Annotated in this window: 61 protein-coding genes (1 of these 61 only partly in view); 56 read left to right on the forward strand and 5 right to left on the reverse strand. The window is 42.3% G+C overall.

From position 1 onward, the window contains the following. Positions 1 to 102: 102 nt before the first annotated feature. From FFR60_RS06820 to FFR60_RS06920, 21 genes are all read left to right on the forward strand, one after another. Positions 103 to 1,524, forward strand: coding sequence for a PTS galactitol transporter subunit IIC (locus tag FFR60_RS06820; RefSeq protein ID WP_137663561.1), 1,422 nt, complete (start codon positions 103 to 105; stop codon positions 1,522 to 1,524). A 21-nt stretch (positions 1,525 to 1,545) separates the two neighbouring features. Beyond that, entirely contained in the window at positions 1,546 to 2,607 is a 1,062-nt protein-coding gene (locus FFR60_RS06825; RefSeq protein WP_137663562.1) for a galactitol-1-phosphate 5-dehydrogenase, read from the forward strand. Between the two features lie 15 nt (positions 2,608 to 2,622). Next, the gene (locus FFR60_RS06830) at positions 2,623 to 3,318 is read left to right on the forward strand and encodes an L-ribulose-5-phosphate 4-epimerase (RefSeq protein WP_137663563.1); all 696 of its coding nucleotides are present in this window, start codon (positions 2,623 to 2,625) and stop codon (positions 3,316 to 3,318) included. Between the two features lie 25 nt (positions 3,319 to 3,343). Then, positions 3,344 to 3,526, forward strand: coding sequence for a hypothetical protein (locus tag FFR60_RS06835; RefSeq protein WP_137663564.1), 183 nt, complete (start codon positions 3,344 to 3,346; stop codon positions 3,524 to 3,526). A gap of 22 nt (positions 3,527 to 3,548) precedes the next feature. Beyond that, a complete protein-coding gene (rhaD, locus tag FFR60_RS06840) occupies positions 3,549 to 4,394 on the forward strand; it encodes a rhamnulose-1-phosphate aldolase (RefSeq protein ID WP_137663565.1) in 846 nt (281 codons plus the stop codon). Then, on the forward strand, positions 4,387 to 5,412 hold the full coding sequence (locus FFR60_RS06845) for an NAD(P)-dependent oxidoreductase (RefSeq protein ID WP_137663566.1): 1,026 nt from the start codon (positions 4,387 to 4,389) through the stop codon (positions 5,410 to 5,412). The genes rhaD and FFR60_RS06845 overlap by 8 nt, the downstream gene beginning before the upstream one ends. A gap of 142 nt (positions 5,413 to 5,554) precedes the next feature. Further along, entirely contained in the window at positions 5,555 to 6,355 is an 801-nt protein-coding gene (locus FFR60_RS06850; protein WP_137663567.1) for an SDR family oxidoreductase, read from the forward strand. Between the two features lie 21 nt (positions 6,356 to 6,376). Continuing rightward, complete coding sequence (locus FFR60_RS06855) at positions 6,377 to 8,221, forward strand: BglG family transcription antiterminator (protein WP_137663568.1); 1,845 nt, start codon at positions 6,377 to 6,379, stop codon at positions 8,219 to 8,221. A gap of 54 nt (positions 8,222 to 8,275) precedes the next feature. Further along, a complete protein-coding gene (locus FFR60_RS06860) occupies positions 8,276 to 8,755 on the forward strand; it encodes a transcriptional regulator GutM (protein ID WP_137663569.1) in 480 nt (159 codons plus the stop codon). Positions 8,756 to 8,757: 2 nt separating this feature from the next. Continuing rightward, positions 8,758 to 9,318, forward strand: coding sequence for a PTS glucitol/sorbitol transporter subunit IIC (gene srlA, locus FFR60_RS06865; protein WP_137663570.1), 561 nt, complete (start codon positions 8,758 to 8,760; stop codon positions 9,316 to 9,318). Between the two features lie 20 nt (positions 9,319 to 9,338). Then, positions 9,339 to 10,343: a PTS glucitol/sorbitol transporter subunit IIB gene (srlE, locus tag FFR60_RS06870; protein ID WP_088934032.1), complete on the forward strand. Its 1,005-nt coding sequence runs from the start codon at positions 9,339 to 9,341 to the stop codon at positions 10,341 to 10,343. Positions 10,344 to 10,364: 21 nt separating this feature from the next. Next, positions 10,365 to 10,718, forward strand: coding sequence for a PTS glucitol/sorbitol transporter subunit IIA (locus tag FFR60_RS06875; protein WP_088934033.1), 354 nt, complete (start codon positions 10,365 to 10,367; stop codon positions 10,716 to 10,718). Between the two features lie 490 nt (positions 10,719 to 11,208). After that, on the forward strand, positions 11,209 to 12,444 hold the full coding sequence (gene mtnK, locus FFR60_RS06880; protein ID WP_137663571.1) for an S-methyl-5-thioribose kinase: 1,236 nt from the start codon (positions 11,209 to 11,211) through the stop codon (positions 12,442 to 12,444). A gap of 26 nt (positions 12,445 to 12,470) precedes the next feature. Next, on the forward strand, positions 12,471 to 13,526 hold the full coding sequence (locus FFR60_RS06885; RefSeq protein ID WP_137663572.1) for a s-methyl-5-thioribose-1-phosphate isomerase: 1,056 nt from the start codon (positions 12,471 to 12,473) through the stop codon (positions 13,524 to 13,526). 12 nt (positions 13,527 to 13,538) lie between these two features. Then, the gene (locus tag FFR60_RS06890; protein WP_137663573.1) at positions 13,539 to 14,180 is read left to right on the forward strand and encodes an L-fuculose-phosphate aldolase; all 642 of its coding nucleotides are present in this window, start codon (positions 13,539 to 13,541) and stop codon (positions 14,178 to 14,180) included. A gap of 524 nt (positions 14,181 to 14,704) precedes the next feature. After that, positions 14,705 to 15,955 (forward strand): NAD(P)H-dependent oxidoreductase, encoded by a 1,251-nt coding sequence (locus FFR60_RS06895; RefSeq protein WP_088934037.1) that lies wholly within the window; start codon positions 14,705 to 14,707, stop codon positions 15,953 to 15,955. Between the two features lie 56 nt (positions 15,956 to 16,011). Further along, positions 16,012 to 16,389 carry a transcriptional regulator GutM gene (locus tag FFR60_RS06900; protein ID WP_088934038.1) on the forward strand — a complete coding sequence of 126 codons (378 nt, stop codon included), beginning with the start codon at positions 16,012 to 16,014 and terminating at the stop codon, positions 16,387 to 16,389. Positions 16,390 to 16,404: 15 nt separating this feature from the next. Beyond that, on the forward strand, positions 16,405 to 16,938 hold the full coding sequence (srlA, locus tag FFR60_RS06905) for a PTS glucitol/sorbitol transporter subunit IIC (protein WP_088934039.1): 534 nt from the start codon (positions 16,405 to 16,407) through the stop codon (positions 16,936 to 16,938). A 13-nt stretch (positions 16,939 to 16,951) separates the two neighbouring features. Further along, the gene (srlE, locus tag FFR60_RS06910; protein ID WP_088934040.1) at positions 16,952 to 18,016 is read left to right on the forward strand and encodes a PTS glucitol/sorbitol transporter subunit IIB; all 1,065 of its coding nucleotides are present in this window, start codon (positions 16,952 to 16,954) and stop codon (positions 18,014 to 18,016) included. A 28-nt stretch (positions 18,017 to 18,044) separates the two neighbouring features. Then, positions 18,045 to 18,398 carry a PTS glucitol/sorbitol transporter subunit IIA gene (locus tag FFR60_RS06915; protein WP_088934041.1) on the forward strand — a complete coding sequence of 118 codons (354 nt, stop codon included), beginning with the start codon at positions 18,045 to 18,047 and terminating at the stop codon, positions 18,396 to 18,398. Positions 18,399 to 18,509: 111 nt separating this feature from the next. After that, positions 18,510 to 19,472, forward strand: coding sequence for a sugar-binding transcriptional regulator (locus tag FFR60_RS06920; RefSeq protein WP_088934042.1), 963 nt, complete (start codon positions 18,510 to 18,512; stop codon positions 19,470 to 19,472). A gap of 21 nt (positions 19,473 to 19,493) precedes the next feature. Here the strand turns inward: FFR60_RS06920 and FFR60_RS06925 are convergent, their stop codons facing one another. Then, positions 19,494 to 20,420: an alpha/beta hydrolase gene (locus FFR60_RS06925; protein ID WP_137663574.1), complete on the reverse strand. Its 927-nt coding sequence runs from the start codon at positions 20,418 to 20,420 to the stop codon at positions 19,494 to 19,496. A 173-nt stretch (positions 20,421 to 20,593) separates the two neighbouring features. Here FFR60_RS06925 and rbsR point away from each other — a divergent pair, with 173 nt between their 5' ends. The 13 genes from rbsR to FFR60_RS06990 all read left to right on the forward strand — a co-directional run bounded on the left by rbsR (position 20,594) and on the right by FFR60_RS06990 (position 31,332). Further along, the gene (rbsR, locus tag FFR60_RS06930; RefSeq protein WP_137663575.1) at positions 20,594 to 21,586 is read left to right on the forward strand and encodes a ribose utilization transcriptional repressor RbsR; all 993 of its coding nucleotides are present in this window, start codon (positions 20,594 to 20,596) and stop codon (positions 21,584 to 21,586) included. Between the two features lie 98 nt (positions 21,587 to 21,684). After that, positions 21,685 to 22,590: a ribokinase gene (gene rbsK / locus FFR60_RS06935; RefSeq protein WP_137663576.1), complete on the forward strand. Its 906-nt coding sequence runs from the start codon at positions 21,685 to 21,687 to the stop codon at positions 22,588 to 22,590. A 16-nt stretch (positions 22,591 to 22,606) separates the two neighbouring features. After that, entirely contained in the window at positions 22,607 to 23,002 is a 396-nt protein-coding gene (rbsD, locus tag FFR60_RS06940) for a D-ribose pyranase (protein ID WP_088934046.1), read from the forward strand. Between the two features lie 24 nt (positions 23,003 to 23,026). Continuing rightward, entirely contained in the window at positions 23,027 to 23,914 is an 888-nt protein-coding gene (rbsU, locus tag FFR60_RS06945; protein ID WP_137663577.1) for a ribose/proton symporter RbsU, read from the forward strand. 376 nt (positions 23,915 to 24,290) lie between these two features. Continuing rightward, positions 24,291 to 24,692, forward strand: coding sequence for a hypothetical protein (locus FFR60_RS06950; protein WP_137663578.1), 402 nt, complete (start codon positions 24,291 to 24,293; stop codon positions 24,690 to 24,692). 31 nt (positions 24,693 to 24,723) lie between these two features. After that, a complete protein-coding gene (locus tag FFR60_RS06955) occupies positions 24,724 to 25,026 on the forward strand; it encodes a DUF5960 family protein (protein ID WP_137663579.1) in 303 nt (100 codons plus the stop codon). A gap of 195 nt (positions 25,027 to 25,221) precedes the next feature. After that, positions 25,222 to 25,551: a hypothetical protein gene (locus FFR60_RS06960; protein ID WP_137663580.1), complete on the forward strand. Its 330-nt coding sequence runs from the start codon at positions 25,222 to 25,224 to the stop codon at positions 25,549 to 25,551. Positions 25,552 to 25,561: 10 nt separating this feature from the next. Continuing rightward, on the forward strand, positions 25,562 to 25,876 hold the full coding sequence (locus FFR60_RS06965; RefSeq protein WP_137663581.1) for a hypothetical protein: 315 nt from the start codon (positions 25,562 to 25,564) through the stop codon (positions 25,874 to 25,876). 140 nt (positions 25,877 to 26,016) lie between these two features. After that, positions 26,017 to 26,352 carry a PTS lactose/cellobiose transporter subunit IIA gene (locus FFR60_RS06970; protein ID WP_088934052.1) on the forward strand — a complete coding sequence of 112 codons (336 nt, stop codon included), beginning with the start codon at positions 26,017 to 26,019 and terminating at the stop codon, positions 26,350 to 26,352. Beyond that, positions 26,345 to 27,739, forward strand: a complete 1,395-nt coding sequence (locus FFR60_RS06975) for a glycoside hydrolase family 1 protein (protein ID WP_137663582.1) — start codon at positions 26,345 to 26,347, stop codon at positions 27,737 to 27,739. Before FFR60_RS06970 ends, FFR60_RS06975 begins: the two co-directional genes overlap by 8 nt. Positions 27,740 to 27,775: 36 nt before the next feature. Beyond that, positions 27,776 to 28,066 carry a PTS sugar transporter subunit IIB gene (locus FFR60_RS06980; RefSeq protein WP_088934054.1) on the forward strand — a complete coding sequence of 97 codons (291 nt, stop codon included), beginning with the start codon at positions 27,776 to 27,778 and terminating at the stop codon, positions 28,064 to 28,066. 6 nt (positions 28,067 to 28,072) lie between these two features. Further along, on the forward strand, positions 28,073 to 29,377 hold the full coding sequence (locus FFR60_RS06985; protein ID WP_137663583.1) for a PTS sugar transporter subunit IIC: 1,305 nt from the start codon (positions 28,073 to 28,075) through the stop codon (positions 29,375 to 29,377). A gap of 92 nt (positions 29,378 to 29,469) precedes the next feature. Beyond that, on the forward strand, positions 29,470 to 31,332 hold the full coding sequence (locus FFR60_RS06990) for a BglG family transcription antiterminator (RefSeq protein ID WP_137663584.1): 1,863 nt from the start codon (positions 29,470 to 29,472) through the stop codon (positions 31,330 to 31,332). Positions 31,333 to 31,386: 54 nt separating this feature from the next. Here FFR60_RS06990 and FFR60_RS06995 read toward each other — a convergent pair whose 3' ends face one another. Next, positions 31,387 to 32,562: a NupC/NupG family nucleoside CNT transporter gene (locus tag FFR60_RS06995; protein ID WP_137663585.1), complete on the reverse strand. Its 1,176-nt coding sequence runs from the start codon at positions 32,560 to 32,562 to the stop codon at positions 31,387 to 31,389. Between the two features lie 212 nt (positions 32,563 to 32,774). Here FFR60_RS06995 and FFR60_RS07000 point away from each other — a divergent pair, with 212 nt between their 5' ends. From FFR60_RS07000 to glf, 6 genes are all read left to right on the forward strand, one after another. Continuing rightward, on the forward strand, positions 32,775 to 33,413 hold the full coding sequence (locus FFR60_RS07000; RefSeq protein WP_088934064.1) for a GntR family transcriptional regulator: 639 nt from the start codon (positions 32,775 to 32,777) through the stop codon (positions 33,411 to 33,413). Positions 33,414 to 33,675: 262 nt separating this feature from the next. After that, the gene (locus tag FFR60_RS07005) at positions 33,676 to 33,858 is read left to right on the forward strand and encodes a hypothetical protein (protein ID WP_137663586.1); all 183 of its coding nucleotides are present in this window, start codon (positions 33,676 to 33,678) and stop codon (positions 33,856 to 33,858) included. A gap of 24 nt (positions 33,859 to 33,882) precedes the next feature. Then, positions 33,883 to 34,899 carry a glycosyltransferase family 2 protein gene (locus FFR60_RS07010; RefSeq protein ID WP_137663587.1) on the forward strand — a complete coding sequence of 339 codons (1,017 nt, stop codon included), beginning with the start codon at positions 33,883 to 33,885 and terminating at the stop codon, positions 34,897 to 34,899. A gap of 19 nt (positions 34,900 to 34,918) precedes the next feature. Beyond that, complete coding sequence (locus tag FFR60_RS07015; protein WP_137663588.1) at positions 34,919 to 35,482, forward strand: hypothetical protein; 564 nt, start codon at positions 34,919 to 34,921, stop codon at positions 35,480 to 35,482. Then, positions 35,472 to 36,515, forward strand: coding sequence for a lysylphosphatidylglycerol synthase transmembrane domain-containing protein (locus FFR60_RS07020; protein WP_171004886.1), 1,044 nt, complete (start codon positions 35,472 to 35,474; stop codon positions 36,513 to 36,515). The genes FFR60_RS07015 and FFR60_RS07020 overlap by 11 nt, the downstream gene beginning before the upstream one ends. Before the next feature lie 27 nt (positions 36,516 to 36,542). After that, the gene (gene glf / locus FFR60_RS07025; protein ID WP_137663590.1) at positions 36,543 to 37,736 is read left to right on the forward strand and encodes a UDP-galactopyranose mutase; all 1,194 of its coding nucleotides are present in this window, start codon (positions 36,543 to 36,545) and stop codon (positions 37,734 to 37,736) included. Between the two features lie 220 nt (positions 37,737 to 37,956). On the opposite strand, the gene FFR60_RS07030 is transcribed toward glf, so the two are convergent. Together FFR60_RS07030 and FFR60_RS07035 are read right to left on the reverse strand one after the other, a co-directional pair. Then, positions 37,957 to 38,649: a response regulator transcription factor gene (locus FFR60_RS07030; protein WP_137663591.1), complete on the reverse strand. Its 693-nt coding sequence runs from the start codon at positions 38,647 to 38,649 to the stop codon at positions 37,957 to 37,959. After that, positions 38,642 to 40,093, reverse strand: coding sequence for a sensor histidine kinase (locus tag FFR60_RS07035; protein ID WP_137663592.1), 1,452 nt, complete (start codon positions 40,091 to 40,093; stop codon positions 38,642 to 38,644). The genes FFR60_RS07030 and FFR60_RS07035 overlap by 8 nt, the downstream gene beginning before the upstream one ends. A gap of 467 nt (positions 40,094 to 40,560) precedes the next feature. On the opposite strand from FFR60_RS07035, the gene FFR60_RS07040 reads away from it, so the two are divergent. The 8 genes from FFR60_RS07040 (at position 40,561) to FFR60_RS07075 (ending at position 49,052) form a co-directional block, all read left to right on the forward strand. Then, on the forward strand, positions 40,561 to 41,760 hold the full coding sequence (locus tag FFR60_RS07040) for a quaternary amine ABC transporter ATP-binding protein (RefSeq protein ID WP_137663593.1): 1,200 nt from the start codon (positions 40,561 to 40,563) through the stop codon (positions 41,758 to 41,760). Continuing rightward, positions 41,753 to 43,477: an ABC transporter permease/substrate binding protein gene (locus FFR60_RS07045; protein WP_137663594.1), complete on the forward strand. Its 1,725-nt coding sequence runs from the start codon at positions 41,753 to 41,755 to the stop codon at positions 43,475 to 43,477. Before FFR60_RS07040 ends, FFR60_RS07045 begins: the two co-directional genes overlap by 8 nt. A 268-nt stretch (positions 43,478 to 43,745) precedes the next feature. Then, entirely contained in the window at positions 43,746 to 45,689 is a 1,944-nt protein-coding gene (locus FFR60_RS07050) for a BglG family transcription antiterminator (RefSeq protein ID WP_137663595.1), read from the forward strand. Then, positions 45,690 to 46,163, forward strand: coding sequence for a PTS sugar transporter subunit IIA (locus tag FFR60_RS07055; RefSeq protein ID WP_088934075.1), 474 nt, complete (start codon positions 45,690 to 45,692; stop codon positions 46,161 to 46,163). It begins immediately after the preceding gene. A 13-nt stretch (positions 46,164 to 46,176) separates the two neighbouring features. Beyond that, positions 46,177 to 46,461, forward strand: coding sequence for a PTS sugar transporter subunit IIB (locus tag FFR60_RS07060; RefSeq protein WP_088934076.1), 285 nt, complete (start codon positions 46,177 to 46,179; stop codon positions 46,459 to 46,461). Positions 46,462 to 46,499: 38 nt separating this feature from the next. Further along, positions 46,500 to 47,873, forward strand: coding sequence for a PTS galactitol transporter subunit IIC (locus FFR60_RS07065; RefSeq protein WP_088934077.1), 1,374 nt, complete (start codon positions 46,500 to 46,502; stop codon positions 47,871 to 47,873). A gap of 25 nt (positions 47,874 to 47,898) precedes the next feature. After that, on the forward strand, positions 47,899 to 48,405 hold the full coding sequence (locus tag FFR60_RS07070) for a hypothetical protein (protein WP_137663596.1): 507 nt from the start codon (positions 47,899 to 47,901) through the stop codon (positions 48,403 to 48,405). Next, on the forward strand, positions 48,405 to 49,052 hold the full coding sequence (locus FFR60_RS07075) for a class II aldolase/adducin family protein (RefSeq protein WP_137663597.1): 648 nt from the start codon (positions 48,405 to 48,407) through the stop codon (positions 49,050 to 49,052). Before FFR60_RS07070 ends, FFR60_RS07075 begins: the two co-directional genes overlap by 1 nt. Positions 49,053 to 49,118: 66 nt before the next feature. On the opposite strand, the gene FFR60_RS07080 is transcribed toward FFR60_RS07075, so the two are convergent. Further along, positions 49,119 to 50,150 (reverse strand): zinc-dependent alcohol dehydrogenase, encoded by a 1,032-nt coding sequence (locus FFR60_RS07080; protein ID WP_137663598.1) that lies wholly within the window; start codon positions 50,148 to 50,150, stop codon positions 49,119 to 49,121. 188 nt (positions 50,151 to 50,338) lie between these two features. Between FFR60_RS07080 and FFR60_RS07085 the strand changes: the two genes are divergently transcribed. From FFR60_RS07085 to FFR60_RS07120, 8 genes are all read left to right on the forward strand, one after another. Next, positions 50,339 to 52,480: a BglG family transcription antiterminator gene (locus FFR60_RS07085; RefSeq protein ID WP_137663599.1), complete on the forward strand. Its 2,142-nt coding sequence runs from the start codon at positions 50,339 to 50,341 to the stop codon at positions 52,478 to 52,480. Continuing rightward, complete coding sequence (locus FFR60_RS07090) at positions 52,473 to 52,937, forward strand: PTS sugar transporter subunit IIA (protein ID WP_088934082.1); 465 nt, start codon at positions 52,473 to 52,475, stop codon at positions 52,935 to 52,937. Before FFR60_RS07085 ends, FFR60_RS07090 begins: the two co-directional genes overlap by 8 nt. 74 nt (positions 52,938 to 53,011) lie before the next feature. Further along, a complete protein-coding gene (locus FFR60_RS07095; protein WP_088934083.1) occupies positions 53,012 to 54,424 on the forward strand; it encodes a PTS galactitol transporter subunit IIC in 1,413 nt (470 codons plus the stop codon). After that, positions 54,417 to 54,695, forward strand: a complete 279-nt coding sequence (locus FFR60_RS07100; protein WP_088934084.1) for a PTS sugar transporter subunit IIB — start codon at positions 54,417 to 54,419, stop codon at positions 54,693 to 54,695. The genes FFR60_RS07095 and FFR60_RS07100 overlap by 8 nt, the downstream gene beginning before the upstream one ends. 59 nt (positions 54,696 to 54,754) lie before the next feature. Further along, a complete protein-coding gene (locus FFR60_RS07105) occupies positions 54,755 to 55,492 on the forward strand; it encodes an SDR family NAD(P)-dependent oxidoreductase (RefSeq protein WP_137663600.1) in 738 nt (245 codons plus the stop codon). A gap of 10 nt (positions 55,493 to 55,502) precedes the next feature. Continuing rightward, a complete protein-coding gene (locus FFR60_RS07110) occupies positions 55,503 to 55,775 on the forward strand; it encodes a PTS sugar transporter subunit IIB (protein ID WP_088934086.1) in 273 nt (90 codons plus the stop codon). A gap of 575 nt (positions 55,776 to 56,350) precedes the next feature. Next, positions 56,351 to 57,307, forward strand: coding sequence for a sugar-binding transcriptional regulator (locus tag FFR60_RS07115; RefSeq protein ID WP_088934087.1), 957 nt, complete (start codon positions 56,351 to 56,353; stop codon positions 57,305 to 57,307). 16 nt (positions 57,308 to 57,323) lie between these two features. After that, a protein-coding gene (locus FFR60_RS07120) for a thiamine pyrophosphate-dependent dehydrogenase E1 component subunit alpha (RefSeq protein ID WP_088934088.1) crosses the window boundary here: on the forward strand, positions 57,324 to 57,671 show its beginning. Its footprint extends 657 nt past the window's final position; the window shows 348 of its 1,005 coding nt (coding positions 1-348); it begins with the start codon at positions 57,324 to 57,326; its stop codon lies off the right edge, out of view.

Genomic DNA, 57,671 nt, shown 5'->3' on the forward strand with positions numbered 1-57,671 from the left:
GTTATCGCTGCGGATGTTTAGCGGAATGATATACGGCTTGAAAATCAGACTTATTTTTCGGTACGAAAAATAAATACATTAAAATGAAAAAGGAGTAATGAAATGTTAGAAACATTAAAGAGCGTTTTTGATACGTTTGGGTCGGCTGTTTTTGTTCCGGTAATGATTTTTGTGGTTGCCAAAGTATTAAAAGTGAAGACTCAAAAGGCATTTTTATCTGGATTATATGCAGGTGTAGGGTTGATGGGCTTCACGTTGATTTTGAACTCATACACCCCGATTATTTCTAAAGTCGTTCAACAGATGGTCGATCAAACTGGAATCAATCTTCCTGCATTTGATGTGGGTTGGCAAGCGACTGCGTTAGTGGCCTATTCGACAGAAGCGGGTATGATCTACTTGGTGATTGCCTTAGTTTTACAAACGGTACTTTTCTTAGTGAAATGGACCAACGTCTTCCAGCCTTCAGATTTATGGAATAACTATTCCTACATGGTTTGGGGTTCGATGGTTTATCTAGCTACGAAAAATATGATCTTAGCAGTTGTCTTGATGTGCTTGTTGAATATGTATAGTTTGTTATTGTCAGAAATGTTGGCTAGAAGATGGTCCAGCTATTATCATTATCCAAATTGTACGATCATTGCGATGCACAATATCGAACCTGGAATCTTTGCCTTATTGATGGACCCGATTTGGAATATGTTCGGCTTACACAAAGTTCGCTTGAATCCGCAAGGCTTACAGAAGAAATTAGGTTTCTTAGGCGAACCGATCTCACTAGGTTTGTTCTTGGGTCTGTTTTTAGGAATTCTAGGAAATATCAGTAATTTAGCTGAATTATCTGCTTGGGGTCAAATTACAGAAGTAGCGATTGCAACGAGTGCGGTAATGGCGATCTTCCCGAAAGTAGCGGGGATTTTCTCACAAGCCTTCAACCCAATCTCACAAGCAGCTAGTAAAAATGTCCGCGGCAACAATGAAGGTCGTGAGTGGTATCTAGGAGTAAACGATGCGACTGGTTATGGTGAACCAGCAACATTGATCTCAGGAATTCTTTTGATTCCGATCATGGTCTTTATCGCAATGATCTTACCTGGCAACCAAACGTTACCGGTTGTTGACTTGTTGGCGATTCCGTACATGGTTCAAGCGTTGGTATGTTTGTCGAATGGGAATATTGCCAAGACATTATTAAATGGTGTGATCTGGTTCAGCTTAGGTCTGTATATGTGTTCATACACTGCACCAATGTTTACAGAAATCGCGCAAACAGTTGGGGTTACTTTACCAGCCGGTGCATTGATGGTGACAAGCTTCAATATTTTAGGAAAACCGATTTTTGGTTTGATCTTCTTGGCCTTTTTAAGTCAAAATCCATTGCTGATCGGTTTGACGATCGTTGCATACTTTGTCGTTTATTTCTTATTCCGCAAAAACAAAGAAGCGTTCTATGGATATGTTGAACGGGCTGCGGCAAAAAACAGCGTTGAGATTCCAGATGGAAAAACCAAGGTAGCTTAATAGAGAAGGATGAAAGAACTCATGACAAAAAAGATGAAAGCAAGTGTATTGATAAAACCTGGTGTATTGGAAGTTCAAGAGGTGGATGTGCCAGATATTGGTGAAGATGAGGTATTAGTAAAAGTCGCTTACGCGGGGATCTGCGGCTCAGATGTGCCCCGCGCAAACTTAGAAGATGGTGCAAGAATGTATCCGCTCATTTTAGGACATGAATTTAGTGGAACGGTTGATCGGGTAGGATCACAGGTCACTAAAGTTCAAGTCGGAGACAAGATCGCTGTTGCACCACTGATCCCGGACCCCAATTCTGAATATACAAAAGAAGGGTCCTATGGTCTCAGTGACAATTATAACATAATCGGTACAGGCAGTAATGGTGCCTTTGCAGAATACGTGAAAGTCCCTGAAGAGCATTGTGTGGTAATGCCGGAAGACTTGGATTTATTGTCCGCGGCTGGGGTAGAGCCGGCGACGATCAGCTGGCATGCAATGCAGCGTGCCAATATGAAGGTCGGCGATACGGTAGCGGTTCTTGGCTGTGGACCGATCGGGCAATTTGCGATCCAGATCGCGAAAATATTCGGAGCTAAAAAAGTGATTGCGGTCGATATTTTTGACGATAAATTGGCATTGGCAAAACAACTCGGCGCAGATGTGACCATCAACAGCAAGGAGCAAGATTTAGAAGAAGCCATCAAGGCAGAAACAGGTCTAGGCGTCCATGTAGTGATTGAAACTGCCGGCAGTAAGTTTACTCAGAAGCAAGCATTGCTGATTACGCGCAAACACGGAACAGTGGTATTGGTAGGAATCTCCCATCAAGATTTGCCATTGTCTGAACATGAGGCAGAACGCATCATGCGTGCCGAGCTGACGATTACAGGCTCATGGAATTCCTATACAGCACCTTATCCTGGACGTGCATGGGAAGCAACACTGGAAGAAATGTCTAAACGTCGGATCAAATTCAAAGAAATGGTGAGTAATGAGATCACGTTAACGGATTTGCCAGAGGTGCTGCCTAAGATGTTTAAACGGGAACTTGCTTATAACAAAATCGTTGTTGCAGTCAATCCAGAGTAAAAGGGGACCGAATCGATGTTAGAACAATTAAAAGAAGAGGTATTTCAAGCAAACTTAGCGTTACCAAAGCAAGGATTAATCAAATATACGTGGGGAAATGTCAGTGCTTATGACCCTGAGACGAAGTATTTCGTTATCAAGCCCAGTGGTGTCAGCTACGAAGAAATGAAAGCTTCAGATATGGTGGTCGTTGATCTAGAAAATAATGTGATCGAAGGAGAATTGAACCCTTCATCCGATACACCGACTCACGCAGTGCTGTACAAAGCATTTCCGGAAATCGGCGGAATCGTCCATACTCATTCGACTTGGGCGGCGGCTTGGGCTCAATCGGGTTTAGATGTTCCGGCAATGGGAACGACCCACGCCGACACATTTTATGGTTCCGTTCCATGCGCACGTTTCCTAACGCAAAATGAGATCGACGAAGGATACGAACACGAAACAGGCAATGTCATTGTCGAAACCTTCAAACAACGTGAAATCAAACCGTTGGAAGTACCTGGTGTGCTGCTTCATGGACATGGACCATTTACTTGGGGCAAGGATGCTCATAGCGCAGTGATGAATGCGGTGGTATTGGAAGAAGTCTGCAAGATGAACTTGCTGACACGTCAATTGAATTCATTTGCAGAAGAGCTGCCGCAACGTGTGCTGGATAAACATTATCTGCGCAAACATGGAGCGAATGCTTATTACGGACAGAAATAGTTATTAATTAGGGAGGAGGATGACGATGATTAGCGATTTGTTTATCTTGATTGGGCTAGCCTTTTTTATCAAAATCTTTTTTGACGGCGCAAAAAAACTAGTGATTGGAGCCAATGGGGATGTCGTAAAAAGTAAGACTTATTGGATTCACGGTGTGTTGGGTGTGGCTTTTATGATCGTGGCTCGACTAATTACAGTCCTCCTCTAATTAAATGACGGAGGATGATGGAATGAAGATTCATGAGATTAGTCAGGCTCCTTTTATCCGAGAAATGTGTGAAGCAACGAGTCAGCTATGGGCCTATGGCTGGGCGGAGCGAAACGGCGGGAATATCAGCTATCGGCTGCCCCAAGAGGAAGTTCAATATTATCTCAATGTCGACCAGATTAAACGGACAGTTGCCTTAGAGTTCACAGTAAAAAATTTAGCGGGGGAAATATTTCTCGTGTCGGGATCAGGCAAGTATTTTAAAAACATTCAAAAAAATCCGGCTGATAGTTTAGCGATCATTCGCATAAACACAGAAGGGGATAAATACGAATTATTGTGGGGATTAGAGAATGGTGATCTGCCAACTAGTGAGTTAGCATCGCATCTTCAATGCCACCAAGTTCGTATCGCACAAGATCCAGAGCATCGAGTAATCTTGCATACCCATGCAACAGCAATATCTGCAATGACGTTTATTCATGAGCTGGATGAGAAGAAATTCACCAAAACGCTATGGCAGATGATCACCGAGTGTTTAGTCGTTTTTCCAGATGGTGTATCAGTCCTTCCTTGGATGGTTGCAGGAACGAGTGAGCTAGGTGCCGCTTCGGCAGAAAAAATGCGTGATTCTCGAATCGTTATTTGGCCGCACCATGGAATTATGGGAGCCGGACAAACGATGGATGATGCTTTTGGTCTAGTTGAAACAGCCGAAAAGGCGGCGCAGATTTACTTGCAAATCTGCTCAACAAGACAAGAAATCAAGCAACAGATTACGGATACTCAGCTTTTAGATCTAGCTGCAAAGTTTCACGTGAAACCGAAACCGGGGATATTAATGGAAGAAGGCTTGAGAAATGACTAATGTGGTCGTGATCGGTGATCCATTTGTTCCAGCGGATAATTTGGCGGCTGCCGCCAAAGGCTTGATGCTTGAATCTCCCCTTAATATTCAGAGGTTTGACTGGCAAGCGGAAAAATCACGGTCAGAATTTCGTGAGGTTATCAAAATCTTGGAGCATGATGGACCGAATGGTTTTGAGCTGTCTTCCGATATATTGGCAGCGGTGTCGACGGCTGAGTATTTGCTGGTTCATTTAGCGCCAGTTTCACAAAACTTACTAGCCCATGCGAAAAAATTAAAGATGATCGGGACCTGTCGAGGCGGGTTAGAGCATATTGATTTAGCGGAAGTGAAGAAATCAAAGGAGCTTTCGGTGATTAATGTCATTCGAAATGCAGAACCAGTCGCGGATTTTACGATGGGTTTGATGTATGCTACGGTGCGCAATATTGCGGCTTCTGCCATTCAAGTGAAGAATGGTGATTGGCCGCAAAACTTTCCCAATGATGCCTATAAAACATCCTTTTCCAATCTAAAGGTCGGCTTGGTAGGATTAGGCCACATTGGAAAAATCGTGGCAAAACGTCTGACTGCTTTAGGCTTAGAAGTCAGCGCATATGACGCTTTTGCCCAGCAAGCAGCGCTGGAGCAAGAAGGCTATCAGATAAAACTAAAAAGCTTGCAGGAGATTTTTAGCGACTCGGATGTGGTATCCTTGCATCTGCGGGTGGTCCCAGAGACAATAAATTTGATTGATCAGTCACTATTGCAATTAATGAAGCCGAGTGCCTACTTGATCAATACTGCTCGACCAGACATTATTAAGCAGGAAGACTTGATTGAGTGTTTAACGAAAAAGAAAATTGCAGGTGCCGGTATCGATGTATTATGGGAAGAACCGATTGCACCAGATGAACCATTGCTGAGATTAGACAATGTGGTAATCACTTCGCATATTGCCGGAGATACGATCGACGCGATCGAGCGCTCCCCGCAATTACTGCAAAAAGAAATGAATAAAGTGCTGCAAAAAGCTTAGGTAGAATCGTCTACCTAAGCTTTTTTGCTCACTTTTCACAAATTAGTGTACTTTTTTTTCTGACTTTTAAAAAAAGAGCGTATTAATCATTTGTCGAAAGCGCTTTATACTGAGCCTGTAATTAAGAGGAGGGAATACAACAATGTCAGATTGGTTAGACGTGGCAGGCAAAAAAGTAATCGTAACAGGTGGATCATCAGGAATCGGAGCAAGTATTATCGATGAATTGCTGGATCAGGGAGTGATCGTGGCGAACTTTGATCTTCAACCTGGAAAGGTAACGCATGAGAATCTTTACTATTTTCAGACAGATATTTCGAATCGGCAGCAGGTAGAAGAAAACGTCGCAAAAGTGGTTGAAGAATTAGGGCAGATCGATGGATTAGTCAACAACGCCGGGATCAATATCCCGCGCTTACTAGTGGATAAGGACAATCCCCATGGACAGTTTGAATTATCAGAAGATGTCTTTGACAAAATGATGGCGATCAATCAAAAAGGTCTATTTTTAATGACACAAGCAGTGGCGCGGGCGATGACGCAAAGACACGAAGGAGTAATCATCAACATGTCTTCGGAAAGCGGTTTGGAAGGATCAGAAGGTCAAAGCCCCTATGCTGCGACCAAAGCCGCCGTCAACAGCTTTACCCGGTCATGGTCTAAAGAGCTGGGAAAACAAGGCATTCGAGTGGTAGGAATAGCGCCGGGAATTATGGAAGAAACAGGGTTGCGAACGGAAGCTTATGAGACAGCACTTGCCTATACACGAGGAATTACCGTTGAAGACCTGCGAAAAAACTATAACAAAACTACGACGATCCCATTGGGGCGGAGCGGCAAGCTCAGTGAAGTCGCTGACCTAGTGTGCTATTATTTATCTGACCGGTCTAGTTACATTACTGGTGTTACGACCAACGTTGCTGGAGGAAAAACACGAGGATAAAAGAAAGGTGGGGGTAATAAAATGGCACTGATCAATCGCTGGTATCAATTATTGCAGCATTTTATTACTCATGATCGCCTGAGTCTGAGTGAGCTGCAAAAAATAACTGGTACAAGCGCACAAACCACCAAAAAAGCGATTCAATTATTGAATGATCAAATGGAACGGGTCGCATTGATCGAGGAGAAAGATAATATTTACTCGCTGAAAGTAATGGATTCTTATCAGTTCTCAGAGATTATGAACGGGAGTTTAAAACAACAAACGGATTTCAATTCAAGTACAAAGCGAATTGCCGTTTTGATTGATTGCTTCATTAATCAAGAGGATTATATCGTGATCGATGATCTGTCGGAGGCATTAGGGGTCAGTCGTTCAACGGTCAATAAGGATTTGCGAAATTTGAAGCAATTAATGTCAAAATATCAAATTTCTTTGATTGGTACACCTAATAAAGGCCTGCGAATAGCTGGAACGGAGTCTCAATTACGCCTGCTTTATTTGCAGCATGCGTATGACTATCTGGAACAGCCAACTTTAAGTGAGGAATTGTTGGAGCGAATTGATGAGATTGCTTTGAGTAAAAAATTGGATTTTCGCACCTTGGGTTTATTACAAAAAACGATTATTTTAACGATTCAGCGAATCCAAGCCGGGAAGCCGTTGGCACAGGCAGTTCCGTATTATGTGAATTATTTTGCCGGCGATCGATTATTAGAAGAATTATTTGTTAGCTTGGCGACCGATTACAGCTTGACGATCAGCAACTTTGATTTTGATTTTCTCTGTTTTCCGTTAAATATTTTCAATAATAATTTAGTTCCCGAGGAGCGGGCGGACAACAAAGAGGTTAAAACCTTGTTTCAATTGATGATGGATCAAATCAATGCTGCGGTGATCATCAATGTAGATCAAGCAGAATTGTTCCAAAATATCCGAGCACATTTTATGTTTCTGATCAATCGAATCATTTTTCAAATTGAGACCTATGATATTTTTCGGGAGGAATTCAAACAAAAGCATGCCTTTGCTCATGAGCTGGCGGAAATAGGGGTCGCGGCATTAGCTGATTATTTACAAAAACCCAATCAGCCGTCGGAGCTTTCGTACCTAGCCATTTATTTTGAATTGGCTTTGAAATCCGACGCGCAGCCAAAGATGAAAGAGATCGCAGTGGTCTGCAATACCGGCAAGGGAACTGCTCTCATGATCAAGCGTCAGCTGGCAACAGTCTTAGGACCAAATATTCGAATTGCGCATTATTCAGAGGAAGAGTATGAAACGAAGGATCTGGATCGCTACTTTGCGGTATTTACGACGATACCTTTGAAGCATACAAAAGCAACGACTGCGGTGATTAAGCTGACGGATCTATTCAATGAAAATTGGCTGTTAAGTGAATGGAAGCGAATCGTCGCTTCAAAGGCGGCAGCGTTTGAACATATTCGGTTTTCTTTCGAGCATTTGGATAAGCAGTTAGGTTATGAGGAAAACTTGGTTGAGCTGTTAGATAAATTACGGGACAAAAATTTGATCGATGATTCTTTTAAGAAGTACATTTTGAAAAAGGCGCAAGAAGAATCAGCAGTGATCGATAATGGCATCGCTTTCCCCCATGGGATCAATCATCAAAGCGAGGAAATTCTTGTAACGATTGGCATTTATCCAGAGGGACGATCCGTAGAAGAGATTGAACTGATTTTTCTGGTGGCTATTCCAGAGAATCTGACGTTAGCGATGGAAGATGAATTATTGAGCTTTTACGATACGATTTTTGTTATCTCTTCTAGTGAGACCTTGCGGGAACAGGTCAAGCGGATAAACACTAAAGAAGAATACCGTCAGTTATTAGTAAAAGGGTTCTAACGAGGCAGGTGTACGAAGAGAAAGCTCTTTGTATCAGAAAGGAATGGGTAGGATATGAATATCTTTGTTTTAGGCGCTATTGCAATTATTGCTTACATTCTCCAAATTTTCTTAGGGATGAAGCAGATCAAAAATTTTAATTCTGTCTATATTCGAATGAAGCGTAAAGGAAAAGTAGCGATCGGCCGTCGCCCGGGAAAAATCGCTTCAGGGACGATCTTGCTATTAGGTGTTGATCATACAGGACTTATCAAAGATGCTGAAATGATGCAAGGGACTTCGATTTTTGCCCGCTTCAAACCACGTCCGCAATTTGTCGGTATTGATATCCATCACCTGACGGAAGCACCGATGCTGATGAAGGAAAATAAACTGACACGACAAGCCGCAGCGAATGCACAAAAAATTTATTTAGAGGTCGAGCAGGGAAATCATCGAGAAGAAGCGCCTGTCTCGCCAATCTTCAATATAGGAAATCAATTGTCCTTAATGAAAGGTACGATTCAAGCTAAATTAACTAAAAGGAGTGTTTAAAAATGGATTATATTACAAAATTTGCGGAAGGCTTTATGAGCCTATTCCAAACGGGTGCTGAAACATTTATTAGTTGGATGACGGGGATTGTTCCAGTTGTTTTGATGCTGATGGTAGCCATGAATACATTGATTGCATTTTTAGGAGAAGAACGCGTAACGAAAGTCGCGAAAGTATCGTCTAAAAATCCTTTTACCCGCTATCTGGTATTGCCGTTCGTTTCTGCTTTTATGCTGGGAAATCCAATGTCATTTACGATGGCCCGCTTTTTACCTGAGTTTTATAAGCCAAGCTATTATGCAGCGAATGCGCAATTCTGTCATACGAGTAATGGCGTTTTCCCTCACATCAATCCCGGGGAGTTGTTTGTTTGGATGGGGATTGCCCAAGGGATCACGCAGCTGGGCTTGAATTCGATGGAGCTGGCGATTCGTTATATGTTTGTTGGTTTAGTCATGAACTTTATTGGCGGCTGGACGACGGATTTCACGACAGCGTTTGTTTGTAAACAACAAGGAATCCAGTTAAGCAAAACAGTCGATGATGTCGCAGTGACAGAATAAGGGAAACAGGAGGAAGAAAAATGGCTTATAATAGTATTAAGATTGTAAAAGGTTCTGGCGGCTATGGCGGACCTTTAGTAATTACACCAACAGAAGAGAAACATAAATTTGTCTATGTGACTGGCGGCGGAGACAAACCCAGTATCGTTAATAAAATTGAAGAGCTGACAGGGATGGAATCGGTCAACGGCTTTAAGACGTCGATTCCAGACAATGAAATCGCTCTTGCGATCATTGATTGCGGCGGGACATTACGCTGCGGAATCTATCCTAAAAAGAATATCCCGACAGTAAACATTGTACCGACTGGAAAAAGCGGTCCCTTAGCACAATACATTAATGAAGAAATCTACGTGTCCGCGGTTGGTGAAAATCAAATCATGCTGGCAGATGAATCTGAAGCGGCAGGCAAACCAGCCTTCATTACTGAAGAAAAACCAGAGCGTGAGTTTAAATATTCGACCGATAAGAAAATCACTGAACAAAAAGCGGAGCAAAAAAGTTTTATCGCAAAAATCGGAATGGGTGCTGGTAAAGTCGTAGCGACATTTAATCAATCAGCCCGCGAAGGTGTACAAACAATGATCAATACGGTCATTCCTTTTATGGCCTTTGTATCCTTATTAATCGGAATCATTCAAGGATCAGGGATCGGGACTGTGTTTGCAAACCTGATGAAGCCGTTGGCTGGAAATGTTTTTGGTCTAATCATCATCGGCTTTATCTGCTCGCTGCCATTCTTGTCTCCATTATTAGGACCTGGTGCAGTTATCAGTCAGATTTTGGGAACCTTGATCGGGGTAGAAATCGGTAAAGGGAATATCCCGCCGCAACTAGCTTTACCAGCGTTATTTGCTATCAATACCCAAAATGCCTGCGACTTTATTCCGGTTGGACTGGGATTGGAAGAAGCAGAAGCGGAAACAGTGGAAGTTGGAGTGCCGTCAGTCTTATATTCACGTTTCTTAAATGGTGTTCCACGGGTAGTCGTTGCTTGGTTAGCGAGCTTCGGATTATACAGTTAAAAAGGTTTGGAGAGATGAAAGATGATTTTTGAGACGCAAGTTACCAACATTGGCCCAGAAGCCGAGATGTTTCAGCAAGAAAAGATGTTGATTTTTTTCGGCGATGATGCACCAGAGACCTTAGCGGATTATTGCTATAACATCCAATTGACACCGTCCACCGACGAGATCACAACAGGAATGATTTTTTCCTTCGATGATCAAGCGTATAAAATCACGGCAGTAGGCGATGTGGTGAAGAAGAACCTCGACGATTTAGGACATATCACCCTGCGCTTCGATGGTTCAGAAACGGCAGAGCTTCCAGGTACGCTTTATGTGGAAGACAAGGAAATGCCGACGATCACAGTTGGAACAAAGATTGCGATTAGTTAAGAACATTCATCTAAGAGTTGCATTTAACTAGTTTAAATGTACACTTTTAGGTGAGTGTTTTTTTGACTATAAAGTAAGTATAAAATTTTCAGATGAATAAATCGCTTTGTAGCGGGTATCTCCATGTCTGGCTTCACGAACTAGCTTTATCGGCAATAAGCAAAAACATTTCGAAATTTGAGAAGCAATTTAGAAATATTTTGGTCTTATTGCTCAAAAGCTGAGCGAGTTCGCGAAGCCTTTCTTATCAGTCAAACTTTTCGCAGTTTAATGCTGGGGAGGTTCGGTCGGAGAGTTTAAGTATAAAACTGTTCGAGTTGTTTAATTTGATGATAGGCGTGACGAGAATCAGAAGCATTTTTCGTGTTTTTAGAAAAATGACACCATTAAAGTGAGTTAGCTGTGACTTTTACTTTGTGCTTTTAGCGTAATCGGATGTGAAAGATTTTTTTATTTGTGGGCTGGGAATTTAAACGAATGAGGCGATAATATGAAAATGACACCGAGGGAATCGGCGGCGTATCAAGAGCATTTTCTAATGGATACGCAAAGGATCAAACAATATGTTATGGAAAAATTGGGCGTTTTTCCAACTGATGCACCCTTGACCGTCACGGAAATTGGTGACGGCAATATTAATTATGTTTTTCGTGTGGTGAATGAAGCTACGCAAGAAAGCTTGATCATTAAGCAGGCGGACGTGTTGCTGCGTTCATCTGGACGGCCATTGGCGATCGATCGAAATCGAATCGAGGCCGAGATTTTACGTTTGCAAAATGATTTGGCTCCGCAGTTTGTACCAGAGGTTTATTATTATGATCAAAAGATGCACGCGTTGACGATGGAAGATGTTTCCGATTATCAAAACATGCGCTATGAGTTGATCGATAAGAAAGTATTTCCTAATTTCAGCGAGGAGATTGCCGAATACCTATCGCGTACACTGCTTTTAACGAGTGATCTGGTTTTGGATCGCGGGGTGAAAAAGCAGCGGGTCAAAGAGTTTATCAACCCGGAAATGTGCGATATCAGCGAGGATTTAGTATTTACAGAGCCCTATGACGATTATAAGCAGCGGAATATTTTGACTCCGGGAAATGAACGTTTCGTCAGGGAAAACTTATACGAAAATGAGCCGCTGCAAGCAGAAGTCGCGCTGCTGCGTAATAATTTCATGAACAACGCTCAATCGTTGCTGCATGGGGACCTTCATACGGGTTCGGTTTTTATCAATCCATCCGGCTTGAAGGTGATCGATCCTGAGTTTGCCTTTTATGGACCGGCGGGGTATGACATAGGGAATGTCCTGGCGCATCTTTATTTTCCAATGGTCAAAAATCTATTTGATCCAAGCTGTGATCCTGCTTTTCATCAATGGATTAAAGAAACGATTGCGGCAGTTTATGATCAAGTTCAAGCGAAATTATCTATGTGTTACGATGAGGCTGTGACTTTTTCGTTGTATCGCAATCATGCGTTTAAGGATACGATGCTGCAGGGGATCATGGCAGATGCGGCAGGGTATGCCGGCACGGAGATCATCCGCAGAGTCGTAGGGGATTCAAAGGTGAAGGAATTATCTTTGATCGCCCTAGAGAAAAAAATCGCAGCAGAACAAATGCTGATAACACAAGGAATTCAATTAATTATCAATCGCCGTCACATTACGAGCGGCGGTCAGCTAGTCGATGGCATCAATGCACTAGACGAAAGCTTTGCTTTTTGAAAAAAATGAAGTAGAAGGTGAGTCAATTGGAAAGACAGGATTATACGATGCCGACGTTGTTACAATATGAAAATGTGGCGTGGTATGAAGATGGCAAAGTCCGCATTTTAGATCGGCGAATCTATCCGACTCGGGTGGAGTTTGTAGAATGTGAGACGCATCAAGCGGTCGCGCAAGCCATCACGGACATGGTAACTCAAAGCGCGGGGCCATACACCGCAGCAGGCATGGGAATGGCCTTAGCAGCGGAAGAGAGTAAGGCGTTGGAGCCGGTTGATCAGCTCGCGTATCTAAAAAAAGCGTCTCATACGATTGCTAACGCACGTCCAACGACGGCGAATCGCATGACACTGATCACTGAAAAATGTGTCGCAGTCGCAGAAGCAGCGTTAGAAAAAGGTGAAGATCCAACAGAGGCAATCAAACAAAATACGATTGATTCCTTGAACCGCCGCTATTATACGATGGATCAAGTAGCAAAATATTTGATCGGAAAAATCCCAGATAATGGGACGGTTTTGACCCAGTGCTTTGGTGAGACGATCATTGGGATGCTGCTGCGTGAAGCTATCGAGCAGAAAAAAACACTGCGTTTCTTCTGTGCGGAAACACGTCCGTATTTGCAAGGGGCACGCTTAACGGCTAGTTGCTGTGCGGAGATGGGGTTTGATACGACGGTTGTTTCTGATAATATGATCGCCTATTTGATGGAACATGAAACAATCGATCTATTTACTTCAGCCGCCGATACGATTGCCCAAGACGGCTATATCGCCAACAAGGTCGGAACCTATCAAATCGCTATTTTAGCCCAGCGTTTCGGTGTTCCTTATTTTGTGACGGGAATTCCCGATACGGATAAAACGAGTCATGAAAGCATCAAGATCGAGATGCGTGATCCTGAACAGGTGATGGAGTTTAATGGGATTAAGCATACCCTAGAGGGCGTCAAAGCGATCTATCCGTCCTTTGATATCACACCGCCGGAATTGATCGGGGCGGTAGTGACGGATCGCGGGTTTTTTTCACCCTATGATTTGCACCGCTACTTAAAAGAGCAGCCGGAAAATAATTTTTATTGATTGGAGCAGAAGATGAAACATCTAAAAGAACGCGAGCTGATCGTTGAATATGGCAAGAAGCTCATTACCGAAAAACTAACGACAGGAACGGGAGGCAATATCAGCATTTATTTTCCAGAAGAAGAAGCGATGCTGATCAGTCCAAGCGGGATTCCTTATTTTGAGACAAAGCTGGAAGATATTGTTTTGCTGGACCTTCAGGGAAATGTGCTGGAAGGCAATCGTAAGCCATCAAGCGAGTATGATCTCCACAGTATTTTTTACGCGAATCGTCCGGATGTCCGCTCGGTCGTCCATACACATTCGGAATATGCGACCACCTTTGCCTGTTTGCAGCAGGAGATTGAACCGCTGCATTATATTATCGGATCTGTCGGTGAGAAGGTTCGTTGCTGCGAGTACAAAACTTTCGGTACACGGGAATTAGCGGAGGAGGCCTTCAATTTTATCCATGATGACAATGGAATTTTGTTAGGCAATCATGGTGTCTTAACTATCGGGCCGGACTTAGCTAGTGCCTTTGGTGTTGCAAAGGACATCGAATTTTTAGCAAAACTGGATTATCGAGCACGCTGCATCGGAACACCGAAGTTGCTGAATCAAGAACAAATGAAAGAGGTTTTGGAGAAATTCGAGACCTATGGACAACAATAAAAAGGTCGCGACTTTTGTGAAAGCAAAGTCGCGGCCTTTTGTTTTTTCACTTTGTGAACGGGGATGAAAAATCCAATGAATTCATAGTGCGACTGTTCACAATTGAATAAGCATATTTCCATATTGGAATTGGTCTAGGATTTTTAAACACGCTGGGAACTCAATAATGATAAAAAGTACTACTTATATCATTGTGAAACATTCTTCAATCAAAAACAAATTTCTTATTTATCTAAAATTAGAATAAATAACTGCTCTTTGTAGATTAGTTATTTAAAGAATGTGTAATTGTGATTCTAATGTTCTTGTAATGATTTTAATATAATAGATGCTATCTCCTGTTTGCTGATATATAACGTTTTTTACGGTACAAAACACTTTTGTAACATATGTTCCAATTGCTGGAAAATGATAGTTTGTGAAAAGAAAGCGTTGACATGGTTGTTTACGGTGTTATACTAAAGTTGTCTTAAGGCATATGTCAAAGTCTTTGTCATATGTCAAAAAAGTATGGAGGGGTAATAATGACACTTTACGGGAAGCTTTTGGAACGAGAAAAAAATGGTGCGCCGATCAAGGTCGGGGTAATTGGTGCAGGTCAAATGGGATTTGGGATGATTGCTCAGATTTCGACGATTCCAGGAATGGCAGTAACAGGTATCAGCGATATCAATAAAGAGGCTGCGCAGCGTGCAGCGGATGCGTACAATGCAAGTGCAGAGAAAAAAGTGGACATTCTAGTCAGCTCAGATTTTAAAGAAATCATTCATTCGGATAAGGTAGAAGTTATTGTGGATGCGACTGGAGTGCCAGAAGTCGGCGCACAAATTTCGTTAGAAACACTGTTGGCGAAAAAACACATCGTATTGTTGAACGTGGAAGTGGATATCACGATCGGACCATTGATGAAGAAAATGTATGATTCAGCAAACTTAGTTTATACCGGTTCTGATGGCGATGAACCTGCTGCAACGACAGAGTTGTTTGAATTCGCGAAAAGTATGGGCATGGAAGTGCTGGTCGCTGGTAAAGGCAAGAACAACAAGTTAAAAGTTGGCGCGAACCCAGATACCGCACAAGCAGAAGCAGATTCTAAGAAAATGTCCAGCCACATGTTAGCAGCTTTCCAAGATGGTACGAAGACCATGGCAGAAATGAACTTATTATCAAATGCGATCGGTTTTGTTCCTGATAAAGTGGGTATGCATGGCATCAGCGGTGACGTCGATTCAGTAGTTAAGGATTTAGACCTGAAAGAAAACGGCGGCGTCTTAGATAAATATGGTGTCGTTGAATATGTGGATGGGTTAGCACCAGGAGTGTTCGTCATCGTTAAAGGGCAAAATGATGGTGCACGTCATGAATTAAGCTACTTGATGAAAAAAGGCGACCGCGATCACCATATCTTATATCGTCCTTATCACTTAGCAAGCCTAGAAACACCGATCACAATCGCTAAAGCAGTCTTAAATCATGATCATGCGATCGTTCCATTGGGCGCACCGATTTCTGAAACAGTTGCGGTAGCGAAGAAAGACATAAAGGCCGGAGAAAAAATCGACGGTATCGGCGGATATTGTGTTCGCGGTGTGTTAGAAACGCATGCGGATCTCGTTAAGAACAACAATGTGCCGATTGGTTTAGTCGGCGGTTCATCTGTTGCGAAACGTGATATTAAAGACGGCACTTTCTTAACGTATGATGATATTGAAATCGATGAATCAACAACGGTTTATCGTTTACGGAAGCTTCAAGATTCGACATTTGGTGAGTAGGTAAATTTTAGGCAGATGGGGAGTCTCCTCATCTGCTTTTGGAGAGGATGTAGCTTATGAGCGGCTTAGTTATTGTGTTGATCGTTTTAATGCTTAGTCAAAGTCTTTTAAGTCTTGTTCAGGTGAAATATTATCAAAGCTTCATCAAGAAGATCACCACTGAACAAGCAGGAACAGAGTATGAATTTTATACCGAAGTTGTTAAGGGAAAAGTACTGCGGACAATTGTTGCAGTTGTTGTCGATGCTGAGGGAAAAGTCATTCAGTGCTATATCTGCAAAGGGTTGACGATTTTTGCACGCTTTAAAGAGGAGCAGTCCTACCAAGGAGCGCAATTAGTTAACTATCGGACAGCGGCAGAGGCAAAAAAGGCGCCGCAAATAGAAAAGGCACTGGCACAAATTTACACACGCAAATTGGAAGCGGTTACCTAAAAGGAGGATTTTATAATGAAATATATCGAATGGGCAGGAAAAAACTTTATTGGTATGTTTGAAGCCGGCGGCGAACAATTCATGGGCTACATGACCGGGATCGTACCATTATTGATCGTACTATTAACTTTTACTTATTCAGTCATTGCATTTATCGGTGAAGAACGTGTTGACAGAGCCATCCGCTATTGTTCAAAATATATGATTTTACGTTACTCGTTGATGCCGATCTTGGCTGTTTTGATGTTGACGAACCCGATGGCTTATACGTTTGGTAAATTTGTTCGGGAAGAAGAGAAGCCGGCTTTTTATGATGCAGCGGTATCTTTTGTCCATCCAGTAACGGGGCTGTTCCCTTATGCTAATGCAGGTGAGCTGTTTGTTTATCTTGGTATTGCAAATGGTGTGACAAAGGCCGGCTTTAGTCAGTCAAGCTTGGCAGTTCGCTATTTCTTAGTAGGGATTGTCGTGATTTTGATGCGTGGGATCGTCACGGAAAAACTGACGAAATTTATGATGGCTAGAGAAGCGAAGAAAGCGACTGCGTAAAGGAGGAATCGTAATGTACAAAACAGTATTTGTAAAACCTGGAAATAAGGGCTGGGGTGTTGGTTTGACCTTAACACCGAATGAGCAAAAAAATAAAGTTGTTTCTGTTACCGGCGGCGGTATCCATCCAGTGGCGCAGCAAATCGCTGATCTGACTGGCGGGATTGCCTGTGATGGTTTTAAGAATCAAATCCCTGAAGAAGAAACATTATGTGCGGTCATTGACTGCGGCGGAACAGCGCGAATCGGTGTTTACCCAATGAAGCGTATCCCGACAGTCGATGTATTGCCGTCTTCTCCTTCTGGTCCATTATCAAAACATATTACCGAAGATATTTTCGTTTCAGGTGTTCGGCCGGAAGATGTGGCTGTGCTGGAAGATGCGAATCTTGAGGATCGTCAAATGGCGGCCATCAATCATGGACATGCTGAAGATGCCGAATCTGCGGCGACAACGGAAAAAATAGTGACGGAAGGTCGCGAATCGGAAGAAGAATTTAGAGAAAGATATTCGAAGATCAAAGAGGAGCATAAGGAAGAACAAGCCAAAAAAGACAGCTTCCTAGTTCGTTTCTCTCGGGGAATCGGCGGCGTAATGAGTACCTTCTATCAATCAGGCCGTGACGCGTTAGATATGCTGTTGAAAAATATTATTCCATTTATGGCATTTATCAGTATGATCGTGGGAATTATCAATTATACTGGTATTGGTGACTGGTTAGCGAAAGTTCTTTCGCCGTTAGCAGGTTCTTTGCCGGGGATGATCGTATTGGCCTTGATTTGTAGTATTCCGATCTTGTCGCCAATCTTGGGACCTGGTGCCGTAATTTCGCAGGTTATCGGTGTTTTGATCGGTACGCAGATTGCGAACGGTTCGATTCCTGTCCAGTATGCATTGCCAGCGTTGTTTGCGATCAATGCTCACGTAGGTTGTGACTTTATTCCGGTTGGTTTATCACTGGGAGAAGCAAAACCGGAAACTGTGGCCATCGGAGTACCGGCGATTTTATACGGTCGGATGCTGACAGGCTTCACGGCGGTAATTTTGGCTTGGTTAGCTAGTTTCGGTATGTATTAAAAAAAGTTTGAATGGAGCGAATGGATGGATGGTAAAATCTAAAATTATTGAAATCGGCAGCATGGTGCCTGCTTTTGAAGAGGAACGCTTGATTATTTTGTTTGGTCCTTCTGCAACTGCGGAGCTGAGAGATATTTGTGTGATCCATGAATTTGAGGATCGTCCGAAAGATGCCCTGAAAGTCGGCGGAAAAGTTAAATTCGGCGATCAAGAATTCACGATCGAAGAGGTCGGCTCACAGGCAAATGCGAATTTTGAAGAATTGGGACATATTTCGATTTATTTTCGTAACGCGATCGGAGAAATTTTACCGGGAGCCATTATTGTCAGCCCGGGAGTTTTTCCAAGCTTTGAAGTCGGCGGCGTGATCGAGATTATTTAGAGCAAAAGTCGAGGATGTGCCGAACACGGGTGCATCCTTTTCTCCTTGCGCCCTCGCAGAATCAACCGTATAGTGAATGTGACCAAAAGTTGTTCAGAGGATGGGATCGAAATGGCTATAAAACATAATCGCGACATCGTAAAAGTAGCTACGATGTATTACAAAAAGAATTTGAAGCAGTCGGAGATCGCCAAACGTCTGGGCATCTCTCGTTCATTGGTTTCAAAGTATTTGAATGACGCAAAAAATGAAGGCATTGTTGATATTTTTATAAAGAGCGAAAGCGCCTATTCGATTGAATTGGAACTGGCTTTAGAAGAAACTTTCGGGTTAAAAAAGGCCGCGGTGCTTGATACCAGCAGTTTGCGCAAGGATGAGGTCGAACGCTTGCTGGTTCAAACGGCGATCACAGCTTTTCAAAAAGAAATCGCGAAGGCTGAAACGATCGGGCTTTCGTGGGGCAAGATGCTGCGCGGGATCGTCGATGAATATCCCTATGAGAATCATGCGGATGCCACGATCATCCCTTTGATCGGCGGGCTGGGTTCTGAGATGGTGGATGTCCATTCCAATCAGTTGGCCTATGATCTGTCGAAAAAACTGCGGGCGAAATGCAAGTATCTATATGCGCCGGCATTGGTGGATAATGCCTTTATCAAAAAGAGCTTGATTGAAAATGACGGGATTCGGGATGTCTTGGAAGCGGGAAAAAATGTTGATTTTGCATTAGTTGGGATCGCCAGCCCTTTTTCTAAAAACAATACGATGACTGAGATCGGTTACGTCGATCAGCAGGACATTGATGGATTGGAAAAATTAGGCGTGATCGGCGATGTCAATTCGAAATTCATCGATCAGGCAGGACAAGAGGTTTCCTGTGAGATCAATGAAAATGTAATCGGATTAGGCGTTGAAGAGGTTCGCAAAATCTCAAATGTAGCAGTCGCCTGCTACGAAGAAAGTAAAAAGGATGTACTGTATGTGGGAACGAAGACGAAGATTTTCACTCATATTACCGTAACCGACAGTTTAGCTGAATATTTATTGGAACAAGCAAAAACCGAGGCACACTGAGTGTCTCGGTTTTTATTTAAGTTAAGGTACATATTTTTGGATAAATTCGGTCACTTTTTTCTGATACATACTGGGATCACTGCTCAATGCTTCGGCGTGTTTGGCACCGTGAACGACATATTGTTCTTTGGGTCCTTTTGTGGCGGCGTAAACTTCAGCCAGCATCGAATAAGGAACGAAATCATCCTGATCACCGTGGATAAAAAGCATTGGACGCTTGTTTTTGTTCAACTGCTTGATGGCATCTGCTTCGCCAAAAAAGTAGCCTGCACGAATTTTTGTCACCAAGCTGGTAACAGGAATCAAAGGAAATGACGGCAGATTGAACATCTGCTTCAGCTGATAGTTCAGCTCGCCCTTCACTGAGCTGTAGCCGCAATCTTCGACAAAGGCTTTGACATTGTCTGGCAGTTTTTCGCCGCTGGTCATCATAACAGTCGCGCCTCCCATACTGACACCGTGAAGAACGATTTCAGATTGAGGATCTTTTTTGACGACACGGTCGATCCATTGCAGATAGTCTTTCCGCTCATGCCAGCCGAAGCCGATATAGTCGCCTTCGCTTTTTCCATGTCCGCGAGCATCCGGCATCAAAACATTATAACCGAGGTCATGATAGATTTTCGCGTATTGCGGCATATCAGAAGCCTGCCCCATATAGCCATGAGCGATGATCACCGTTTTATGCTGATCCTTTTCCGCAGGCAAATAATACGCTGATAATTTCAGCCCGTCGGTTGAGGTAAGCTGCCAGTCGCTGCGGTTGTTTGTATCATTGAACCAATTTTCGGCGGAAATCAATTCCGTCGATTTCTTTTTGGAGCCGTCCGCCAGAAAATCCTTTTTAGCTGGAACAACGGCATAGGAATAGAAATAATTTCCCGCCGCGATTAATACGATCACTAAGACTAGGATGATCCCTAGAATAATTTTTGTTGGTCTATTCATTTTTTCCTCCTAAAACATATCATTAGCAGTATAGAAAAAAATCAAGTCTATAGCAAGTTTCCAACTGGTGTATTTACAGGACCAGCTATCCATGAGAAAATGTAGCAGAATTTGAAGCAGGATGATATCCGGCGCGAACAATCATTACCTTACTATGAAGTAGGAGAGAGCAGATGAAAAATAAAAAAATTACCATCAAGGATGTCGCGAAACAGTCTGGGGTCTCGATCGCAACAGTCTCCCAAATTTTAAACGGCAATGAGGGGAAATTTAGTCCTAAAACGGTCGAAAAGGTCTTGGCGGCCAAAGCGGATCTGAATTATGAACCCGATTATTTTGCGCGGCGAATGATCATGAAAAAAAGTAAGACGATCGGAGTGTTGATTCCGGATATCACCAACCCGTTTTTTAGTACGCTGGTTCGCGGGATCGAAGGGGTCTTGTATCGCGAGAATTTCGTGACGATGCTATGTAATGCGGATCTTGATACGAAAAAAGAGACCGATTATTTAGAAGAATTGAGTCGGCGCGGAGTTGACGGCTATATCATCGCTAGTTCGGCGATCTCTAATCAGGCCATCAATGAAACACTGCGAAAAAAGAATCTGCCCTACATTGTGTTGGATCAGAAGAAGGCAGAAGGCTTCAGCGATGCAGTCTTGACCGATGATTTTTCTGGCGGAAAAATTGCCGGCGAACATTTGAGACAATTGGGCCATCAAAAGGTCGCGGTTGTTTTACCGGAAGATGCGACGGAAAATATCAAAACACGCTTAACAGGTTTTCAAGAAATTTATCCCGATGCGTTCCTGATTAATGGGGAACTGTCTAAAGATGGCGGACGCCAAGCAGTACAGAAAATCGTTGAAACGGATGCGACGGCGATTTTTGCGATCAATGATGAAATAGCTTTTGGGTTATATCTAGGTCTTGCTGAGGCGAAGAAAAAAATTCCGCAGGACTATAGTGTGATCGGTTACGATAATGTCGATATGTGCGAATACGTTACGCCGCAGCTGACCACGATCGCGCAGCCTATCTATGAATTAGGCCAAACGACCGCACGATTATTACTGGAAAGAATCGAGCAGCCGGAGAAAGATTGGGAAGAAAAGACACTGCCGGTTCAATTAATTCAACGATTTTCAACAGCACACTTGAAATAGCTTTCAAGCTGTGCTATATTTTTGGTGTCGAATTAAAACGTTTTAATAAAACGTTTTAATCAGGAGCAAATGAATCAATTTGAAATGGAGTGGATAAAATGAATACGATTACAGTTATTGGAAGTATCAATCTTGACCGCACGATTCGCGTGAAGCAAATGCCGAAACCTGGAGAAACGATGCATACAAAAGAAATTTTTTCTGCCGGCGGAGGCAAGGGCGCCAATCAAGCCGTCGCAGCGAAACGTTCTGAAGCCGCTACCAACTTCATCGGCGCTATCGGCAATGATGAAGCAGGAGAAATGATGCGTGAGCTTTTATCAGAAGAAGGCATTGAATTGTCTGGCGTGCAAACCTTAGAAAAACAAGCAACCGGCCAAGCCTATATCATCGTGGATGATCAAGGGGAAAACAGCATCATGATCCATTCCGGTGCTAATAACGCATTTACACCGGAGCAAGTACAAGCACATGCGGATGTGATCAAAGCCAGTGATTTCGTCGTCGCTCAATTTGAAAGCACTTTAGAAAGTACGATCGAAGCTTTTTCAATCGCCCGTGAAGCAGGTGTAAAAACGATTTTAAATCCAGCACCGGCTTTGGAACAGGTTCCTGAAGAATTATTGAAGGTCACAGATATGATCATCCCCAATGAAACCGAAACAGAAATTTTAACAGGGATCAAGGTGATGGATGAAGCAAGCCTAAAAGCAGCCGCGGATCATTTACATCAGTTAGGGATCGAAGCGGTGATCATTACGATCGGCAGCAAGGGTGCTTTTTACGACGTTCAAGGACGCAATGGAATCATTCCAGCTTTCAAGGTCAATGCAGTAGATACTACTGCCGCCGGCGATACCTTCATTGGTGCCATGAGCAGCGTCTTGGAAAAAGACTTCAGTAATTTAGAAGAAGCGATCAAATATGGCAACAAAGCCTCTTCGGTAACGGTTCAACGCTTCGGCGCACAACCATCTATTCCATACAAAAACGAATTGAACTAACGAAAGGATCTTTATCATGAAAAAAAGCAAAGTCATCAACTCAGATATTTCACGCGTGATCGCACAGATGGGTCATTTTGATCAATTAAGTATTGGCGATGCCGGCATGCCGGTCCCAATGACAACGGAAAAAATCGATTTAGCAGTAGATAACGGCATTCCTAGTTTTATGGATGTGTTAAACAATGTGTTGGAGGAACTAGCGGTTCAACGAATTTATTTAGCAGAAGAAATTAAAACTGAAAATCCTGAAATGTTGAAAAAAATTCAAGCACGCTTACCTGAAACCCCTGTGACATTTATTCCTCATAGCGAGATGAAGGCAGCCTTGCATGACAGCAAAGCGTTTATCCGGACGGGTGAAATGACCCCATACGCGAACATTTTATTGGAAAGCGGCGTCGTATTTTAAACACCGCAATGAGGAGGAAATAGCATGAACACAACAGCGATCTTGATCGGCTTAGGTCCGTTACTAGGTTGGGGGCTTTATCCAACCATTGCATCAAAAATCGGCGGACGTCCCGTCAATCAAATATTAGGCTCGACTTTAGGCACATTGATATTTGCCTTGATCTTTGCGATCGTCAACGGGATGGGACTTCCGACTGGAATGGATCTGATCTTCTCGATCCTTTCAGGTGTGGGCTGGGCAATTGCTCAAATCATTACCTTCCAATCCTTTACCTTGATCGGCTCATCTCGGGCGATGCCGATCACGACAGCTTTCCAATTACTGGGGGCTTCCTTGTGGGGAGTCTTTGCTCTAGGCGATTGGCCAGGTGCCAGCGCGAAATTATTAGGCGGCTTTGCCTTAGTTTTGATTATCCTAGGTGCTTGGATGACGGTGTGGACAGAAGAAAAGACACAAGAAAAAGCCAGCATTTTGAAAAAAGCCGTACTATTATTAGCAGTCGGTGAAATCGGTTATTGGGCCTACTCAGCTGCACCGCAAGCAACCAGTATCGATGGGATGCACGCCTTCTTGCCGCAAGCGATCGGCATGCTTTTAGTGGCGCTGGTCTACTCTGTGATTTTAAGTGTGAAGGACAAAGAAAAATCTGCGTTGACTGAAGCAGTTTCTTATAAACATATTTTTTCCGGCTTCTTTTTCGCCTTTGCAGCCTTGACCTATTTGATCTCTGCACAACCGAACATGAATGGATTAGCAACCGGCTTCATCCTATCCCAAACTTCCGTGGTTCTCGCAACCTTAACCGGGATCTGGTTTTTAGGACAAAAGAAAACAAAAAAAGAAATGACGATTACGATCATCGGTTTGGTGCTGATTTTAGCAGCCGCTGCGATGACGGTAATGATCTAAAGCTGTCGATTTTCGACAGCTTTTTTTTCGCCCTTGTAGAGATAGTATGAAAATTTCACAAGTAAAACATTGAATCAGTAACTTTAGCGATGTCCAGCTTCACGAACTAGCTTTATCGGCAATAAGCAAAAATATTTCGAAATTTGAGAAGCAATTTAGAAATATTTTGGACTTATTGCTCAAAAGCTGAGCGAGTTCGCGAAGCTTTTCTTAATCGAAATAGTTTTCTTTTATCGCAGAAATGTTTTTAAAGAAATCGAAGCGGATGATTTTTATGAAAGCTATGGGGAATTCAAAAAAAGCGCTTTATAGGACATTTTGAGCTAAAATAGCATAAGAGCTTTTGTTTTAGAAAGAGTAGGAAGAAGGAGAGGTTATGAAGCTAACCATTTCATTAGACATTCTGGAGGAGGCTTTTTATTATGTGTCACCAATGAAGCCTGTGTCCACTGTGCCTTTGATCTATGCGACTTTTCTGATAGAAAAATCCCAAGTGGCATATATGATAGATAATAAGCCCAAGTTCATACGAAAAATTGAACGCTTATTTAAGGCCGCGTTTCACGAGATTATTCAAAAAAATCAAGCGTATAGCGAAATTCTTGATCAAGACCAGCTTTTGCCGCTGGAAGAACACCTAGCCCAACAAAGTCAGTTGATCGAATCTGTAAAAGCAGCGATCCAAAAATATCCAGAATTGAATTTGATTCGCATAGAGCTTGCGGGCAGTTGGCCTGTCTTCCAAACAGAAGCGGGGCATTTAGATTTTACAGAGTAATATGAAGTATTAAGTTGAAAGGATGAAAGAAATGGACATGACTTATTTTGAAGGACAAACTGCTTTTTTAGAGGATTATCAAAAAGTTGCAAAGACAGGATCGATCGATTCGGAGCAGGTGATCGATAAAGTAATGGAGCAATTAAATAAACCAACACCAGACGATAATTTGTATTATATCCTGCCTGGTGAGGATACCGCTAATGGACTGGCGGTCAGATTTCCGTTTCGCAAAGAATTGATCGCGCTGGATAATGAAGCGACTGTTTCTACCCAATTCTTCTATGAAGGGTCGCCGTATGAATATGAAGTTGCTGAAGATGAGCAGCTGTAATAGGAAAGACTTTCAAGTTTAAGAGCTTGAAGGTCTTTTTTTGAGCTTGCTTTAAAAAAAGAAGCTGGTATGATGGATACAATATGGTTTGTTATTTTTTTAGCAAGAATGGGAGGTGATGGTCTTGCATGATTTACCAGCAGCAGGGCTGTTTCCTGCAGGCGATGAATTAAAAACTGAAAGGGAGTTAATGAATTGTTTATTCTTGAAAAGAAAGCGGAACCAGAACAACAAATATGGGATCATATCAAACGAAATTATCAGGGGGAAAAAGTAGCAGTTGTTGGCGTGAAAAAGCAAATGCCACAAACCTTCTTACGTAATAAGCAAGTTATTTTTTACGAAAGTCTTACTGGGCAATCGTTAGTGGAGGAAGGCGAACGATTCTTAAATAAATTCGCAAAGGATTACTCGGCTTTTGTCTTTTATTTAGATTGTCCTTCAGAAGTAGGCGATCAGCTGGTTGAAGCCGGTCGTAAATTAGGTGTCAGAGTAACCGTTACAGTGGAAGAAAAGGCTGCTTAAGGAGCGGCTTATGTGGAAAGAAGTCATTCGACAGAAGACCGTTCAAAATACTATTTTACGGAGCGGCTTACGACTGCTGCATCAACAAAATTGGCGTCAAAGCAAGGACAAAAAAGCCTTACTAGAGATTTCCGGGCAGCTGCAAAATGTCATGCAGCTGCATTTAGGCACAAAGAATCTAGTTGTAGGCATTCCTGGCTTTGGAAAAGAGGTAACGCTATTAGAAGTGGATGAACCCACGTTTGTTCCTCACTATAAAATAGATCAAGTTGTCGAATCTGCCGAAGGGCATTTTATCAAGTTAAAATTAATAAAAACCATTTAGAGAGCTGCACGAGCGTGCGGCTCTTTTTTCGTCGCCACTCTCGAAAAAAGGAATTTCCACTTTAATGTGGAAAATAAAAAATTTATCTCTTTTAGAAAACGCTTTATAGTTGAGCTATAGAAAAAGAGGAGGGAGTTTACTTGGGAGAAGCAAAAATTGGAACAGAAATGGATTCAATGGCGATTATTTTACATGCCGGAAATGCAAAAAGTGATGCATACGAAGCGTTGCAGGCTGTAAAGCAAGGCGAATTTCAACTATTTGAAGAAAAATATCAATCAGCAAAGGCTGAAATCAAATTAGCCCATAAAGCGCATGCTGAAATGCTTCGTCGGCTTTCTGCTGAAGAACGCATGGACGAAGTTGATTTACTGCTGGTTCACGCTGAAGGACATTTAACATCAACAGATATAGCGGTTGATATGATCGGTGAGTTTGGTGAGTTGTATAAATGGAAGGAGACTATGAATGGATAAGAATTTTTTATGGGGCGGAGCGACAGCTTCTTATCAATGTGAAGGTGCTTGGGACGTAGACGACAAGGCAGAATCAATGTGGGATCGTTATTTGCATGAGAATGATTTGGAAAACGGCGATATTGCCAGTGATCATTACCATCATTTTGAGGAAGACATTCGGATGATGAAAGAAGGCGGACAGAATTCGTATCGCTTTTCTCTTTCTTGGCCGCGTATCATCAAGAATAAAGAAGGAGACATCAATGAAAAGGGAATCGCCTTTTATCAGCGCTTGTTAGATGCTTGTCAGCGGTACGATATTGAGCCCTTTGTCACGATTTATCACTGGGATCTTCCCCAATATTGGGAGGACGAAGGCGGCTGGCTAAATAACAAAGTGGCTTACGCCTTTGAACATTTAGCAAAGGTCTGCTACGAACATTTTGGAGATAAGGTCCGAAACTGGACGACATTTAATGAACCGAAATGGTTTATTGCCAACGGCTACTTTATTGGAAATTATCCGCCAGGCCTGCAAGATGTACAAAAGACGATGATCGGCGCCTATAATGTAATGCTGGCTAGTGCTTTAGGTGTTCGAGCATTTCGGACAGGGAACTATCAAGGACAAGTAGGAATCGTTCACAGCTACACACCAGTCAATGGTGTTGATGATTCGATCGAAACGCGGATCGCGATGCGCTATGCGGATAATTATTGTAACAACTGGATTTTAGATACCGCTGCTTTAGGTGAGTTTCCGATCGATCTTGTAGCTAAGCTAGCGCAAGATTATGATATCAGCTTTATGAAAACCGAAGAGTTGAAGATTATCAAAGAGAATACGGTCGATTTTATCGGACTAAACTACTATGCGCGGGCGTTAGTGAAGCCTTATACCGAAGGCGAAACGCAGCTGGTGTTCAATCATTCTGGGAAAAAAGGCGAAAGCAAGGTAGTTATCAAGGGTTGGTTTGAACAAGTCAAAGATCCAAACAGCGAGTTCACTGCTTGGGATACAGAAATTTATCCAAAAGGTTTGCAGGATGGCTTGATCGAGGCTTGGGATCGTTATCACCTGCCGATTTATGTGACTGAAAATGGTGTCGGTGTACGTGAAGACGTGACAGTAGATCAAGTGAACGACGACTATCGGATTTCATTTATGAATGACCACATCAATGCCCTTATGAATGCAATGGATCAAGGAGCAGATATTCGCGGTTATTATGCTTGGGCTTCGTTTGACTTGTACTCATGGAAAAATGGTGTAGAGAAACGCTACGGCTTAGTCGCTGTGGACTTTGAAAATGCTCAGATCAGAAAACCTAAAGCTTCATATTATTGGTTCAAGGATATCATCGAAAGCAACGGCGAAAAAATCCAGAGAAGATCGTTTGAATAATTGCTGAAATACATTTTGAAGAAGGAGAGGAAAAAAATGAAAAAAATCATGTTGGTATGCAACGCGGGAATGTCGACGGGGATGTTAGCCAAAAAAATCGAAGCAGCCTCTGATCATACATTGGAAGTAAGTGCTTATAGTGAATCAGAATATCAAGATTATCTTGAGGGTGTGGATCTAGTATTGATCGGTCCGCAAATTCGCTTCTTAAAACCTCAGATCGAAGCGGCAGTAGAGGTTCCGGTCGAGGCAATCTCGCCAATGAAATATGGCATTATGGATGGCAAAGGCGTTTATGAGGATATCAAAAAATTGATTGGAGGATAAGTAGTCATGGGATTTAGTACATTTAGCGATACGATGGATAAATACATCTCACCTTTAGCAAATAAATTAAGTCAGCAACGTCATTTGAAAGCGACGCGCGATGCCTTTATGTCCATGCTGCCAATTACTTTGTTTGGTTCGATTCCGATCATTTTGAATGCACCGCCTGTGACGGAAGATACGAAAAATGGTTTTTTGTTAGCTTGGGCCAGCTTTGCAGAAAAAAACAGCTTGGTTTTAAATTGGATCAGCGGCGTGACCTTGAGTGCGATGGCCTTATTTATCTGTGTAGGTGTGACCTACTTCTTATGCCGTCATTATAAAGAAGACGTTTTGCGCCCGATCATGTTTGCTCTTGTCGGCTTCCTGATGCTTGTATTGACGCCATTGAAAATGGGTTGGGACGGTAAAGAAGTCGAGATCAGCTTTTTAGATGGGCGAGGGATTCTGCTGTCACTTTTTGTCGCGATCGTTACGGTGGAGGGTTACCATTGGATGCGCAAAAGAAATATCGGCCGGATCAAGATGCCGGACAGTGTTCCGGCTTCGCTATCAGAGACGTTTGCTTCTTTGGTTCCAGGTTTGATTTTGATGGCCTTCTTTTCAGTGATCTTTATTATTTTCCACGCATTTGATACGACGGCGGTTCAGTTCTTATACAATATTATGGCTCCAAGCTTCAAGGCGGCCGATAGTCTGCCGTTTACGATTATCAGTGTCTTTTTGATCCATTTATTCTGGTTCTTTGGAATTCATGATGCGGCTTTGGCAGGGATTCTTGGTCCGATTCGTGATGGAAACCTATCGATCAATGCGGCAGAGAAAATGGCGGGCAATGATCTCAGCAATATTTTTACAACACCGTTTTGGACGTACTTCGTTATTATCGGCGGATCAGGTTCAGTATTAGCATTGGCCTTTTTAATGATGCGTTCGAAATCAAAACAGTTAAATACGGTTGGTAAAATCGGGTTGATTCCTTCTTTATTCGGGATTTCTGAGCCGTTGATCTTTGGAACGCCGTTAATGCTGAATCCGATTTTCTTCTTCCCATTCATTTTTACTTCGGTATTGAATGGTATTGTCACTTACCTGTGCATGTCATGGGGGATCGTTGGGAAGACTTTCGCAGTCTTTTCATGGCAGATGCCGGCACCGATCGGAGCGTTTCTTTCTACGATGGATTGGCGAGCGGTCGTGTTAGTCGTGATCTTGATCGTTTTAGATGGGCTTTTGTATTATCCTTTCTTGAAGGTGTATGAGAAGAACCTTGTTCAACTGGAAAAAGAGAGCGATACAGAATCAGCCTAATGTTATAATAAGAGCGTAGAAGTTTCGCGGCTTCTATGCTTTTATTGGGATAACGATCAGTTAAAAGTCATTTATTTAGAGGAGGGATCATAGTGAATATTTCTCAAAGACAAGAAAAGATCCTAGAGAAATTGTCCCTAAATCAACAGCCTTCCACTGCCAGTCAGCTATCAAGAGAGCTGGGGGTTTCTTCGAAGACGATTCGAAATGATATTCAGCAGCTGAATCAGCTTTCTGAACAGCCGATGATCCTTTCAAAAGCGGGGACAGGGTTCTCTCTAAACCCTGAAATAAGCCGATTTCAACAGACCAAGATCGAAAAGCAGTCTCCTAATCTTTCATTTGAATTACTGGCAAGACTGTTAGACCAGAAAGATTGTGACTTTTACGAATTGGCCGATGATTTCTTTATCAGTGAATCTACTTTGGATCGGATGGTCAAGGAGCTAAATGCGCTGATTAGCCAAAATGATCAGCGGCTCATGATCAAAAGAAAGCATAACCGGCTTTTTATTGAAGGTGACGAAGCAGCTAAACGTCGTGTCTTTACGTTATTTTTAAATCAAGAGATTGAAACGAACAAGCTGAGTTTAGATAATTATTCCGATTATTTTGATCAGCTTGATTTAGCAAAATTATCGAAAGTGATAGTAAACGTCCATCAAGAGGAAGGATTTATTATCAATGATTTCACAACGATCTCGTTTATTTTGCATATCGCGGTTTTATTAGAAAGAGTGAGTAAGAAAAGCTATTTGAATCCATCGCAGGCTGTGCTAAAGAAAGGTAAAAGTAAGCAGCTGACTTTAGCGATGGTTGATCGACTGGAACAGGTTTTTGGCGTTGAGATACCAGAAGAGGAGTATGCGTATATCTATCGACTTTATTCTGGTTCGGTCGTCTCTGATGAGGATTTGGCGGATAAAAAGCTGAAACGAATCATTGAAGGGGTATTGAAGAATATCGATTCGATTTTTTTCATTGATTTTACTCAGGATGAAAAAATTACTGATTATCTGATGACCCATGTTTCTGCTTTGTATAAACGCTCCGCTCACAAGCAATATCTGGTCAATCCATTATTAGACGAAATCAAAAGTAAATTTCCTTTTGTCTATAATGTGAGCGTCTATGCTTCAGGTTTTCTCCAAGAGCAGCTGAGCATCCAATTTCCTGAAGATGAAGTCGCATACCTTTCACTGCATTTTCTTTCTGCCTTAGAAAATATTCGAATGCATAAGAAAAAACGTATCTTGCTGGTATCTCCTTACGGTGTTGGCAATCAGCGGGTCGTTAGGAATCAATTGAATAAGATTCAGGAATTTGAAGTCGAATTGTCAGTGGCAGAATCTATCTTTGCGATGACCGACGAAATTACAAAAGATCAGTCATTGATCGTAACGACGGAAGCCTTAGATGTGAAAACTACTGTTCCGATCTATCACTACGACTCTTTTTTGACAGACTCTGATTTAGCCAAGATTCAAAAAATCTTGATCGAAGAAAATCAGCAGCCTTCTGTGTTACCAACATTTTTAAAAGAAGAACTATTTTTCCCTCAGCAAGAATTTACGACTAGAGAAGAAGCGATTCGCTTCCTTTGTCAGGAACTATGGGAAAAAGACTATTGCGAAAAGGATTATGTAGAAAAAGTATTGCAGCGGGAGACGTTATCCAGTACCGCCTTCGGAGATTTCTATGCGCTGCCTCATGCGATCAAACGTGAAGCGAAGAAGAACGCGGTGGCGATTTGTTCATTGTCAAAGCCGCTGCAATGGAAAGAAAAGAAAGTCAAATTGGTTTTGTTGTTGGCGTTAAAGGAAGAACGAGATAATTCCTTTGAGCAGCTCTTTGAAGAACTGGTAGTGATGCTAAACGACGCTGCTCGAGTAAAAAAACTCGCAAAGCAAACAAATTTTCAAGATTTCATGCAGATCTGTCAGGCTGCTGATTAATCAAACAACCGTCAAAATCCAGCATTTATGGATTTTGACGGTTTTTTTGTGTGGTTAAAAGATCAGGCCTGTGATAATCGCGCTCAAGAAGCTGACGAGGCTGGCACTTAATAAGATTTTCAAGCCATGCTTAGCAACTAGATTACCCTTTTCTTCATTAAGACCTTTCATGGCACCAGAGATGATGCCAATAGAAGAGAAATTTGCAAAGGAAACTAAAAAGACAGAGATGATGGCGGTTGTCCGCGCTGAGAAGTCCCAGCTGCCTTTGGCTAATTCAGTCATCGCCACAAATTCATTCGTCACTAGCTTGGTTGCCATCAAGCTTCCGGCGTCCACGGCTTCCTTCCAAGGAATCCCCGTGATGAATGCCAGCGGTGCAAATACATAACCTAATATTTCTTGGAAGGTCAGTCCGGTGATTTTAGCAAAAATGAAATTGATCATCGCGATCAATGCTACAAAACCGATCAGCATCGCTGCGACAGTGACGGCGACATGGAAGCCGTCTAAGATATATTCCCCCAGCATTTGGAAGAAGGTTTGCTCTTTGTCCTCTTCGATCACTAATTCGTCGTTTTCCAATTGGTAAGGATTGACGATCGATGCGATGATGAAGCCGCCGAACAAATTCAATACCAATGCAGTAATCACATACCGCGGTTGGATCAGTGCCATGTAAGAACCCACGATCGACATGGAAACAGTCGACATCGCTGAGATACTCATGGAGGTCAAGCGCTGTTCAGATAATGTCGGTAATTCCTTTTTAATAGAGATGAAGACTTCTGATTGACCTAAGATCGCTGACGCAATCCCGTTATAAGATTCCAATTTGCCCATGCCGTTGATTTTGCTGAGGGCAAGACCGACACTCTTCATGAAGAGCGGCAAAATTTTAATGTAACGCAAGATCCCGATGATCGCAGAAATGAAGACGATCGGCATCAAGACGTTTAGGAAAAAGGGAAAGCTGCCTTTATTCGCAATTCCGCCAAATACAAAATCTACACCAGAGCCGGCGAAACTCAGCAAAGCATCAAAAACACCGGCCAAGCCGCCAACGATCGTTGTTCCCACCGTAGTTCGCAGTAAAATAAAACCTAATAAAAATTGCAGCACCAGCATGATCAAAATCGGCGAATACCGAATCTTTTTACGATCACTACTGATCAAAAAACTTAAGGCCAGAACAATCCCTAACCCAATAATACCTATCACAAAATGCAAAGAATCACTCCTAGTTAGAAAAATAATCTGAACTAGCGTAGCTTTTTTTGCCAAAAATTGCGAAGGATAGCTATGAAAACCATGCCTCTATGAATAAATTCTAAACACGAAAACACTAACAACTTCATTTTTAGTCTCTTGCAATGATTAAAGCTTTTCCAAAAAAAATATGCTATGCTTGAAAAGAATTCAGCAGAAAAAGAGGGATCGGAATGGAAGGGGAAAACAAAAAGCGGGTCTTGCTGCCGCGCTACCAGCAAGTAGCGGTAGAGATCGCTGAGCGGATCGCCGACAAACGTTATCAAGTAGGAGAAAAAATTCATGCACGTTCGACTTTAGCCAGCAACTTCAATGTTTCTCCCGAAACGGCCCGCAAAGCGATCAATGTGTTGGTCGATCTCGGCATCATGGAAGTCCGTCATGGCAGCGGAGCATATGTCCTATCGCGAGAAAAGGCGCAGGTTTACTTTGAAAAATATCAAGATGTGCAATCCATTCAAGAAATTAAAAATGAGATCCAAGCCAGTGTGGAAAAACAGAAGCAGGAATTGGATAATGTCAGCGAGCTGTTGAACCAGCTTTTATCTCAAACCAAGCGGGTCCATAATGTTGCGCCTTTTGTTCCTTACGAATTGACGCTGACCGAAGAGGCGGAGCACTTAGAAAGCACAGTCAATGACTTGAACATTTGGCATGAGACTGGTGCGACCATCATTGCCATTCAGCAAAACAATGAGCTACTGCTGTCGCCCGGACCCTACGCCAAGATCTGTGCCGGCGATACCTTGTTTTTTGTCGGCAATGAGCTGGTCTTACAGCGGATGCAGCATTTGTTTTACCCAGATAAATAATCCCGAAAAAGGAAAGCCGCGGCTTTCCTTTTTTTTTACATTAAAGTCATAAACCGAGTTCAGGTGTGAAAAAGAAGATACCATTCTTTTTTTTACTGAAATAGGTTTATGACTTTATTTTTTTGAGCGGTTGCGGCAATTTTCATCAAAACCTGTTAAAGAATTGTTTTGATCCAGTTTAACAACAGTTTAACAATTCGTAGCTGTCTATTGTTTTTTGATGGCTAGACTGTGTTTAAGAAGTAAAAGATGAGGTGTAAAAATGAGAATTCGTGGAAAACTTCTTTTTTCTGAAAAAAATGAAGATGCTAAACGAAAAAAGGAGACCTTTAGCAAAGGAGAAAAAGTTGTCTTTGTCGCCCTCTGCATTTTTATTGCCGCTCTTTTTATACTGACTGTTTACGCTGTGGCATTCACAGTGTCTAGATTAAAATTTTTGATCTAAATCAATGGAGTGGAGGAAAAAAAGATGAAACATTTAACATTTGTAGTACCAAGCTATAACTCTCAGGATTATTTGGCCCGCTGTGTGGACACATTATTGGCAGGGGAAGAGGATGTAGAGATTATTATCGTAAATGACGGGTCCACCGATGATACTGCAGCGATTGCTGATGGCTATGCTGCGGCTCATCCGACGATCGTAAAAGTAGTGCATCAAGAAAATAAAGGACACGGAGGAGCCGTCAATGCCGGCTTGGCTCATGCCACAGGTCGGTATCTTAAGGTGGTGGATTCCGATGATTGGCTAGACATTACAGGCCTTGCTTCCGTCCTTTCCCAGATGAAGAACTGGGAAGAAAATCAACTCACAGTCGATATGATCGTCTGCAACTATGTCTATGACCATTTATATGATGAGAAGCAGCATACGGTGGATTATCGCAATGTTTTTGAGGCAAACGAGATTTGCGGATGGGAAAATATCGGACGCTTTACGCCTTCTCAATACCTGATTATGCATGCGCTGATTTTCAATACTGAAATTCTGCGAAAGAGCGGCGTAGAGCTGCCGTTGAATACTTTTTATGTGGATAATCTATTCGCTTATCAACCGCTGCCTTATGTGAAAAAAATCTGCTATTTAGACGTTGATTTGTACCATTATTTCATTGGTCGTGATGATCAGTCTATCAACGAAAGCGTCATGATGGAGCGGATCGATCAGCAAATCAAAGTGACGAAAATCGTCTCCGAATGTACCGATCTTGCCGCTGTGGAGGTTTCGAAGCTATCCACGTACATGATGAGGAATATCTCGATTATGTTGGCTATCTCTTCGATCCATTTGTTGCTGATCGGGACAGATGAAGCTTTGGCTAAACGAAAGGAATTATGGAACCACATCAAGAATATCAACCGGAAGCTGTATTGGAAATTACGACTGCAAACTGTCGGCGGACTGACTTATCTTCCTGGGAAAATCGGGGGTCTTGCGACGGTTACGGGCTACCGAGCAGCCAAAACGGTCATTAAATTTCAATAGTTGAAAAGGAGGGCTGTAAATGGCGGAAGTTTATATTGCGTTAGTGGATACACCGGGACTTTTCGCAAGCATTATTAAGAAAGTCATTGGTATTGACTATTGCCACGTTGTCCTCGCATTGGATGAAGCATTTGAACAAGCGTATAGTGTCAACCGAAGAAATCCGGCAATTCCCTATTTTGCCGGATTTGTTAGAGAAGATTCAGAAAAGATTCTACGCAAATTTCCTACAGCGTCTTACAGAATCATTCGTTTGCCCTGCTCAATTGAACAAAAGGAAAGGATTCAAAAAGAGCTGGAAGCATGCTATGAAATACGCTGGAGGATTCACTACTGTCTTGTTGGGCTGCCTTTTTTAATGTTGAACCGACCTTTTCAGCAAAAGAATCATTATACGTGTTCTTCATTTTTAGCAAAGCTGCTTGATGAACAAGCAATTTCTTTATTTGATAAACATTTTTCGCTTGTAACACCGAGAGATTTCTATGAATTGACTCAGTTTGAGCAGATTTATGAGGGATCATTTTCCCAATATCTCAGTTATCAAGCTCAGCAGAAGGAGGCGAAGGGGCATGCTTGGTAAGTATAAGCTCAGCATCGTTCTGCTGTTGCTACTAATCATACTGACAGTGAGTACTTTTCTTCAATCGAATGATCTTCCTGCAGTGGTTTCGGCTTTATCAGAGATGAGTCTTTTGTGGCTGACGCTTGGTATTTTGTCGGTTCTCTTGTTTGTCATTTTAGAGGGTGTGATGATTTGGCATTTATTGCGCTCTTTTCAAAAGGGGATCGGACTGTATCAATGTATCTGTTGGTCGTTCATTGGTTTTTTTGTATCAGGAATTACTCCATCAGCGACAGGCGGACAACCGATGCAGATTTATTACATGAAGCGTGCAGGTATCAAGGTCTCAGCAAGTATGCCTGTGCTGATGATACTCGCTGTTTTGTATAAGCTGGTGATGGTAAGCATTGGAGCGGGGCTCAGTCTTTTCTGGGCAACAGGACTCGCGGCTTACTTCGGTGATTTTTTATGGTTGTTTTACCTTGGGTTGGGACTAAATAGTTTTGTGGTTGTCTTACTGATATTCATTATGCTCCGTCCGCTTTATGCGGAAAAGCTGATCTTAAAAATCGAGAGACTTTTGACCGCTATGCGTATTTTGAAAGAATCGCCGGAGCGGCAAACGAGATGGCTTTCAGCAATTGCAGAATATCAACAGGTTATCGGTTTTTTTCGTAAACATAAAACCACATTGCTTTCGGTTGCACTAATGACCTTTATCCAACGGTGTCTGCCTTTTCTATTGATTTGGATTATTTATCGGGGAATGGGTCTTTCAAGTGTGGGAATACTGTCCTTGATGGCTTTGCAGGCGGCCGTCACTTTGGCAATCGATCTGCTGCCGCTGCCAGGCTCTATGGGGGTAGCTGAATTTGTTTTTACAACGGTTTTTGCGGCTGTTTTTAGCGATAAGCTGCTGCCTGCTGCATTGTGCATTTCAAGAGGACTCAGTTTTTATCTGCTCATGATCGTGAGTGCGGCTATTTTCGCTGGGGTTCACTTTTCAAAAGGTAAAACCGCAAAAAAGGAATATCGTGATTTTTTAATTTAAAGAAATGACTAGAGGAGCTGATTTTAGATGACAAAAAGAAATAGACCAGATGTACTAGTAGTAGGGGCGGGTTTTGCGGGCTCTGTTTGTGCCAGAGAATTCGCCGAAAAGGGATTCAAGGTATTAGTTTTAGAGGAGCGATCGCATATTGGCGGAAATATGTTCGATGGACCCGACAAGAATGACTTGATGATTCACTGGTATGGACCGCATATTTTTCATACGAATAATCAGACTGTTTTTAACTGGTTGGACCGTTTTACTGATTGGCGGCCTTATGAACATCGTGTTTTAGGAAGAATCAAAGGGGAAGAAGTACCGATCCCCTTCAACTTTACCTCGATAGATACGCTGTTTCCCAGTAAGACGGCCCAACGGTTGAAGAAAAGGCTTATTCAGGCCTTCCCAAACAAGGAACGGATCACTGTTTCAGAACTGACGGGTCATCAAGATGAAGAGCTGGCAGAATTAGGCGACTTTATTTTTGAAAATGTTTTTGTCCACTATACAGCAAAGCAGTGGGGAATTCCTGTCGAGCAAGTGGACTCCGCAGTAATCAATCGAGTCCCTGTTTTATTAAGTTATGATGATCGCTATTTTCAAGACGAGCTGCAGTTTATGCCTAAGAATGGTTATACGGAGTTGTTTAAGCAGATATTGAATCACGAGAATATTGTCCGTCGATTAGGAGTTTCCGCTGATGCGGTTCTTCGACTAGAAGCTGAAGGGCGTATTCTATTTGAAGGAGAAGTATTTGAAGGTCCGGTGATCTATACGGGGGCACCAGACCAGCTGTTGAATTATCACTTTGGCCGGTTAGAGTATCGTTCACTGGATATGTCTTTTGAAACCATCAAAAAAACGCAATTTCAAAAGGCAGCAGTTGTTAATTATCCGAATGAGGAGAAATTCACACGAATCACAGAATTTAAACAATTGACCGGTCAAGTCAAGGAAGGGGTTACTGCTATTTTAAAAGAATATCCTAGTGCCTATACTGGCAAGGATAAACTTGAGCCATACTATCCGATCGAAACGGCGGCGAATCGAAAACAATACGAAGCCTATCGGAACAAGCTGATCACGTGGGAAAATCTTTATCTCTGCGGCCGATTAGCGCAATATAGATATTTTAATATGGATGAAGTGATTGAATATGCTTTGCAGCTTTCAGCAGCTATCATGAAATTAGATAGCGTATCATTCGTCGCGAACAGCTAAAAATCAAAAAGTACTGCTAGACTTCGTCTGGGCAGTACTTTTTTGCTTGAACAAACAATAATCATTGTTCAAGCGACCGATAAAAATTAGATGTCAAAAATAATAAAAAACTCGTGACCGAAATTAAGCAGTTTTTATGTTTTTGCAAAGGAATAAGTCTGGAAAAAAGCAAAGATCCAAGCTGAAGAGCATTTCGCTGCAGCTTGGATCTATAAAGTAATTATGGTCGAAAGCGATAACCGGCTCCCCAGACAGTTTGGATATGCTGCGGGTTGGCGGGATCTTTTTCGATTTTTTCTCGCAGTCTGCTGAGATGGACCGCCACGGTTCGGCTATCGCCGATTGCATCCAGTCCCCAAATTTTTTCGTAAAGAGCTTCTCGAGTAAAAACAATCTCAGGATTAGACATTAGAAAAAGGAGCAGCTCATATTCTCTGTTTTTAAACTCCACTTCGATGTTATCGACAAAAACGCGTCTTGTTTTGGTATTTAGTTTAAACTTCCCATAATCTAAAACTTCAGAAACGACTGAGGTATTTTGCTGAGAGGCACGTGCATACTGAGCTAAGTTTGCCTTCACCCGAGCCACAAGCTCCATTGCTGAGAAGGGCTTTGTAATGTAATCGTCAGCACCGACACCGAGTCCCATGATCTTATCCGCATCTTCTACCTTGGCAGTTACCATTAAAATAGGAATGGAGAGTTTTTCCCGCAGCTGCTTGCATATCTCCACCCCATCCATATCAGGCAGCATTAGATCCAGTAAAATCAGATCGTAAGAATTGGAAAGGGCCTCTTCCAAGCCTAAATGACCGTTCATGACCACTTTTGTTTCATACCCATTAATTGTGAGAAAATCCTGTTCTATTTTTGCTATTGCCTTGTCATCTTCAATGATCAATACTTTATCCATTCTCGATCCCCTCCAATACTGGTAATGTGATGATGATTTTTAGTCCATTTTCTGGTCCGTTATCCGCCTGAATCGTTCCTGAAAAGCGGTGGATAATCTTAGCTGAAATGGCTAACCCCAGACCATTTCCATTCCGTTTTCCAGTACTAGTGCGCGCCTTATTCCCGCGATAGAATATTTGAAACAACTTGTTTAATGAATCCTCGGATACTCCGGGTCCGTTGTCCTGAAAGATGATCGTGATATGATCATTCTCTTGATAGGATTTTATCAGTAATTGGTTATCCTTTTCTGCTCCATACTTTAATGCATTTTCTGATAGATTTGTAAAAACAGTCCGCAATTGAACAGGATCGGCTTCGACATATTTCTGGTGGGTCGTATTCTCCAATGTGACGGTCATGTTCTCTTCATAGTCTTCTGCGGCTCCTTTTGCAAAACTATCAAGAGCTAAGCCGATATCGAAGATCTCTTCAGAAAAGGGAAACTCGCCAATATCCAGCTTTGAAAAGAGAAAGAGCTGTTGAACGATGTGTTCTAGGTCATCTGTTTTGGAAATGATTGTTTCCAGGTATTCTTTTTGCAGCCGTGGCGTAGCGGCCACACCTTCAACCAGTCCTTCTGCATATGTTTTTATCGATGTCAGGGGGGTGCGAAGATCATGAGAAATTCCAGCCACAAGTTCTCGCCGGTTCTCGTCGTCTTTTTTTCTGGCTTCGATTAACTCCTGCAGCTGCCTTGCCATCTCATTAAAATCATTACAGACTTCGGCAAATTCATCCTTTCCTTCGTAGGTGATCCGATAACCTAAGTTTCCGTCCCTGATCTTATGGACACCATTGACGAGGATGTTCAAAGGATTGATGATGCTGCGAAAAACGAACCTTGTCAAGATTCCATTTGTTAATACGATCGCAAAAAGAATGAATATAGCAAATAATACGCCAGGATTGATTGTTTGGTTGATCAGATCAAAACGATTGTCTTTATCATAATCATGATCTTTGTTATAAAGATAAACGCGATACTGTCCGGCTTGAACAGTAAAAAGAGCAGTATTATCGATAGTATAATGGCCGCGGCTCTTATCTTTCTCCTGAGCCAAAGTAGTGAGAGGCGATGTGGTGAAATTGCCGTCTTGATAAAGCTCCTTATTTCCTTCATACAGAGCGATCGAAACAGCCTTGCTTTTTTGAGGAAGATCGAAGGAAGCAAGATCACTTTTGATTTTTTCCTCGTCAGCATATTTCCATTCTGTTGATCGGCTTTTCATTTCCGCGACTGTTTGGTAAAACACATCATTGCTCCTTGAATGAAGATTGCCCTCTATGCCTGCATAGTTAAGAACGATATTGATAAAGATTGCTGATAACAACAAACATAACAATATCGGTATGATGATCATTAAGATGTTGGAAAAAATCAGTCGTCGTCGAATGGTCACGCCCTTCACCCCCCTTTTTAACAGTATACGAAATACGCACTGCCTATTTCACCTTTTTAATGAGATAAGCGTAAAAAGTTTTCGTCATTTTTCACGGCTTGTCATAATAGGATTTAATGCTTTTGCCAGCAAGCAGCAAAACCGGACTTAAAGGACCTATTATCAGATTGCCGATTGCAATTCAATGTGTGAAAAGATGGATCAGAAATATTCTTTTGCCTTCCTTATTAGAGGGTAAACAAAAAGGTATAAATATGTCGCACGAAATAGTTAACAGTTGTTAAACTAGCGAAGGGAAAAGCTGGGGGACTAGCGTATGTAGCCTGTTAAAATATATCGAATGATCGATATGTTTAAATTGGTGAGTGAGCTTCGTGATTTACTGAAAATTTTCAGCATCTTCTTTGACAAAAGTGACCACATGGTGTTAATGTGGTATGGTCACTTTTTTAGAGGAGGATATTTTTTTGAGTAAAGTTAAGGTAGAACATCTGACTAAAATTTTCGGCAAGAAGCACCAGCAAGCCCTTGCGATGATTCAAGAGAATCGCGACAAGAACGAAATTTTAGCACAAACAGGTGCAACTGTCGGTGTATATGATGCAAGTTTTGAAGTCAATGAAGGAGAAATTTTTGTCATTATGGGGCTTTCCGGCAGCGGAAAATCCACAATGATTCGTTTATTAAATCGCTTGATCGATCCAACTTCTGGTGAGATTTACATAGATGGAGAAGACATTGCCAAAATGGACAAAGAAGCACTGCGAGAAGTGCGTCGACATAAGATCAATATGGTTTTTCAAAATTTTGGTTTGTTTCCTCATCGAACGATTTTAGAAAATACAGAATACGGTCTTGAAGTCCGAGGCGTGCCTAAGGCGGAACGTCAAGCTAAGGCAGAGAAGGCCTTAGAAAACTCGGGCTTATTAACATTTAAGGATCAATATCCTAGTCAATTATCCGGTGGGATGCAGCAACGGGTCGGTTTAGCGCGGGCTTTAGCCAATGATCCAGAGATTTTATTAATGGATGAAGCTTTCTCGGCCTTGGACCCATTGATTCGTCGTGAGATGCAGGATGAATTATTGGATCTGCAATCAAACGTGCAAAAAACGATCATCTTTATTACCCATGATTTGAACGAAGCATTGCGTATCGGTGATCGAATCGCTTTGATGAAGGACGGACAGATCATGCAGATCGGTACAGGAGAAGAAATCCTAACCCATCCAGCAAACCAATATGTCAGAGACTTTGTTGAAGACGTGGATCGTTCGAAGGTCTTGACTGCCCAAAACATCATGGTACCTGCTTTGACGACGAATATCGAAGTTGATGGACCAAATGTTGCGTTGAATCGGATGCGCAAAGAAGAAGTCAGCATGCTTTTAGCTGTGGACCGCAAGCGCAAGCTGAAGGGAAGTCTTACAGCCGATAAGGCATTAGAGGCTCGCAAAAACAATTTAACACTGAAAGAAGTCATCGACAAAAATGTCCGCCGCATCCCTAAGGATATGCTGGTTACTGACATTTTCAATCTGATTTTTGATTCGCCGGCACCGCTGGCCGTAGTCGAAGGCGACCGCTTAGTCGGCGTCGTTATTCGCGGCAGTGTCTTAGAAGCGTTGGCAGATACAGAAACAGAAGAGGTGAAATTGAATGTTTAATTTTTTACAGCAAGCTTTGCCCGTCGCAGATTGGGTTGAAAGTTTTACAGAATGGTTAACAGGAACATTTGCAGGACTGTTCTCAGCGTTGCAGCATGCAGGACAATTTTTGATGGATGGGATGACGAATCTGTTAACGATGATTCCGCCCTTATTATTGATACTTATCTTAACGGTCGCCGCCTTTTTTATCTCCAATAAAAAATGGGGACTGACGAGTTTTACTCTGATCGGCTTATTATTTATATACAATCAAGGTATATGGATCGACTTGATGAGCACAGTTACTTTGGTGCTTTTATCTAGTCTACTGTCAATCATCATCGGGGTACCATTAGGTATCTTGATGGCGAAAAATGAGACAGCGAAAAAGATCATCACGCCGATCTTAGACTTCATGCAGACAATGCCGGGGTTCGTGTACTTGATCCCAGCCGTTGCCTTCTTCGGGATCGGAATGGTTCCCGGGGTTTTCGCATCAGTGATTTTTGCTTTGCCGCCAACTGTACGTTTTACTAACCTAGGGATTCGCCAAATTCCGAAAGAATTGGTGGAGGCTTCTGATTCATTTGGTGGAACAGGGCGTCAAAAATTATTTAAATTAGAATTGCCGTTAGCAAAAAGCACGATCTTAGCAGGGATCAACCAAACAACGATGCTTGCTCTATCGATGGTCGTGATCGCGTCAATGATCGGAGCTCCCGGTTTAGGTCGCGGTGTACTGTCAGCGTTGCAGCGTGCACAGGTTGGGAATGGCTTTGTCAATGGTTTGGCATTAGTCATTTTAGCCATCATTATTGACCGCTTCACGCAAAACATCAATAAACCAAAACAACAGGCGGCTGAAAAAATGCCGAAAACGAAAAAGAAAAAAATCGGGATTGCAGCAGGTGTCGTAGCGGCAATTGTGTTACTTGCTTCTTTTGGCTTCGGCGGATCATCTAACGAAAACAAAGGAACGATCAACCTAACTTACGTGGAATGGGATACAGAAGTTGCATCCACCCATGTAGTCGGCGAAGTCTTAAAAGAAATGGGCTACAACGTCAACATGACACCATTAGACAATGCGATCATGTGGGAATCTGTCGCAAAAGGCGAATCGGATGCAATGGTAGCTGCTTGGCTGCCGAACACCCACAAATCCCAATTTGCTCAATACAAAGATCAAGTTGATGATTTGGGTGTCAATCTGAAAGGTGCTAAGGTCGGCATCGTCGTTCCAGATTATATGGACGTAAACTCGATCGCAGATTTAAGTGATCAAGCCAATAAAACGATTACGGGAATCGAGCCGGGGGCAGGAGTTGTGAACGCAGCTGAAAATACCTTGAAGGCTTATCCAAACTTAGCAGATTGGAAGGTCTCAACCTCATCATCAGGCGCTATGACCGTCGCCCTTGGTCAAGCAATTAAAAAGAAACAACCGATCGTCATTACCGGCTGGTCGCCGCATTGGATGTTTGCTAAATATGGATTGAAATATTTGGAAGATCCAAAAGGGGCGATGGGATCAGAAGAAGCGATCCATACGATGGCACGTAAAGGTCTGAAGGAAGACCAACCTGAAGCCTATAAAGTATTGGATAATTTCCATTGGAACCAAAAGGATATGGAAAATGTCATGCTCGCCATCAATGAAGGAACAGATCCATCTCAAGCAGCCAAAGACTGGATCAAAGACCATCAAAAAGAAGTCGATGAGTGGAAGAAATAGTAGAAGCAGAAAATTGCTGGTCCAGGGGGATCAGCAATTTTTTTGTCTAAAATTCTTGAATGCTCAACTTTCATAAATCTTTTCAAAAAAGAGTGATTCCCATTAATTACCGTTTTCATGATTAATGATGAAAAAAGGATGCCTTTTAACAAAGAAGGAAATTGACTATGATGAATATAAGAGATAGTGAGGGTGTCTAGTTAAATGATTTATGGCAACCCATTTTTCTCTTGGAAAAATGATTATTTCAAAACGAGGAGGTGTGAAAATGGAAAAAAGCATGCGGCGTCGGAATCAGTTATTATCATTACTCCTTTCTGAAAGCGATTACAAAGCGACGGATTATTTTGGTGAGAAGCTAGAGGTTTCGACAAGAACGATTTTGAATGATGTGAATTTTTTGAACAAGGAACTGGTAAAAAAAGAAATAGAGATCGTCAAGGTTCCGCGGCACGGGATTAAATTAGTTGGTATTGACGGGAAAATCAGTCAGATTGCCGATATTTCAGTGGAAAATGGCGTGGATGTTTATGACGTATTGGGCAGAAGAGAAGCGATCTTCCGTCAATTATTTCTGAACCCGGAAGGACGATTGTTAGAAGGCTTGGAAATCGATTTTTTTATCTCTGATTCAACACTTAAAAAGGATTTGGATTATTTGCAGCGTTATCTGCGTCGTTTTGAAGTCAAGATTTGTCAAAGTAAACGCAAAGTTGCACTCAAGGGAGCAGAGGCGGATATTCAACAATCCTATCAAAATTTTCTGATGACGAAGTTTCCTGATACTTTGCTGGTCAATAATGATGAGCTGCTGATCCAACTGAGTAATTATTTTCCGGAGACACGGATTCAGCTAGTCAAAGACACGCTGGAGAAGTTTTCGGATATGTTTTATAGCGATATTTCAGATAAGTATTTTTCAGCAATTTTTCTTACAATTTTATGTTTGCTTACTCGAGCAGATAAGGGCTGTCATATGACGATCGAAGAAAAGAAGAAAAACGAATTAGAAGATTTGGCGCTTTACACTCAAACCTATGAAATCTGCGCCTTCATTTCTGCTAACAGTTCGATCGAGCTTTGGTACCCCGATATTTATCATTTATCCGAAACACTCTATGCCATGAATGTAAAACCCTATTACAAATCAGCGAAGCAGTATAGCGATTGTTATCAAGAAGCGGTAGAAGAATTGATGGCCGATTTAGGCAATTTGCTGAATATTGATTTTTCCGGTGATCAGGAATTACATGATTCGCTGATGACTCATATCGTACCGATGATCTATCGTCTGCGTCGCAATATTTTGATCAAGAATCCTTTTATGGAGGAAATCAAAAACCGCTATTTATTGTTGTATTCCATGATGTGTTACGCCACCAGCAGTATCGCACAACGTTTTTCAATCGAAATTACTGGTGATGAGATTTCTTTTCTGGTGATTTATTTTCAAGTTTCTTTGGAACGAAAGTATGGTGTGAGCTTCCGCAATATTTATGTGGTTCTTTCGCGCGGGCTGATTACTGGTGATTTGATTTATACGAAAATTCGGCGAATCATTCCTCATACGGACAAGGTGATTCAAATGACAACAAAAGATTTCGCGCAGGTGACATTGAATTCGCGGGATGTCGTTGTGACTACTGATACCAGCTTAAAGGCCAAAAATGTCGTATACATTTCTCCGATGATCAAAGACGAAGAGATCAGCCGCATTGTCCATACCTATTACAAACGCTACAACGCGACTGCAAAAGAAAAAGCACAGGTTCAAAATCAATGGATCAATCCCGAACTTATTTTTCTGCAGCAGCATGTGGAGAATAAGGAAGAGTGCCTGAATTTTATGATCCAACAATACCAGGAGCTGGGGATCGCGAAAAAGAATTTCGGTGAATCTGTTTGGGTCCGGGAGAAGTTGGGCGATACTAGTTTTTCTGTCAGTGTTGCGATTCCCCATGCGGACCCGAGTGAAGTCAATCAAACCTCGATCGGGATCATGACATTGGATAAGAAAATAAATTGGGGCATCAATAATGTCAATGTGATTCTATTTTTCGCCATTTCGGATACGGATATCGATGCGGCCAAGAGCAAAATTACCGGCTTACTTGAGTTTATCGAGAAGGAGGAGAATGTTGAAAAGCTGATACAAGTAACAGACAAACAGACACTTTTGGATTTAGTGATGGGGGAAGGGAGTGCAATTTAGGTGGCTGACTTTTGGGATGAAATGTACTTAGACGAGCATTTGGTAGATTTGGAAATGGACGAGCCGGATAATTTTTCCGCATTGGCAGCATTAGCCGATCGTCTTGAGGAAAATCAGTGTGTTAATGGAGCATTCAGCTTGGCGATTCAAGAGCGGGAAAAAGAATTCGCGACCGGCTTGCCCTTGGAACATATAGGGGTTGCGATTCCTCACACCGATTCAGAATATGTCTTCAAGCAATCGATGGCGATCGGCATTTTAAAGCAGCCGGTGATGTTTGAAATGATGGGTTCCCCGGAGGTCCTAGTTCCGGTAAAAATCATGTTTATGCTGGCGATCAAGGAACCGAAAAAGCAATTGGAATTTTTACAGGCATTGATCGATATGTTTCAAACAGACGAAAAGGTCTTAGCAATTATTCAAGCAAAATCGGCAGCGGAAGCCGTGAAAAAAATGAAACAGAATTTAAATTAAGGACGTGGAAAAAATGAAAAATATTTTACTAGCATGTGGTTCAGGGATCGCGACTTCAACAGCGGTCAATGGAAAAATTTCTAAATTATTGGATGAAAATGGTTATAAAGGCAAATACAAAATTACGCAATGCAAGATTTCCGAAGCCCCTAACAAAGCATCTAATTATGATTTTTTGATCTCCACAACGGTGATCCCTAAAGATTTGGACTGTGAATCTGTTTCGGGTGTATGCTTTTTGACTGGTGTGAACACCAAACCGACGATCGATCGCATTTTAGAGTTGATGGAACAGTAATCTGCACAAAATAATACGAGTAAAGAGAGGGAATAATCATGGATACTATTATTAAAGTGTTTCAATTTATTCAGGGGTTGGGTGTATCCGTTGTAATGCCAATTGTCATTTTTATCATTGGTTGTGCCTTCCAAACTGGCGTTGGGAAAAGCCTTCGGGCAGGTCTGACAGTTGGGGTCGGCTTTATTGGTTTGAACTTGGTCATCAACTCGTTGTTAGGAACCAGTCTTTCGCCAGCCGTGCAGGCGATGGTTGATCGCTACGGTCTCAGTTTGTCGACGATCGATGTAGGATGGCCGGCTTCTGCGGCGATCGCGATGGGTTCGACAGTTGGACTGATCATCATCCCGTTAGGATTATTGGTCAATATTTTGATGCTGCTGACCAACACGACTCAAACAGTTGACGTAGATATTTGGGATTATTGGCACTTTGCCTTTACCGGAGCATTAGTAGCGATCATTACCGATACTTTGTGGTTAGGAATCGTTGCGGCAGTCGTAAATATGATCATTATTATGGTTTTGGGCGATGTTACCGCTCCGGAGGTGGAAAAATCACTGGATCTGCCGGGTGTTTCGCTTCCCCATGGGTTCACGACCGCGTATGCACCGATCGCAATGGTGATCAATAAATTGATCGATCTGATTCCTGGGGTAAGAAACATCAACATTAATATGGATACTGTTCAAAAGCGCTTTGGTGTTTTCGGCGAACCAATTTTAGTTGGAACCTTCTTAGGAATTATTATTGGGATTATTGCAGGATACAACGTGACCGACGTATTGACACTAGGTGTTTCGCTGGGAGCTGTTTTGGTCTTGATTCCGAAAATGGCGGCTTTATTGATGGAGGGTCTGATCCCAATCAGCGATGCGGCCAGCGAGTTTATTCAAAAGAGATTCCAAAATCGCGGAAAAATCTATATTGGACTTGATTCTGCGGTAGGTGTGGGTCACCCAGTTACTTTAGCGATCTCATTTATCTTAGTTCCATTATTGATTTTCTTGGCAGTTGTATTGCCGGGAAATACGGTGATGCCATTTGCCGATTTGGCAGTTATCCCGTGGATGTTCGTATTGATCACGCCGATCGTAAAAGAAAATGGCTTCAGAGGGTTGATCGTCGGATTAATCGTCTTGGTTTTTGGTCTATGGATCGCCACGGATTTAGCACCGATGATCACGACTGCTGCCAACAATGTAAACTTCCAAATGCCGGAAGGGGCATCGCAGATTTCATCGATTTGTGATGGTGCGAATCCACTCACTTGGGCGATCGTTCGCTTAAATGGACTGGGCTATATCGGTACAGGAATTGGGGCTGCTGTTGCGGTGGTCATGGCGATTTGGAATCGCAATCGAATCAAAAAAGAAGCGGCACAACTGCACGATGGCGGAGAAGCAGCTTAATTCTTTAATAAAGGGGGAGAGACGAATGAAACGGTTCGAATACGATAAAACATTGTATTTCATGGATGTCCTAGTTACAGGCGTAGTCTCATTGATCGTTTTCCTCATTGCGGTCAGCTCGATCATAATCAATTGGATGCCTGCATTGATGGGGTTAGTCGGAATCGTTGCTTTCTATAGTTTTTGGAATGCCCTCGTTGCCAAAGTCACACCAAAAGAAGTGGATGTAGCAGGTGATACTCTGATCTTACGTTCCTTTAAACGAATTGACGATTACAGTCTGACCCAGCTGAAAAGCTTTAAGATCCGAGAGTTTCCGTCAGCGGGAAAAATGTATTTGCGGATGGACGGCGGCGGGATTTTAAGAGGGCGCTATTGGTTGAATACAAAAAATTATAATGATGGTCAAGAGCTGTTTCGCTTATTACTGGATTTGGAATATGAAAAACATCCAGAATCATTGAAGGCTCGTGCAAGAAGAGTCAATACTGAATATAACGCGCGGATTAAGAAGAAAAAAGAGGCCAGCTGATGTTAGAAAAAGAAAAAGCAGAAATTATCGCAGCAGGAATAAAATTGGACCGCTATGGATTGATTTCCTTGTCTGGCGGGAATGTGAGTATGCGGGTGGATCAGGAAACGTTATTGGTTACCCCCAGCGGAATGATGTATGAAGAGATGATTCCCGCTGATGTTCTAGTAATGAACCTTGAGGGGGAAGTCATTGAAGGTGCGCGGCGACCAAGTGTCGATACGATCGCTATTTGTTATATCTTTCAGCAGATGCCGACTGTCAATGCGGTCATCCATACGCATCAGCCGTATGCCACAGGGATTGGTTTAGTAGTTGATCGAATCGATTGCGATGTGACGACACTTGCCAATACCGCAAAAGGTCCTGTCAATGTAGCTCCGTATAGTTCAGCCGCCAGCATCGATATGGGTTACGCGGTCGTTGACCATATCGGCGATCAATTAGCGGTCGTACTAAAAAACCATGGTGTCGTAACCATAGGGAAAAGTTTGAAGGAGGCGCTGTATGCAGCTGTCTACTTAGAAGAAGCAGCCAAAACATTGTATGTGGCTCATTCTTATGGCGGCGCTATTGCCAAACTTGATGAGGCGCAGATTCAAACGGCGGTTGAAGTATTTAAGGATTATGGACAGAGTAAGAGTTGATTTTTTTACTAGATAGATAGGTAATTAGAACTGTCTGCCGATTTTGGCAGACAGTTTTTGTTTTCCTTATTCAGGTTTTAACAGCACCTTCAATTCTTCCCCATTCATCGCTAACCTGAAGGCTTCTTCCCACTGATCCAATGGCAGGATTTTCGTGATTACTGGTGACAAATCAATTTCGGAGGTTTGCAGCCATTCAATCGTTTTATGCCAAGAGCTGGTCTTTTGGGTGCGGGAGCCGATGAGCTGGATTTCTTTGTTTAGGAGCAGGCTCATATCGACAGGTACGGGATTTTTTGCGAACAACCCCTCTTGAATAACGATCCCTTTCTTTTTAACGATTTCTAATGCTTGCTGAAGTGCTTGGGGGCTGCCGGAGCATTCAAAAACTTGATCGAAGTCTAGCTGATTTGTTTTTTCCTCAAGCAAAGCTGTCCATTCGATTGTTTGGCTGTCGATGGCTTGAGCGACACCAAGCTCCTTGGCTTTGGCTAAACGATAAGCGTCTTTTGAGATGCCGATAAGCGTCACCTCTGCTCCCAAGGACTTCACGACTAATGCCATTAAGACACCAATCGGACCTGGACCGAATACGGCGATTTTCTCATTAGGATGGATGTGTGTTTTTTCCATGGCGGCGTGAATACAGCAAGCAAGCGGTTCGATCAAAGCAGCGACTTCATTTGAAATGGTATCTGGCAGTTTATGACAGCGTTCAGTTTTTGCCAAAACAAACGTGGCGAAGCTGCCGTCTACTTGCGTACCGAGTCCTGTTCGCTGGCTGCACAGATTGTATTCTTGAGCCAAACAGTGGATGCATTTTTCACAAACTTGATAGGTTGTCTCACTAACGACCCGGTCTCCGATGGCTAGATCTGTTACTTTATCCCCTTTTTTTTGAACTATACCAATGAACTCGTGACCCAATGTAAGTGGTATTTGTTTGTTATATTCTCCTTTGAAGGCATGAATATCCGAACCGCAAATACCGCTGAACATTACTTTAATCAAGACCTCGTCATCTTTTGGCAAGGGCTTGTCTAAATCACATAATTTCATATTACCCAACCCGCCGGCTACTTTTCTTAATGCTTTCAATGCAATGCCCCCTTAATTAATTCTTTTATTTAATATATGTTATTAAAAATAAATCTTCTTTAGTATGCCAAGCGTAGCACAGAAGCTGATTGGCTATCTATCACAATTCTTTTGAGAAGTGAACAAAAAGGATTGGTCTTGTGAAATAATAGGGGGAAGATACAATTAAATGTGTAGAGGTGATAGTGATGAACAGAAGAATCAATAAAATTTTATTGGATATTTTGCATGAAAAAGAAGATTCATTGGCCAATTATGCAAAATTATTTAAGGTCTCCGAACAAACGATTCGCAATGACGTCAAAGAAATTAACTTTCAATTGGAAAGCAGTGGTGGAAATAAAGGTATCTATTTAGAAGATGGCTACCTGCAAATACCGAAGGAGGTCGATCTAAAGGAGCTGTTCAAAACCTATGCATCGTTTCAACACTATCATTTAACCCTCGACGAACGCCGCACCATCCTAGCTTTACTTCTGATTACTAGTCACGACTATGTGACAACTTACTATCTCTCTGAATACCTCTTAGTGAGCCGCAATACGCTAGTGAGTGATATCGAGGCATTAAAAAAGTGGTTTGCTAAGAATGATCTGATTTTACTTTCTCATATTGGCAAAGGCTACAAGGTAGCCGGTGATGAAATAAAGATTCGCAAGGCAATGACGAAGCTGATTATCTTCAATGGATTGTTTGATTATGGCTATGATTACGCCTTAGGCTGGGAAAATAATATTTTTCAAAACCTATTGCTGGATATCATTGATTCAGATAATCGGTACCAAACGGTCAGCCAGCTGTTGATGGAGGCTGAAAAGGAAGAACAACTGCAATTATCCGATTTTTCTTATCAGGAGATGATCTGCTATTTGATCATTATGATCGAGCGGATCAAATTTAGTCATTATATTGAGACTTCTGAAACGTTGGAGGGAATGCTGGAGAGTTCAAAATCCAGTTTTGCCAAAGCAATCATCAAAAAAATCGAGGAAGCGTATGCCATCGAAGCGACTAAGGGGGAACTAGGGTATCTGATCTCGATTTTACGCAGAAAAAGCTACATTAAAAATAATGGCCGTAAAATCGATTCGATTGAGATTCAGATTTTGATCAATGAGTTTATCTTCAATCTGGCGAAGGAGATGGATATCAAGTATTACTTGAACAGCGATTTATTCGACCTACTGGAAAATCATTTAAAGCTGTTGATCTACCGACTTTCCTTAAATGACAGCGTGGTAAATGTGTTGTTTGATGAAATCTATCAGTCTTATCCAGAGATGTTTGAGATCGTAAAACGAAATTTGCGTGAGATTGAAAGTTACTTGGAGGTCGATATTCAGCAGAATGAGTTATCGTTTATTGTCATGTATGCGATGGCAATCTTAGAAAACAGCAGTAACACGCATTCCAAGGGCCAGATACGACTGCGGATCGTTTGTAATTCCGGCAGCGGAACGGCCCAATTGATCAAAGTGAAATTATTATCGGCATTTCCGCAGATTTCGGTGATTTCTGTCGATTCCTCTCATGCGTTGCAAAAGGTTCAGCCGGATGATCAGGATTTGATCGTCAGCACGGTTCCTTTGAAGTTTGATCAATCGCCGGTTGTGCTGGTGAATCCGATTTTGACTGAGCAGGATATCGTTCGAATCCAAAAAGCATTGTATAAGATCAAGCCGCGTCATTTCATCGATCAAGATTACTTGATCACTAAAGAAGAAGCGATGATTGAAAATTTCTTGCCAATCATTCAAAAATACATTGATGCGGGAGAATATCAAAACTTTTTAAGTGATATCGAATCCTTCAATCGCTTGAATGAACGCTTAACAGCAGAGCCGCAAGAGGTTAGTCGCTTGACGTCGATCTTGAGTGTGGAGCGTATCGAACTGGATCGGCGATGTAAAGATTGGCAGGCAGCGATTAAAGAAGCCGGCCGATTATTACTGGCAGACGAGTTGATTACGGAAGAGTACATTCAAGGGATGATCCAGATGGTCGTCGAAAATGATTCGTATATCGTTATTTCTCCGGGAGTCGCTATTCCCCATGCGGAATTTTCTCACGGGGCGAAAAAGATCGGCGCGAGCTTTGTCCGTTTAAAAGAGCCGATAAACTTTAATCATCAGAAAAATGATCCAGTAAAATATGTAATCGCTTTCTCTTTGCCGGAGGGTGTTTCGATCGGAACCTGTCTATATTATTTTACTGAAATCTTAGCAACGGAAAATTTTTTAGAAATAATGGATCAGTGTCGTTCCGAACAAGAGGTAATGGTTCAGTTAAGAAAATTAGAAGATAAAGTGATGGGGTTTCCTTATGAATAAACTACTGAGTAATGAAAATCAAAAATTTCTGTATTACGCCTTTGACGAAAAGGAGCAAACAGCGTTATTGACGAAAATGAGCAAGGTTTTAATTGATGCAGGCTTTGTCCACGAGAGCTACAAAGATGCGGTGATTGAGCGTGAACGTGTCTTTCCAACGGGATTGCCGACACAAGGCATCAACGTGGCGATCCCTCATACGGATTCGATCCATGTAAAAAAGGAAGGTTTTTTAGTAGGTGTGTTAGAGCAGCCGGTCACGTTTGAAATGATGGCAAGCAAGGATGTTTTTTTAGAGGTAGAGCTTATTTTTATGCTGGCGATCAAACAGCCGGAAGACCAATTGGTGATGCTACAGAAATTGATGTTGTTGTGTCAGGATGAAAAAAATCTACAGTTACTAAAATCAAAAGAGAAGGTTGTTGAGGTGGAGGAATTATTGAAGACGATCCAGTGAGGACTGGGTGCTTTGTTTGAATCTCAGGGCTTAGTCGTTTTCAAAAAATCATTTATAAAAAAGGAGAAAAAACTATGTTAGATATGCTTAAAGCGGGAGTTAATTATATCTTAGATCTTGGCGCAGCGGCGATGCTGCCGATCATTTTGACCATTTTCGGTCTGGTTTTAGGCCAGAAGCTAAGTAAGTCATTTCGTGCTGGTTTGACTGTTGGGATTGGTTTTACTGGTTTGAATCTGGTGATTGGTTTGCTTTCTGATTCGATCGGCAAGTCCTCGCAGGCGATGATCGAGCGTTTGGGATTGCAATTGGATATTTTAGATGTTGGTTGGCCCATCGGTGCGGCAATAACGTTTGCGACACCGATCGCAGTTATTTTGATTCCAGTCATCTTTATTTTTAATATCATCCTGCTGCGTTTTAATCAGACTAAAACGATGGACGTGGATTTGTGGAATTATTGGCATTTGATTTTTCCGGGAGCGATGATTTATTATGCGACAAACTCGATTTGGATCGCGATTGTTTGTTCGTTGATCAATACGTTCGTTATCTTCAAGCTAGCGGATTGGACCGCACCAGCAGTGGAGCATTTCTTCGGCTTGCCGGGAATTTCGCTGCCCCATGGAGAGACGGTCAACTTTGCTCCGCTGACTTATGCGTTGAATCGATTATGGGATAAGATTCCTGGGATCAACAAAATCGATATCAATGCTAAAAATCTAAAGGATCGTTTAGGAATCTTTGGTGAACCAATGATGATCGGTTTGGTTCTAGGTGTCGGAATGGGGCTGCTGGCAGGCTATGACTCTCAAGCTATTATTCAGTTAGGTGTTCAAACATCAGCAGTTATGATCTTGATGCCAAGAATGGTGGCCTTATTGATGGAAGGTCTGTCACCAATCGCCGAAGGAGCAAAAACATTTATTCAAAAACGTTTCCCAGGAAAAGAAGTTTATATCGGTTTAGATGCGGCAGTTGTGACCGCTCATCCAGCGATTATCACTGTGGCTTTGTTGATGGTACCAATTACGATTTTACTGGCGGCTGTCTTACCATTCAATCGGCTCTTGCCGTTTGCTGATTTAGCTGTACTGCCGTTTACAGTGATTTGGTCAGTGGCAGCTTCAAAGGGCAATATTTTTAGAGGCTTGCTGAATTCAGTTGCATCCATTTGTATCGTATTATTCATCGCGACGAATCTAGGGGCTCTGACGACAACCATGGCACATGCGGTAGGCTTTGCTTTTCCAGAGGGCGCAACCATGATTTCCGGGATCGATATGAGCTGTCATATCACCTTGTGGATCATGCTGAAATTGATCGATCCTTCGAATTTACCGGCCTTTATGGCAGGGATGATCGCCTTAGTTATGTACGGAGCTTTGTGGTTCTGGACACGCAATGACATCAAAAAACAATATGGTCTGCCAACTGGAAAAGATGATCCAGATAATACAATCAAGGGAGCTGAGATGAATGAATAAAAAACATATTTTAATTGCTTGCGGAACAGGTGTGGCGACATCGACGGTCGTTTGCATGCGCGTGAAGGAAGAGTTGGAAAAAAATAATATTCCAGCGACAGTTGAACAATGCAAAGTTGCCGAGCTGCCTTCAAAAATCCATGGAGCCGATCTAGTTGTGACTACCACTGCTTATGAAAGTGATGATATTCCGGTAATTCGGGCATTGTCGTTTTTGACAGGAGTCGGGATCGAGGAAGATGTACAGAAAATTATTGATATTTTGAGTTAAAGGAGACGCAGGCGATTTTTGTCTCAGCAAAACACTTAATTAGGAATGGGAGCGAGCTCATGGAAGGAAAAGTTGCCGTAATTACTGGTGCGGCTAAAGGAATCGGTCGAGCGATCGCGAAAAAATTTGCAGAAGCTGGCGCGTATACGGTAATTTTGGATTTTGACCAAAAAAGCGGCGAACAAACAGCCGCTGAGTTTTCTAACGACTATGCAGAATCATTGTTCATTAAGACGGATGTTTCTGATCCGGAATCATTAAAGCGGGCCAGCGATCAGGTTTTGGCACATTTTCAACGAGTCGATATTTTAGTAATCAACGCGGGAATCAGTTACTTGCATTCCATCAATGAAATTTCGATCGAAGAATGGCAGCGTGTCCTGCATATCAATTTGGACGGGTCCTTCTATACCTTAAAGGCCTTTTGCGATCATTTTGTAGACGATGTTGGAAAAGTAATTTTTATTACTTCCGGCTCGGCGATCACGGGAACTGGCGGCGGCATGCATTATGCCTCTTCAAAGGCGGGACAGCACGGGTTGATGCGAGCTGCTTCAAAAGAGTTCGGGCCTAGGGGAATCAATGTCAATGCGATTGCACCCCGGGTCATTCAGACAGACATATTAGATACGCTTTACCCTGATGATGCGAGTCGGGAGGAGCTGCTGAAAAAGATTCCGCTGCGGCGCATCGGTCAGCCAGAGGATATCGCGAATCTGGCATTGTTTTTAGCAAGTCCGGAAAGTTCTTATATTCATGGACAAATCATATTAGCAGATGGTGGAAGAACCTATTAAAGGAGAGCCTATGAAAAAAATTTTAGTCGTTGCCGGAACTTCAGATAACAAGCGGAATTTCGCAGTGAACTACATTAGCGAGTTTATGCGGGATAAAGGAATGGAAGTTGAGGTAACAGGAGAAAGTATCTATGACGTAACAGAAGTTGCAGAAGACATTTCAGCGATTGTAGCGATTGGACAGCCCCAATTTGATACGGCGATTCCGATTGTAGATGGGACACCTTTTATTACGAAGTTCAATATGGACAGCTGCTGCCAGCAATTAATCGAAAAAATGTAAAACGAAGAATGGAAGGCGCTGGCTGCAAGGAAGTTGTACTTTCATGATTAATGATGAAAAAAGGTTGTCTTTAAACGAATATCGGAATTTACTATGATGGGGATGAGAGGTAAGGGTTTAGCGCTTGAATATTCTTACCGAACATCTCCAGTCTGACAAACTATTTGAAATGCGGCTGCTTCACTGTGTGATAGATCAAGGGTTCAACGAACGGAAATTTAGATATACTCCGACTTTTATCGTGCATCAGAAAGAATTTGGAAAAAGTCATAGTGAAAATCCTCCTTATTGGTCTATTCGTGAGATCCCAATAATAAATGATTTTTACTATGACGTTTTTTTTGCTTGGATCAGCGGTAAATAGACGTATGTGAATTCGCGTGACATTTGTTCCGAGAATCGCGTCGTTGGAACATCCGATAAAGATGAGCTTGTGAAAAAAATCATTTAGCGAAAGCGTTGACACTTGCAGCGCGGGCTCTTATGATGACAGTGTAACATATGTTAAATATAAGAACATATGATAATAGACAGACTTACTTAAGAAAGTTTCGCTCGAACGAGGAGGAAGTAAAATGAGTTATTCCGACGACGCACGATTACTGACAGAGATCGCTTCAATGTATTACGAAGAAGGCGCCAAGCAATCCGAGGTAGCAAAGAAATTCAATATCAGCCGTTCGCTGGTTTCCAAGTATTTAGCAAAAGCACGTTCCTTAGGCTTAGTAGAAATTATTATTCATGATGATCTGGTTCATCCTTACCGTTTATTAGAGGAAAAATTAGTTGAAAAATATGGACTGACTGAGGTGATCTGTATTGCACCGGCAGCCGCTGAGATGCTGAATAAACGCATTGGTATCGCGGCGGGAAAATATTTGTCCCGCATTTTAAAAGGGGATGAAACAGTTGGTGTCTCCGCCGGGATGGTGGTTCATGAGGCGGCGCAGAATTTTTTGCCAAAGAATCAAATGGAGAATGTTCGTTTTATTCCGCTGGTTGGCGGTTTGGGACAAGAGCATACGGCGCTGCAAGCCAACGTGGTCTGTGAGATTTTCGCCCGCAAGAGCGGCGGATCAGTATTGGAGCTGCATGCACCGATCACGGTAGATTCCGCTGAGGCCAAAAAAGTGTTCATGGCGCAGTCGTTTATCAAGAATGTTTTTGATAAAGGAAAAAAAGCAGATATCGCATTAGTCGGGATCGGCGGTTTACCGGCGTATTCCACGATGACCAAAGCGTATTTGCCAAATGAAGAGGTACCACTGAGGAAGGAATTATCTGCTGGCAATGTGTCGGGAGATATTTGTTACAACTTTATTGACGAGGAGGGCGAATTAACAGAGTGCACTTGGAATGACCGCGTTTTAGCGATCAGTCTGGCGGAGTTAAAACAGATTCCAAAGCGTATTGGGATATCTGGCGGCAAAGAAAAGGTCAGCGGGATTCGAGCAGCGTTAAAAGGAAAATTAGTCAATGTTTTGATTACCGATGAAGAGACAGCTAAGACGTTACTAGATGAAGATAAATAAAAATGGAGGCGCATAAATGATGACAGCAACGAAAAACATCTCGATTCCTAATCGAGCAGGTTTGACGGACGAAAACTTGGTAGAACTTTATCGCAGAATGTGGGAAATTCGTTTCTTCGATGAGAAGGTGGATCAGTTATTTGCGAAGGGCTTGATCCATGGAACGACCCACTTAGCAGTGGGGCAGGAAGCGACCGCGGCAGGCAGCGGAGCTGTTTTACGTAAAACAGATTGGATCACCGCGACTCACCGAGGACATGGACAAACGATCGCAAAGGGTACGAATATCAATGAAATGATGGCGGAATTATTTGGCCGCACAACTGGTACCAACAACGGGAAAGGCGGTTCGATGCACATTGCC

The organism is Enterococcus hulanensis (assembly GCF_005405485.1).
Lineage (GTDB): Bacteria > Bacillota > Bacilli > Lactobacillales > Enterococcaceae > Enterococcus_A > Enterococcus_A hulanensis.

Coding starts and splice junctions, on each gene's coding strand:
- glf (WP_137663590.1), top strand. CDS start 36,543: ATGACAAAAAGAAATAGACCAGATGTACTAGTAGTAGGGGCGGGTTTT.
- FFR60_RS06975 (WP_137663582.1), top strand. CDS start 26,345: ATGGATAAGAATTTTTTATGGGGCGGAGCGACAGCTTCTTATCAATGT.
- srlA (WP_137663570.1), top strand. CDS start 8,758: ATGGATTATATTACAAAATTTGCGGAAGGCTTTATGAGCCTATTCCAA.
- FFR60_RS07085 (WP_137663599.1), top strand. CDS start 50,339: ATGAACAGAAGAATCAATAAAATTTTATTGGATATTTTGCATGAAAAA.
- FFR60_RS07090 (WP_088934082.1), top strand. CDS start 52,473: ATGAATAAACTACTGAGTAATGAAAATCAAAAATTTCTGTATTACGCC.
- FFR60_RS06875 (WP_088934033.1), top strand. CDS start 10,365: ATGATTTTTGAGACGCAAGTTACCAACATTGGCCCAGAAGCCGAGATG.
- FFR60_RS06890 (WP_137663573.1), top strand. CDS start 13,539: ATGAAACATCTAAAAGAACGCGAGCTGATCGTTGAATATGGCAAGAAG.
- FFR60_RS07105 (WP_137663600.1), top strand. CDS start 54,755: ATGGAAGGAAAAGTTGCCGTAATTACTGGTGCGGCTAAAGGAATCGGT.
- FFR60_RS06950 (WP_137663578.1), top strand. CDS start 24,291: ATGAAGCTAACCATTTCATTAGACATTCTGGAGGAGGCTTTTTATTAT.
- FFR60_RS07070 (WP_137663596.1), top strand. CDS start 47,899: ATGAAACGGTTCGAATACGATAAAACATTGTATTTCATGGATGTCCTA.
- FFR60_RS06825 (WP_137663562.1), top strand. CDS start 1,546: ATGACAAAAAAGATGAAAGCAAGTGTATTGATAAAACCTGGTGTATTG.
- FFR60_RS06980 (WP_088934054.1), top strand. CDS start 27,776: ATGAAAAAAATCATGTTGGTATGCAACGCGGGAATGTCGACGGGGATG.
- FFR60_RS06965 (WP_137663581.1), top strand. CDS start 25,562: ATGTGGAAAGAAGTCATTCGACAGAAGACCGTTCAAAATACTATTTTA.
- FFR60_RS06850 (WP_137663567.1), top strand. CDS start 5,555: ATGTCAGATTGGTTAGACGTGGCAGGCAAAAAAGTAATCGTAACAGGT.
- FFR60_RS07050 (WP_137663595.1), top strand. CDS start 43,746: ATGGAAAAAAGCATGCGGCGTCGGAATCAGTTATTATCATTACTCCTT.
- FFR60_RS07060 (WP_088934076.1), top strand. CDS start 46,177: ATGAAAAATATTTTACTAGCATGTGGTTCAGGGATCGCGACTTCAACA.
- FFR60_RS06915 (WP_088934041.1), top strand. CDS start 18,045: ATGGTAAAATCTAAAATTATTGAAATCGGCAGCATGGTGCCTGCTTTT.
- FFR60_RS06985 (WP_137663583.1), top strand. CDS start 28,073: ATGGGATTTAGTACATTTAGCGATACGATGGATAAATACATCTCACCT.
- FFR60_RS06860 (WP_137663569.1), top strand. CDS start 8,276: ATGAATATCTTTGTTTTAGGCGCTATTGCAATTATTGCTTACATTCTC.
- FFR60_RS06920 (WP_088934042.1), top strand. CDS start 18,510: ATGGCTATAAAACATAATCGCGACATCGTAAAAGTAGCTACGATGTAT.
- rhaD (WP_137663565.1), top strand. CDS start 3,549: ATGAAGATTCATGAGATTAGTCAGGCTCCTTTTATCCGAGAAATGTGT.
- FFR60_RS07030 (WP_137663591.1), bottom strand. CDS start 38,649: ATGGATAAAGTATTGATCATTGAAGATGACAAGGCAATAGCAAAAATA.
- rbsK (WP_137663576.1), top strand. CDS start 21,685: ATGAATACGATTACAGTTATTGGAAGTATCAATCTTGACCGCACGATT.
- FFR60_RS07115 (WP_088934087.1), top strand. CDS start 56,351: ATGAGTTATTCCGACGACGCACGATTACTGACAGAGATCGCTTCAATG.
- rbsD (WP_088934046.1), top strand. CDS start 22,607: ATGAAAAAAAGCAAAGTCATCAACTCAGATATTTCACGCGTGATCGCA.
- FFR60_RS06820 (WP_137663561.1), top strand. CDS start 103: ATGTTAGAAACATTAAAGAGCGTTTTTGATACGTTTGGGTCGGCTGTT.
- FFR60_RS07020 (WP_171004886.1), top strand. CDS start 35,472: ATGCTTGGTAAGTATAAGCTCAGCATCGTTCTGCTGTTGCTACTAATC.
- mtnK (WP_137663571.1), top strand. CDS start 11,209: ATGAAAATGACACCGAGGGAATCGGCGGCGTATCAAGAGCATTTTCTA.
- FFR60_RS07045 (WP_137663594.1), top strand. CDS start 41,753: ATGTTTAATTTTTTACAGCAAGCTTTGCCCGTCGCAGATTGGGTTGAA.
- rbsR (WP_137663575.1), top strand. CDS start 20,594: ATGAAAAATAAAAAAATTACCATCAAGGATGTCGCGAAACAGTCTGGG.
- srlA (WP_088934039.1), top strand. CDS start 16,405: ATGAAATATATCGAATGGGCAGGAAAAAACTTTATTGGTATGTTTGAA.
- FFR60_RS06955 (WP_137663579.1), top strand. CDS start 24,724: ATGGACATGACTTATTTTGAAGGACAAACTGCTTTTTTAGAGGATTAT.
- FFR60_RS06855 (WP_137663568.1), top strand. CDS start 6,377: ATGGCACTGATCAATCGCTGGTATCAATTATTGCAGCATTTTATTACT.
- srlE (WP_088934032.1), top strand. CDS start 9,339: ATGGCTTATAATAGTATTAAGATTGTAAAAGGTTCTGGCGGCTATGGC.
- FFR60_RS06830 (WP_137663563.1), top strand. CDS start 2,623: ATGTTAGAACAATTAAAAGAAGAGGTATTTCAAGCAAACTTAGCGTTA.
- FFR60_RS07010 (WP_137663587.1), top strand. CDS start 33,883: ATGAAACATTTAACATTTGTAGTACCAAGCTATAACTCTCAGGATTAT.
- FFR60_RS07095 (WP_088934083.1), top strand. CDS start 53,012: ATGTTAGATATGCTTAAAGCGGGAGTTAATTATATCTTAGATCTTGGC.
- FFR60_RS06895 (WP_088934037.1), top strand. CDS start 14,705: ATGACACTTTACGGGAAGCTTTTGGAACGAGAAAAAAATGGTGCGCCG.
- FFR60_RS06925 (WP_137663574.1), bottom strand. CDS start 20,420: ATGAATAGACCAACAAAAATTATTCTAGGGATCATCCTAGTCTTAGTG.
- srlE (WP_088934040.1), top strand. CDS start 16,952: ATGTACAAAACAGTATTTGTAAAACCTGGAAATAAGGGCTGGGGTGTT.
- FFR60_RS07075 (WP_137663597.1), top strand. CDS start 48,405: ATGTTAGAAAAAGAAAAAGCAGAAATTATCGCAGCAGGAATAAAATTG.
- FFR60_RS07005 (WP_137663586.1), top strand. CDS start 33,676: ATGAGAATTCGTGGAAAACTTCTTTTTTCTGAAAAAAATGAAGATGCT.
- FFR60_RS07000 (WP_088934064.1), top strand. CDS start 32,775: ATGGAAGGGGAAAACAAAAAGCGGGTCTTGCTGCCGCGCTACCAGCAA.
- FFR60_RS07110 (WP_088934086.1), top strand. CDS start 55,503: ATGAAAAAAATTTTAGTCGTTGCCGGAACTTCAGATAACAAGCGGAAT.
- FFR60_RS07065 (WP_088934077.1), top strand. CDS start 46,500: ATGGATACTATTATTAAAGTGTTTCAATTTATTCAGGGGTTGGGTGTA.
- FFR60_RS07015 (WP_137663588.1), top strand. CDS start 34,919: ATGGCGGAAGTTTATATTGCGTTAGTGGATACACCGGGACTTTTCGCA.
- FFR60_RS06835 (WP_137663564.1), top strand. CDS start 3,344: ATGATTAGCGATTTGTTTATCTTGATTGGGCTAGCCTTTTTTATCAAA.
- FFR60_RS06845 (WP_137663566.1), top strand. CDS start 4,387: ATGACTAATGTGGTCGTGATCGGTGATCCATTTGTTCCAGCGGATAAT.
- rbsU (WP_137663577.1), top strand. CDS start 23,027: ATGAACACAACAGCGATCTTGATCGGCTTAGGTCCGTTACTAGGTTGG.
- FFR60_RS07100 (WP_088934084.1), top strand. CDS start 54,417: ATGAATAAAAAACATATTTTAATTGCTTGCGGAACAGGTGTGGCGACA.
- FFR60_RS06900 (WP_088934038.1), top strand. CDS start 16,012: ATGAGCGGCTTAGTTATTGTGTTGATCGTTTTAATGCTTAGTCAAAGT.